The sequence below is a fragment of the Allokutzneria multivorans genome (genome assembly GCF_039537405.1).
In the GTDB taxonomy this organism is placed as follows: Bacteria; Actinomycetota; Actinomycetes; order Mycobacteriales; family Pseudonocardiaceae; genus Allokutzneria; species Allokutzneria multivorans.
In genome coordinates this window covers 55,861-113,531 of sequence record NZ_BAABAL010000027.1, presented here as the reverse complement: position 1 = coordinate 113,531, position 57,671 = coordinate 55,861, and the positions used below count along the sequence as shown (strand labels likewise).

At 69.6% G+C, this 57,671-nt stretch carries 47 protein-coding genes (2 of these 47 only partly in view); 17 read left to right on the top strand and 30 right to left on the bottom strand.

Annotated features, from left to right (window positions below; translation table 11 throughout):
- The 10 genes in view from ABD798_RS36170 to ABD798_RS36125 are tightly spaced (at most 16 nt apart) and all read right to left on the bottom strand, a layout consistent with a single transcriptional unit that may run on beyond the window.
- Positions 1–775: the 5' portion of an HpcH/HpaI aldolase/citrate lyase family protein gene (locus ABD798_RS36170; RefSeq protein ID WP_344885848.1), read on the bottom strand. 32 nt of this gene lie to the left of the window's left edge; only the first 775 of its 807 coding nucleotides appear in the window; it begins with the start codon at positions 773–775; its stop codon lies off the left edge, out of view.
- Positions 772–1,959: a CaiB/BaiF CoA transferase family protein gene (locus tag ABD798_RS36165; protein WP_344885845.1), complete on the bottom strand. Its 1,188-nt coding sequence runs from the start codon at positions 1,957–1,959 to the stop codon at positions 772–774. The genes ABD798_RS36170 and ABD798_RS36165 overlap by 4 nt, the downstream gene beginning before the upstream one ends.
- The gene (rbsK, locus tag ABD798_RS36160) at positions 1,956–2,852 is read right to left on the bottom strand and encodes a ribokinase (RefSeq protein WP_344885842.1); all 897 of its coding nucleotides are present in this window, start codon (positions 2,850–2,852) and stop codon (positions 1,956–1,958) included. Before rbsK ends, ABD798_RS36165 begins: the two co-directional genes overlap by 4 nt.
- Positions 2,849–4,195 (bottom strand): ADP-ribosylglycohydrolase family protein, encoded by a 1,347-nt coding sequence (locus ABD798_RS36155; RefSeq protein WP_344885839.1) that lies wholly within the window; start codon positions 4,193–4,195, stop codon positions 2,849–2,851. The genes rbsK and ABD798_RS36155 overlap by 4 nt, the downstream gene beginning before the upstream one ends.
- Positions 4,195–5,343, bottom strand: coding sequence for an ADP-ribosylglycohydrolase family protein (locus ABD798_RS36150; protein WP_344885836.1), 1,149 nt, complete (start codon positions 5,341–5,343; stop codon positions 4,195–4,197). Before ABD798_RS36150 ends, ABD798_RS36155 begins: the two co-directional genes overlap by 1 nt.
- A gap of 16 nt (positions 5,344–5,359) precedes the next feature.
- Positions 5,360–7,381, bottom strand: a complete 2,022-nt coding sequence (locus tag ABD798_RS36145; RefSeq protein WP_344885833.1) for an ADP-ribosylglycohydrolase family protein — start codon at positions 7,379–7,381, stop codon at positions 5,360–5,362.
- Positions 7,378–8,655 (bottom strand): ABC transporter substrate-binding protein, encoded by a 1,278-nt coding sequence (locus ABD798_RS36140; protein ID WP_344885830.1) that lies wholly within the window; start codon positions 8,653–8,655, stop codon positions 7,378–7,380. Before ABD798_RS36140 ends, ABD798_RS36145 begins: the two co-directional genes overlap by 4 nt.
- Entirely contained in the window at positions 8,652–9,470 is an 819-nt protein-coding gene (locus tag ABD798_RS36135; protein WP_344885827.1) for a carbohydrate ABC transporter permease, read from the bottom strand. Before ABD798_RS36135 ends, ABD798_RS36140 begins: the two co-directional genes overlap by 4 nt.
- Positions 9,467–10,372: a carbohydrate ABC transporter permease gene (locus ABD798_RS36130; protein ID WP_344885824.1), complete on the bottom strand. Its 906-nt coding sequence runs from the start codon at positions 10,370–10,372 to the stop codon at positions 9,467–9,469. The genes ABD798_RS36135 and ABD798_RS36130 overlap by 4 nt, the downstream gene beginning before the upstream one ends.
- Before the next feature lie 16 nt (positions 10,373–10,388).
- Positions 10,389–11,402 carry a LacI family DNA-binding transcriptional regulator gene (locus ABD798_RS36125; protein ID WP_344885821.1) on the bottom strand — a complete coding sequence of 338 codons (1,014 nt, stop codon included), beginning with the start codon at positions 11,400–11,402 and terminating at the stop codon, positions 10,389–10,391.
- A 209-nt stretch (positions 11,403–11,611) separates the two neighbouring features.
- Between ABD798_RS36125 and ABD798_RS36120 the strand changes: the two genes are divergently transcribed.
- From ABD798_RS36120 to ABD798_RS36110, 3 genes are all read left to right on the top strand, one after another.
- A complete protein-coding gene (locus ABD798_RS36120) occupies positions 11,612–11,992 on the top strand; it encodes an effector-associated constant component EACC1 (protein WP_344885818.1) in 381 nt (126 codons plus the stop codon).
- A 325-nt stretch (positions 11,993–12,317) separates the two neighbouring features.
- Positions 12,318–12,461 (top strand): hypothetical protein, encoded by a 144-nt coding sequence (locus tag ABD798_RS36115; protein ID WP_344885815.1) that lies wholly within the window; start codon positions 12,318–12,320, stop codon positions 12,459–12,461.
- Between the two features lie 279 nt (positions 12,462–12,740).
- Positions 12,741–13,505 (top strand): SDR family oxidoreductase, encoded by a 765-nt coding sequence (locus ABD798_RS36110; RefSeq protein ID WP_344885812.1) that lies wholly within the window; start codon positions 12,741–12,743, stop codon positions 13,503–13,505.
- Here the strand turns inward: ABD798_RS36110 and ABD798_RS36105 are convergent.
- The 8 genes from ABD798_RS36105 to ABD798_RS36070 all read right to left on the bottom strand — a co-directional run bounded on the left by ABD798_RS36105 (position 13,487) and on the right by ABD798_RS36070 (position 26,983).
- Entirely contained in the window at positions 13,487–14,275 is a 789-nt protein-coding gene (locus tag ABD798_RS36105) for a hypothetical protein (protein WP_344885809.1), read from the bottom strand. The two genes, ABD798_RS36110 and ABD798_RS36105, sit on opposite strands and share 19 nt — an antisense overlap.
- Positions 14,265–17,030, bottom strand: a complete 2,766-nt coding sequence (locus ABD798_RS36100) for a hypothetical protein (RefSeq protein ID WP_344885806.1) — start codon at positions 17,028–17,030, stop codon at positions 14,265–14,267. Before ABD798_RS36100 ends, ABD798_RS36105 begins: the two co-directional genes overlap by 11 nt.
- Positions 17,027–19,261, bottom strand: a complete 2,235-nt coding sequence (locus tag ABD798_RS36095; RefSeq protein WP_344885803.1) for a hypothetical protein — start codon at positions 19,259–19,261, stop codon at positions 17,027–17,029. Before ABD798_RS36095 ends, ABD798_RS36100 begins: the two co-directional genes overlap by 4 nt.
- A gap of 19 nt (positions 19,262–19,280) precedes the next feature.
- Positions 19,281–21,461, bottom strand: coding sequence for a hypothetical protein (locus ABD798_RS36090; protein ID WP_344885800.1), 2,181 nt, complete (start codon positions 21,459–21,461; stop codon positions 19,281–19,283).
- A gap of 21 nt (positions 21,462–21,482) precedes the next feature.
- Positions 21,483–23,642 carry a hypothetical protein gene (locus tag ABD798_RS36085; RefSeq protein ID WP_344885797.1) on the bottom strand — a complete coding sequence of 720 codons (2,160 nt, stop codon included), beginning with the start codon at positions 23,640–23,642 and terminating at the stop codon, positions 21,483–21,485.
- A gap of 11 nt (positions 23,643–23,653) precedes the next feature.
- Entirely contained in the window at positions 23,654–25,684 is a 2,031-nt protein-coding gene (locus ABD798_RS36080) for a hypothetical protein (RefSeq protein ID WP_344885794.1), read from the bottom strand.
- Between the two features lie 113 nt (positions 25,685–25,797).
- Entirely contained in the window at positions 25,798–26,688 is an 891-nt protein-coding gene (locus ABD798_RS36075; RefSeq protein ID WP_344885791.1) for an oxidoreductase, read from the bottom strand.
- Positions 26,689–26,722: 34 nt separating this feature from the next.
- Complete coding sequence (locus ABD798_RS36070; RefSeq protein WP_344885788.1) at positions 26,723–26,983, bottom strand: DUF4235 domain-containing protein; 261 nt, start codon at positions 26,981–26,983, stop codon at positions 26,723–26,725.
- 125 nt (positions 26,984–27,108) lie between these two features.
- On the opposite strand from ABD798_RS36070, the gene ABD798_RS36065 reads away from it, so the two are divergent.
- Positions 27,109–27,534, top strand: a complete 426-nt coding sequence (locus tag ABD798_RS36065; RefSeq protein ID WP_344885786.1) for a Rieske (2Fe-2S) protein — start codon at positions 27,109–27,111, stop codon at positions 27,532–27,534.
- Positions 27,535–27,836: 302 nt separating this feature from the next.
- Here the strand turns inward: ABD798_RS36065 and secA2 are convergent, their stop codons facing one another.
- A complete protein-coding gene (gene secA2, locus ABD798_RS36060; RefSeq protein WP_344885783.1) occupies positions 27,837–30,152 on the bottom strand; it encodes an accessory Sec system translocase SecA2 in 2,316 nt (771 codons plus the stop codon).
- 56 nt (positions 30,153–30,208) lie between these two features.
- On the opposite strand from secA2, the gene ABD798_RS36055 reads away from it, so the two are divergent.
- From ABD798_RS36055 to ABD798_RS36045, 3 genes are read left to right on the top strand one after another with little or no spacing between them, the layout of a single operon-like run.
- Entirely contained in the window at positions 30,209–30,775 is a 567-nt protein-coding gene (locus ABD798_RS36055; RefSeq protein WP_344885780.1) for an ArsR/SmtB family transcription factor, read from the top strand.
- A 9-nt stretch (positions 30,776–30,784) separates the two neighbouring features.
- Positions 30,785–31,618, top strand: coding sequence for a pentapeptide repeat-containing protein (locus ABD798_RS36050; RefSeq protein ID WP_344885777.1), 834 nt, complete (start codon positions 30,785–30,787; stop codon positions 31,616–31,618).
- Positions 31,619–31,647: 29 nt separating this feature from the next.
- Positions 31,648–33,153 carry a hypothetical protein gene (locus ABD798_RS36045; RefSeq protein ID WP_344885774.1) on the top strand — a complete coding sequence of 502 codons (1,506 nt, stop codon included), beginning with the start codon at positions 31,648–31,650 and terminating at the stop codon, positions 33,151–33,153.
- Here ABD798_RS36045 and ABD798_RS36040 read toward each other — a convergent pair.
- Genes ABD798_RS36040 through ABD798_RS36015 form a run of 6 tightly spaced genes read right to left on the bottom strand, consistent with a single transcriptional unit; the run spans position 33,119 to position 40,016 of the window.
- On the bottom strand, positions 33,119–33,934 hold the full coding sequence (locus tag ABD798_RS36040; RefSeq protein ID WP_344885771.1) for a serine hydrolase: 816 nt from the start codon (positions 33,932–33,934) through the stop codon (positions 33,119–33,121). The genes ABD798_RS36045 and ABD798_RS36040 overlap by 35 nt on opposite strands.
- Complete coding sequence (locus tag ABD798_RS36035) at positions 33,931–35,901, bottom strand: NB-ARC domain-containing protein (protein WP_344885769.1); 1,971 nt, start codon at positions 35,899–35,901, stop codon at positions 33,931–33,933. Before ABD798_RS36035 ends, ABD798_RS36040 begins: the two co-directional genes overlap by 4 nt.
- A gap of 21 nt (positions 35,902–35,922) precedes the next feature.
- Positions 35,923–37,098 (bottom strand): macrolide family glycosyltransferase, encoded by a 1,176-nt coding sequence (locus ABD798_RS36030; protein ID WP_344885766.1) that lies wholly within the window; start codon positions 37,096–37,098, stop codon positions 35,923–35,925.
- 29 nt (positions 37,099–37,127) lie between these two features.
- Positions 37,128–38,687 carry a YibE/F family protein gene (locus tag ABD798_RS36025; protein ID WP_344885762.1) on the bottom strand — a complete coding sequence of 520 codons (1,560 nt, stop codon included), beginning with the start codon at positions 38,685–38,687 and terminating at the stop codon, positions 37,128–37,130.
- Between the two features lie 37 nt (positions 38,688–38,724).
- Complete coding sequence (locus ABD798_RS36020; protein WP_344885760.1) at positions 38,725–39,114, bottom strand: GntR family transcriptional regulator; 390 nt, start codon at positions 39,112–39,114, stop codon at positions 38,725–38,727.
- On the bottom strand, positions 39,111–40,016 hold the full coding sequence (locus ABD798_RS36015) for a hypothetical protein (RefSeq protein ID WP_344885758.1): 906 nt from the start codon (positions 40,014–40,016) through the stop codon (positions 39,111–39,113). The genes ABD798_RS36020 and ABD798_RS36015 overlap by 4 nt, the downstream gene beginning before the upstream one ends.
- A gap of 183 nt (positions 40,017–40,199) precedes the next feature.
- Here ABD798_RS36015 and ABD798_RS36010 point away from each other — a divergent pair, with 183 nt between their 5' ends.
- Positions 40,200–44,441: a GH92 family glycosyl hydrolase gene (locus tag ABD798_RS36010; RefSeq protein ID WP_344885755.1), complete on the top strand. Its 4,242-nt coding sequence runs from the start codon at positions 40,200–40,202 to the stop codon at positions 44,439–44,441.
- Positions 44,442–44,633: 192 nt separating this feature from the next.
- Here the strand turns inward: ABD798_RS36010 and ABD798_RS36005 are convergent, their stop codons facing one another.
- Positions 44,634–45,350, bottom strand: coding sequence for an SDR family NAD(P)-dependent oxidoreductase (locus tag ABD798_RS36005; RefSeq protein WP_344885752.1), 717 nt, complete (start codon positions 45,348–45,350; stop codon positions 44,634–44,636).
- Between the two features lie 99 nt (positions 45,351–45,449).
- Here ABD798_RS36005 and ABD798_RS36000 point away from each other — a divergent pair, with 99 nt between their 5' ends.
- The 5 genes from ABD798_RS36000 (at position 45,450) to ABD798_RS35980 (ending at position 48,961) form a co-directional block, all read left to right on the top strand.
- Entirely contained in the window at positions 45,450–46,082 is a 633-nt protein-coding gene (locus ABD798_RS36000; protein ID WP_344885749.1) for a TetR/AcrR family transcriptional regulator, read from the top strand.
- 52 nt (positions 46,083–46,134) lie between these two features.
- Positions 46,135–46,914, top strand: a complete 780-nt coding sequence (gene pgl / locus ABD798_RS35995; protein ID WP_344885746.1) for a 6-phosphogluconolactonase — start codon at positions 46,135–46,137, stop codon at positions 46,912–46,914.
- A gap of 312 nt (positions 46,915–47,226) precedes the next feature.
- Complete coding sequence (locus tag ABD798_RS35990) at positions 47,227–47,610, top strand: hypothetical protein (RefSeq protein WP_344885743.1); 384 nt, start codon at positions 47,227–47,229, stop codon at positions 47,608–47,610.
- Positions 47,611–47,969: 359 nt separating this feature from the next.
- Entirely contained in the window at positions 47,970–48,104 is a 135-nt protein-coding gene (locus ABD798_RS35985) for a hypothetical protein (RefSeq protein WP_344885740.1), read from the top strand.
- A gap of 59 nt (positions 48,105–48,163) precedes the next feature.
- Positions 48,164–48,961 (top strand): glycerophosphodiester phosphodiesterase, encoded by a 798-nt coding sequence (locus ABD798_RS35980; protein ID WP_344885737.1) that lies wholly within the window; start codon positions 48,164–48,166, stop codon positions 48,959–48,961.
- Between the two features lie 3 nt (positions 48,962–48,964).
- On the opposite strand, the gene ABD798_RS35975 is transcribed toward ABD798_RS35980, so the two are convergent.
- The 4 genes from ABD798_RS35975 to ABD798_RS35960 form a co-directional block, all read right to left on the bottom strand.
- Positions 48,965–50,167 (bottom strand): cytochrome P450, encoded by a 1,203-nt coding sequence (locus tag ABD798_RS35975; protein ID WP_344885734.1) that lies wholly within the window; start codon positions 50,165–50,167, stop codon positions 48,965–48,967.
- 14 nt (positions 50,168–50,181) lie between these two features.
- Positions 50,182–51,084, bottom strand: a complete 903-nt coding sequence (locus ABD798_RS35970; protein ID WP_344885731.1) for a lantibiotic dehydratase C-terminal domain-containing protein — start codon at positions 51,082–51,084, stop codon at positions 50,182–50,184.
- Positions 51,085–51,097: 13 nt separating this feature from the next.
- A complete protein-coding gene (locus ABD798_RS35965; protein ID WP_344885728.1) occupies positions 51,098–53,734 on the bottom strand; it encodes a lantibiotic dehydratase in 2,637 nt (878 codons plus the stop codon).
- 169 nt (positions 53,735–53,903) lie between these two features.
- A complete protein-coding gene (locus tag ABD798_RS35960; protein WP_344885725.1) occupies positions 53,904–54,050 on the bottom strand; it encodes a thiocillin/thiostrepton family thiazolyl peptide in 147 nt (48 codons plus the stop codon).
- A 212-nt stretch (positions 54,051–54,262) separates the two neighbouring features.
- On the opposite strand from ABD798_RS35960, the gene ABD798_RS35955 reads away from it, so the two are divergent.
- The 4 genes in view from ABD798_RS35955 to ABD798_RS35940 are tightly spaced (at most 14 nt apart) and all read left to right on the top strand, a layout consistent with a single transcriptional unit that may run on beyond the window.
- On the top strand, positions 54,263–55,336 hold the full coding sequence (locus ABD798_RS35955) for a hypothetical protein (RefSeq protein ID WP_344885721.1): 1,074 nt from the start codon (positions 54,263–54,265) through the stop codon (positions 55,334–55,336).
- A 10-nt stretch (positions 55,337–55,346) separates the two neighbouring features.
- Positions 55,347–56,693 carry a YcaO-like family protein gene (locus tag ABD798_RS35950; protein WP_344885718.1) on the top strand — a complete coding sequence of 449 codons (1,347 nt, stop codon included), beginning with the start codon at positions 55,347–55,349 and terminating at the stop codon, positions 56,691–56,693.
- A complete protein-coding gene (locus ABD798_RS35945; protein WP_344885715.1) occupies positions 56,690–57,319 on the top strand; it encodes a hypothetical protein in 630 nt (209 codons plus the stop codon). Before ABD798_RS35950 ends, ABD798_RS35945 begins: the two co-directional genes overlap by 4 nt.
- Before the next feature lie 14 nt (positions 57,320–57,333).
- Positions 57,334–57,671, top strand: partial view of a nitroreductase family protein gene (locus ABD798_RS35940; RefSeq protein WP_344885712.1) — the start only. 1,267 nt of this gene lie beyond the right edge of the window; the window shows 338 of its 1,605 coding nt (coding positions 1–338); its start codon is at positions 57,334–57,336; the stop codon falls past the right edge of the window.

Here is a 57,671-nt window from a genome sequence, read left to right as displayed (position 1 = left end):
GGGTGCGGCGGGCGCCTTCGACCAGGGCGGCGTCGACGAAGCGGCCGTCGGGCAGGGCGAGCGCGCCGGCGTCGGTGGCGGCGGCTTCGACGATCTCGCGGGCGCGGGCCAGCTCGGCTTCCGTCGGGCGGTAGGCGTGGGCGATCGTCTCCAGCTGCGCGGGGTGGATCGCGGCGCGGCCGAGGAAGCCCAGTGCGCGGCCGCGTTCGCACGAGCGGCGCAGCCCTTCGAGGTCGCGGACGTTGGGGTAGACCGACTGCGCGGGAGGAGCGAGCCCGGCGGCCCGCGCGGCGAGGACGACGCGGCTCCGCGCCCACGTCAGTCCGTCCTCAGTGGACACTCCGAGGTCGGCGGAGAGGTCGGCCTCCCCCAACGCGATTCCGGCGACACCGGCGGAGGCGATCTCGAAAGCACGCTCCACGCCGAGCGCGGACTCCAGCAACGGCACCAACGCCAAGCCGGGCGCCTGCGCGGAAACCCGTTGCACCACGAGCGGATCAACCACCTTGGGCAACCGCAACCCGTGAACCCCGGGCAATCCGGCGAGCGCGGAAAGGTCAGCAGGGGCGAGCGGGCCGTCCAATGCGTTGATCCGGACGTGAACCGGAACGGGGGTCGGCGAGGACAACAGGTCCTTCGCGGCGTCGCGGGCGTAGGACTTGCGATCCGGAGCGACCGCGTCCTCAAGGTCGACGATCACCACGTCGGCGCCGGACGCGAACGCCTTCACCACGCGCTCCGGGCGGTCGGCGGGGACGTAGAGCCACGTGATCACACGACACCTCGTTCCCGAAGAGAAGCGATCTCCGACGGGGAAAGTCCAAGCCCGCCGAGCACTTCGTCGGTGTCCGCGCCGTGCGGCCGGCCAGCCCAACGGATCTCGCCGGGCGTCTCGGAGAGCCGGAAGAGGACGTTCTGCATGAGCACCGAGCCCAGCTCGGGGTCGGGCACGCGCTGCAACGTGCCGAGCGCCTCGTACTGCGGGTCCTCCAGCACGTCGCGCACGTCGTAGATCGGCGCGACGGCGGCCTCAGCGCGCTCGAACTCCTCCATCACCTCATCGCGCGTGTGCTTGGCGATCCACCCGCCGACGGCTTCGTCGAGGACGTCCGCGTGCGCGGCGCGCTGAACTCCGGAGGCGAACCACGGCTGCTCGATCAGGTCCTCCCGGCCGACGAGCCGCATGACGCGCTCGGCGATGCTCTGCGCGGACGTGGACACAGCGACCCACTTGTCGTCGGAGGTCCGATAAGTGTTGCGGGGCGCGGTGTTCATCGACCGGTTGCCGGTGCGCGGCTGCACGTAGCCGAGCTGGTCGTACCAGATGGGCTGCGGTCCGAGCACGGTCAGGATCGGCTCGATGATCGCGAGGTCGACCACCTGGCCCTTGCCGGTGCTCGCGCGCCCGTTCAGCGCGGCCATCACCGCGTACGCCGTGGTCAACGCGCTGATCGAGTCGGCGAGCCCGAACGGCGGCAGCGTCGGCGGGCCGTCCGGCTCGCCGGTGATCGCGGCGAACCCGCTCATCGCCTCGGCCAGCGTGCCGAATCCGGCGCGGCGCGCGGACGGGCCGAACTGGCCGAAGCCGGTGACACGCGCCAGCACCAGGCCGGGGTTGACCTCGGAAAGCCGGTCGTAGCCGAGGTTCCAGCGCTCCAGCGTACCGGGGCGGAAGTTCTCGATCACCACGTCGCAGGTCTCGACCAGCTTGAGCACCAGCTCCTGACCGTCCGGAGAGGACAGATCGATGGTGGTGGTCTTCTTGTTGCGCCCCAGCAGCTTCCACCACAGGCCGACGCCGTCCTTGGCCGGGCCGTGGCCCCGGGCGGGATCGGGCCTGCGCGGGTGCTCCACCTTGATCACCTCGGCGCCGAAGTCACCGAGCAGGGTCGCCGCGAGCGGCCCCGCGAACAGGGTGGACATGTCCAGGACCCGCAGTCCGTCGAGCGGTCCGCTCATCGCCGTCCTCCCTCCACCAGCGCTTCGATCTCGGCTCGTTCGGGCATCGAGCTGGACGCACCGGGCCGCTGAACCGCTAGGGCAGCCGCCGCGCTGGCCCAGGTCAACGCCTCGACGACCGGCTTCTGCTCGACCAGCGCCACCGCGAGCGCGCCGACGAACGTGTCACCGGCGGCCGTGGTGTCGACGGCGGTCACCGAGAAGGCGGGCACCCGAACCCGTTCTTCGCCGCGCGCCGCGTAGAGGCTGCCCCGCTCGCCGAGAGTCACAACGGCAACGGGAACCCGCTCCAGCAACCACTCGATCGTCTTGTCCAGATCGTCCACTCCGGACAGTGCGCGAGCCTCGTGCTCATTCGGCACGATGATGTCCACATTGGACAGAAGTGCCTCAGGAAGTTCCTGTGCCGGAGCCGGGGTGAGCACGACCGTCGTGCCGTTGGCCCTGGCGACCTCGGCGCCCGCGACAGCGGCGGACAGAGGCGCTTCGAGCTGCAACAGCAGGAAGTCGGCGGCGGCGATCAGCTCTGCGTCGCCGTCCTCGGTGCCGGTGATCGCCGCGTTGGCCGACGGCACCACCACGATGGAGTTGCCGCCGTTGTCGTCAACCACGATGTGCGCGGTACCGGTCGGCCCAGGCACGGTGCGCACTCCGGCGACGTCCACTCCGGACTCCGCGAGCGTTTGCCGCACCGGCTCACCGAACGAATCGTCACCGACCGCGCCGATCATCGCGACGCGACCGCCCGCCCGCGCGGCTGCGATGGCCTGGTTCGCGCCCTTGCCACCGGGAACCGTGCGGAACTCGCGCCCCATCACGGTCTCGCCGAGCGCGGGCGCGACCGCGACGTAGGTCGTCAGATCCATGCTCGCACTGCCAAGAATGACAATCATCGCTTCCCCTTCCCAGCGACAGCGACAGTCCGGGCAGCGAGTTCGTCGAAGGCGATGCCGTCCATCCCGCCGACGCTCGTCGCGAGCCGGTTCTTCAGCGGAGCCGTCCAGCTCTCCGGCAGCGCCGCCGCGCCGAGCCGCACGCCGAGCAGCGAACCGACTGTCGCGCCGTTGGAATCGGTGTCCCAGCCACCGGCGACAACACGGCAGATCGACGCCTCGAAATCACCGCCGCCGTGCACGACCGCCGCCGCCACGAGCGCGGAGTTGTTGACCGCGTGCACCCAGTGCAGGTGCCCGTTGTGGTCGTAGAGTCGGTCGAGAACGCGGCTCCAGTTCGATTCTTCTTGGGCGGCAACGATTGCATGCCGCACCGCGACGGCAAGGCGGGACTGCGGAGGCACCACGGAGAGCCCTGCCTCCAGCCATTCCACGGGCTCCTCCAGCACGGCAGCGGCGGAAACAGCCGCGGCGACGAACATCGCGCCGTACACGCCGTTCGCGGTGTGACTGAGCACCGCGTCGCGCCACGCCATCTCAGCCGCCGCACCCGGCCTGCCGGGGTTGATCCACCCGAACAGATCGGCCCGGATCTGCGCGCCGATCCACTCGCGGAACGGATTGCGGTAGCTCGCCGTCTCCGGAGGCGAGTGGCCGAGCAACAGGTTCCGGTAGGCGATGCGCTCAGCGGTGAACGTCCGCCCGGCGGGGAGCTCGGCGAGCCACAGATCGGCGACGTCCTCGGTGGTGAAGGCGAAACCGCTGCGCTCCACCAGCATCAGCGCGAGCAGCGGGTAGTTGAGGTCGTCGTCCTCGGGCATGCCGTCGATGTTCTCGATGAGGCTCGTCGGCCTGCTGCGGCGGTTCCACGGCCACCGCGCGGCGATCGCCTCGGAGAGCCCGATCTCGGTGAAGTAGCGCTGGATCGGCCAGTTGCCGGTGGCGCGGGCGATCTCCTCGATCCCGATGCGGGGGATCTTCTCCACCGGCTTGCCGAGCAGGCAACCGACCGCACGACCGAGCCAGGCTCCGTGCACCGCGTCCAGCGAAGGAGCGGAAGAGCCGCAGTCGTCCATCCACTGTGGACACTGCGACTTGATCTCGGCGAAACCCGTCGGGTCGGCCACGCCGGGCAGCAGCGCCAGTTCGTCGAGCAGCTCCCCCGCCAACTCCCGGAGCTCGGCGGAAGCACGCTCCGTCGAAGCCCCGGCGAGGGCCGGGCTCAGCTCTCCTCCAGCGGCGAGCCACCGCCGCGCGACGGCCTTCGCGTCGCGGCCGTCCTCCTCGGCCTGCCGCAGCTCGTGACCCACCAGGTCCTCGGGCTGCACCCAGGACAGGCGCATCACGCCCGCCCGGCGAGCAGCACGCGGAAGGCGTCCTCGTGCTCGCGGCGACGGCGCACGTCTCGGTCGAAGATCTCGCGGGCGACCTCCGCCAGCGCGACGGCGGGAGCTTCCAGGTCGAGCTTGCTGGCCTCGGCGACACGCTCGCGCCAGTCAGCGGGCACGTCGTCGATCCCGTTGAGCGCACCGGAGATCGCGCCGCCCATGCTCGCGATCGAGTCGCAGTCTCGGCCGTAGTTGACCCCGCCCAGGATCGTGCCCCGCGTGTCGCCGCGCGCCACCACGAGCATGCCGAGCGCGATGGGCAGCTCTTCGATGGAGTGCAGCCTGCTGGGCCTGCGCGCGCCGAGGCCGGGCTTGCGGTACTCCGGCCCGACCGTGTCGAAGGGCTCGACGGCATCGCGCAGCGCGGGGATCGCGGCTTCCCAGTCGTCGTGCTTGGACGCGACCTCGCACACCGACTCGATGGCAGCGCGCGTGCCGTCCTTGGCCAGTCGCAAGCAATCCGCGACGACGGTGTCCACTGTGGACTGTGGACGGAACGCTGAGGCGACACCGGCGGCGAAGACCGCGGCGGCTTCCCTGCCGTAGCTGGACTGGTGCGGCCCGGCGACCTCGATCGCCTCGGCGTAGGCGGCGTCCGGGTTGCCCGCGTTGACCACGCCCACCGGCGCCATGTACATCGCGGCGCCGCAGTTGACGATGTTGCCCACCCCGGCTTCGCGCGGATCGACGTGCCCGTAGTGCAGACGCGCAACGATCCACTTCTCGGCGAGGAAGATGCGTTGCAGCGGAAGCGCTTCGGCCTCCAGCTCGGGAATCCACACCTTGGTCCCGATCAGCTCGGGCACGAGGTGCTCGGCGATGGAGTACGCGTCGATGTGGTCACGCACCTTGGTGTAGACCCGGACCAGCGCGTGGGTCATCAGGGTGTCGTCGGTGACGTTGCCGTCGCCCTTGTGGTACGGCGCGATCGGCCGCGCGTCGCGCCAGTTCTCGTAGAAGGGCGGCACGATCCCCTGGATGCGACCGCCGTAGCGCTCGACCAGGTCCTCCGGCGTCCAGCCCTCGGCGGGCCCGCCGAGCGCGTCACCGACGGCGGCCCCGACCAGGCAGCCCTTGGCGCGGTCCTCCAGGGGTTTCGACACTGCTCCTTCTCCTCCTTCAGTTGCCGCGGGCGGAGATTCGGCCCGCGAGGTCGATCAGATCCGTTCCGGCCAGCCACGGCAGGCTCGTGCCGCGCAGCTCGCGGCAGCTCGCCCGCCACGTCATCGGCACGTCGCCGGACAGTGATCCGGACAGGGCCCCAGCCAGGGCTCCGGTCAGCGCGGGCGCGGAGTCGGCCAGCCTGGACAGGCACGCGGCGGCCGAGACCGCCTCGCCAAACCGAGCCCCGGACGCCAGCACCAACGCCAGCGCGACCGGCACGGTCTCCGCCGCGGCGGTTCCGTAGCTGTACACGTGGTCGACGACACCGTTCTCCAGCAACGGGATCAGGCTGAACGTGTCGCTGTGCCGTCCATAGTGGACAGCTCGGCGTGCGTTGCGGCCGATCTCCGTCCCGTCCGGGAGCTCAAGCAGCGCCGCGTCCACAGCCTCGGCCGGTGTCGCTCCGCCGAGCGCGGAAGAGATCGCCACAGCCATCGCCCGCGCTCCGAGAACGCCATCGCCGTCCTGCGTGTGCCGCGCGTCGACCTCGGCCAGCTCGGCGGCGGCAGCCGGATCGCCCGGCCACAACGTCGCCAGCCCAACGGCGCGAGCACAGGCCGCGTCGTCGAAGAAGTGCGGGTTGTCGTGGCCGCTCGCGGGCGGACGCAGCCCGGCGGCCAGGTTCGCCAGCCCCGCGCGGACGGAGATCCGCGCCGACAAGGGCCGCTTGAACTCCGCCACCTCGATCCACGCCTCGCGCACTCCGCCGGCTCCGCCCATTCCCGCCAGCGCGGCGAAAACGGCCCACTCGGCGTCGTCGGAGGGGCCGAGCCGGAGCGCGTCGGTCGGCTGGTTCAACGCCATCGGCACAGGCAGGCTGCTCACCCCGTGCTCCTCGGCGAAGGTGTCCAGTTCCCTTGCCAGGCGCCGGGTCCACGCTGGCAGAAGCCCCGCGCGGTGCTTCGCGGCGGGCCAGCCGAGCGCATCGCCGACCGCGAGGCCCATCAGCGCGCCGACCACGCTGCCGCCCTGCGTCCTCCCTCGCGCGTGGCGAACGGGAAGCGACGCCACCTCGCGCACGGGCTGAGCCGGGGCCGCACGACGGCGGGGCGCGGCGTGCAGCTCGGTTGCCACGGTGGCGATGTGGTGCCCGGTGACAGCGCTGATGCAGGCTCCGCGCACCGGACCGATCTGTTCGGACCACTCCCGAGGAACGGCGGCTTCTCCGTTGAGCGCGCCAGCGACAGCACCCGCGATGGCCGCCGTGGTGTCCGCGTCGCGGCCCATGTTCACGGCGGTCAGGATCGAGGCGCGGACATCGCCGTCCGCCAGCACGAGTGCTCCGAAGGCCAGCGCGACGGCCTCAGGAGCGAGGTCCGTCCACGGGTAGTCGCGCACGACGACCGCGTCCAGAATCGCCTCTTCCGTTTGCGCCGCAACGGCTCTGCGGATCGCTCGCGAGGTCCAGGAGTCCTCGGGGATCACCGCGAGGCCAGCGGAGATCGCCTCCTTCAGCGAAGCCCCGCCCATCGCGGCGGCCACTGCACCCGCGACGGCCTGACCGCCCAGAACGCCCTCGCCGTCGTGGCTGATCGAGCCGTCCACCGCGACCAAGCGCGCCGCCTCGCTGGGGTCTCCCGCCGCGAACACTCCGAAAGGCGTTGCGCGCATGGCAAGGCCGTCGCTCCAGCTGTGCCGGTGCTGGGCGCTGAGCGGCGCGGAGAGCCCGTGCTGGAGGTTCTCCACCGTGCCGCGCTCGCTGAACCCCGCACCCTTGAGCGGTTGGTCCACAATGGACTCCCGCCACGCCTTCTCCACGTCCGAAGGCGTCAGCGCGGCGCCGTGCTTGATGAGCAGCAGCGCGGAGAACACCGCGTACTCGGTGTCGTCGGTGCCGACCGGATCGTCGGAGATGAAGCCCTCCACGCGACCCCAGCGCCTGGCGATCTCCGCGCGCGAGAGGTTCTCCGCCGGTGCGCCGAGCGCGTCACCGACAGCGAGCCCAAGCAGCGCGCCCCTCGCCCTCTCTGCCGTCATCGTTGGTACCTGGCCAGCACTCGGTTACCGTCCTCGGTCAGTTTGCGGCTCAGCTCGTCGATGCTGATCTGGTTGCGGAAGTACTGCTGGAAAGCCGGAGTGGCGATCTTGTCCTTCCACTCCGCGTAGCCGCGCACGCGCTGCGACGGCGATGTCCGCAGCGACGCGCCCGCCGCGACGCCGACGTTCCAGCCGAACTGCTCCACGTTCAGCTCCGGTGCGGCCATCGCCTTGGTGCTGGTCGGCAACATCCAGTCGCCCAGCGCAAGCCGCGCGGTGTTGGCCGGGTTGACGAGGTAGTCGATGAACTCCATGGCCTCGCGCTTGTGCGGGCTGTCCTCGGAGATCGACAGCGTCTGCGGGCTGACGCCCTGCTCCGGCCCGGTCCCGCTGAGCGGCGGCAGGGTCACCCAGTCGAAGCCCTTCGGCGCCTGCTGGCGCATCTGCTGCCGGTAGGACAGTCCGAGGAAGACCATCGCGTACTTGCCCGCGAAGAAGCCGGGCAACGAGTCCGATCCGCTCATGCCGAGCGCGCCTGGCGCCGCAGATCCGTCGGTGTGCAGCTGCGCGTGAACCCGTTGCAGCACTTCGCGTTCGGCCGGTCCGACGGTTGCGAGCAGCTTGCCGTCATGCGGGTAGAAGAACTTCCCGTCGAAGTTCAGCGCGAGGTTGAGCATCGTGCTGACGGGCTGCTTCATCGGCCACGCGAAACCGTACTGGTCGGTCTTGCCGTCGCCGCTGGTGTCCTTGGTCAGCTTCTTGGTGATCTCGGCGAACTCGTCCCAGCTCCACGGCTTGTCCGGGGTCGGGACGCGCACGCCCGCCTGGGTGAGCAGCGCGCGGTTGGCCAGGATCACCTTGGGCTCCTGGAGGAACGGCACCCCGTACACGCCCTGCTTGAACCGCGTTGTCTCCCAGGTGGCTTCGGGGATGTCGGCCTTCAACCCGGGCGGCAGCAACGTGGTCAGGTCCGCGAGGTACCCGCCGTGGGCGAACTCGGAGAGGTCGTCTGAGGAGTTGTGGATGACGTCGGCCGCCTCACCACCGGCGAAGGAGGTGAGCAGCTGGTCATGGATGCTGTCCCAGCTGCCCGGGACGTACTCCACCTGGACCTTGGGGTGCGTGCGGTTCCACTCCGCGACGATCTGCTTGTTCACCGCGACGGAGTCCTTCTGCCAGGCCAGGCTGAGGAACCGCAGCTTCACCACGTCGGACTTCGGCGCGGTCGAGCACCCGACGAGCGCGAGCACCAGCAGGAGCACCAGGCGCGTCATCCCTTCACCGCCCCTGTGAGCATGCCGGCGGTCAACCGGCGCTGGATGAACATGAAGAACAGCAGGCTGGGGATCGTGGTCAGCAGCGCTGCGGCGGCGAGCGGCCCGAGGTCGGCGACACCTTCCGCACCCAGGAATCGGGTCAGCAGCACGGGAAGCGTCTGCTTCTCCGGCGTCTTCAGCAGCACGAGCGCGAAGAAGAACTCGTTCCACGCGCTGATGAAGGAGAACATCACCGTCGCGACGAGACCGGGCATGAGCAACGGGAAGACGATGTGCCACAACGCCCTCCCCTTCGAAGCACCGTCGACGGAGGCGGCTTCCTCCAGCTCCGGCGGGATCGCGCGGACGTACCCCTGGAGCATCCAGAGCGTGAAGGGCAGGTTCCACACCACGTAGACCATGATCAGCCCGGCCTGCGAGTCCACCAGGTAGAAGCTCTTGAGCAGCAGGAACAACGGGATGATCACGAGCACGAACGGGAACATCTGGCTGACCAGGATCCAGCCCGTGGTGAGCCTGGTCAGCGTGGAGCGGTAGCGCGCCAGCACGTAGGCGGCGGGCACCGCGAGCACCATCGTGATCAGCGACGAGGACACCGCGACCGTGAGGCTGTTCATCCCGGCCTGCACCAACGGCTGCTCGGTGAACGCCGTGGTGAAGTTCGCCGTTGTGGCCTCGCGGGGAATCCACGTCGGGTCGATCGAAGCGAGCTCGCGCGGCCCCTTGAAGGCCGTGGAAACCAACCACACCAAGGGGAACCCGAGGAAGACGAGATAGCAGATCAGAGCGAGGTACTGGGCCGTCCGCTTCACTGGTCGACCTCCTTGAGCCGCGAGCGCAGGTACACCGCGAGGAAGATCGCGATCACCGCGACCATCACCGAGCCCATCGCGGCGGCGTAGCCGAACTGGCCGTACTTGAAGGCTTCCTCGTAGGCGAAGAGCATCGGCAGCCGCGTCTCGCCGCCGGGGCCGCCCTGCGTCAGCACGTACACCAGGCCGAAGGAGTTGAAGTTCCAGATGAAATTCAGTGCCGTGATCGCCGTGACCACCGGGCGCAGCGACGGCCAGGTCACCACCCAGAACCGGCGCAGCGGCCCGGCTCCGTCGATCGCGGCGGCCTCGTGCAGCGTCTTCGGCACGTTCTGCAGGCCCGCCAACAGGGTCACGGTGGTCTGCGGCATCCCCGCCCACACACCGACCACGATCACCGCGGGCAGCGCCATGCCGAAGGTCGCCAGCCAGTCCACGTTGTCCTCTAGCAGGCCCACGTCGCGCAGCGTGTGGTTCAGCACGCCCGCGTCGGAGTGGTAGACCAGCCGCCACATGATGCCGACGACGACCTCCGGCATCGCCCACGGCACCAGCGCGAGCGTGCGCGCCAACCACCGCAGGCGCAGGTTCTGGTTGAGCAGCAACGCCAGCCCGAGCGACAGCACGAACTGCAACGCCGTCACCACGACCGCCCAGATGAGGCCGATCTTGAAGGAGGCCCAGAACAGCGCATCCCGCGCCAGGTCGGCGTAGTTGTCCACGCCGGTGACCGCGGTGACCGACTCGCGGCCGAAACTCGCGTTGGTGAAACCCAGCAGCAGGCCGTAGACCAACGGGCCGACGCTGAGCAACAGGATCGGGATCAGGACGGGGAGCACCAGGAACCAGGCGTCGCGCTCCAGCCCCAGCGGGCCTTTCTTGCGCACAGCCAGCACGGTCATCTGCGGGGATGCCTTCCTAGGAACGGGTGGACTCTCGCGCGACAAGTTCGGGTGTCACCGACACCCACCTCGGTTCGCGGTCCCGGCCCTCCCCGAGCCGGTCGACGAGCAGCTCTGCCGCGAGCTCCCCGCGCCGCGCCGACCCCAGCCCCACGCTGGTCAGGGTCGGCCAGGTGACGCGTGCCAGTTCGGTGTCGTCCATGCCGACCACCGCCACGTCGTCCGGGACGCGGCGACCCGCCTCCCGCAGTGCCCGCAGCGCCCCGACCGCGATCAGGTCGTTGGCGCAGAACAGGCCGTCCAGGTCAGGAACGCGCGCCAGCAGCCGCTTCGCCGCTTCGGCACCGGAGTCCGTCTGGAACTGCCCGGACTCCACCAGCTCCTCGCCGCCGAGCCCGGCTGTCGCGAGGCCGTCCAGGTAGCCCTTGTACCGCGCCTGGCCCGGCACGGTGTCCAAGGGGCCGTTGAGGAAACCGATCCGCCTGCGCCCGATGCCGACCAGGTGCGCCACCGCCATCGCGGCCCCGACCCGGGAGTCCACGCGCACGTTGTCCAGCCGCACGCCCTCCGGCAGCGATCCGATCACCACCACCGGCGCGACGGCCCGGCTCAGCTCGTCGAGGTGGTCCCGGGTGATCCGGATCGGCGAGATGATCAGGCCCTCGGTGTGCCGGTCGGCCAGGCTGCGCAGCGCGCGCAGCTCCTCCTCGCGGTCGGCTCCGGTGGAGTGCAACAGCAGGCGGTACCCGGCTTCCTTCGCCACCGCCTGGATGCGGCGCACCATCGCCACGTAGACCGGGTTGCCGATGTCCTCCATGGCGAAGGCGATCTGCCCGGAACGGCCCCCGCGCAGCGAGCGCGCCATCGCGTTGGGCACGTACCCGAGCTCGGTGGCGGCGGCCTGGACCTTGCGCACCGTGTCCGGTCGCCCGCCGAGCCCGTTGAGCACCCGGGACACCGAGGCGATGGACACGCCCGCCCGCCGCGCGATCGTCTCGATCGTCGCAGGTCCGCCGTCCGCGCTCGCCACCCTGACTCCGCTCCTGGCCGTTCTGGAAACGTTTACAGCCCGCGCCGCGCCGGTCGACTGGAAACCTTTACAGCGGGGATGGGACGAGAGGATTCCCCACGGCGCGACGCCCGTCAAGCTCAGGCGATCACCCGGGTTCCCCCCTGACGGGCGCCACCGCCGAGGTAGCGTGCCCGGTATCGGCCAACGATCTTGTCGAGGGGTGCCCCGTGAAGCAGGTCCGGATCACCGTCAAGGGCGACGACGCGGCCGCTGAGTTGCGGTCGTTGCTGGCCTGGCTGCTGCGCGAGGACGACCTGGAGACACCGAGGCTCGCCCCCGCGGTCCCGGCCGAGGGCGAGATGGGCGCACTGGCCGACACCATCCTGCTGATGGTGACCTCCAGCGGGACGGCGACGCTCACCATGGCGGTCCGCACCTGGCTGCGGCAGCGCAGGTCCAACGTCGAGGTCACCATCCGCAGCTCCGAGGGCGAGGAGACCACGTTGAAGATCGAGGGCTTGCCCGCGACCGGCGCGGTGTCCTTCGCCCACCGGGTCATCGACCGGACCGAGGGCGGCATCGAGCGGACCGACGGCGCCGCCGAGTAGCGCTCCCGTGCGCCTCCCCGACCGGCCGACGTCCTCGGCCGTGCTGCTCGGCACCGCGAACCACACTGCAATGCGTCATTGACACGCAACACCCCGTCTTCACACCGTTGGCCCACAACCAGCTGGGTTCCACGTTCGACGCGGAAGGCAACACCACCGCGGCCAAGGCCGCGTACAGGCGCGCGATCGACTCCGGCCACCTCGATCACGCGCCGTGGGCCCTGATCCACCTGGCGAGCCTGCTCGACAAGCATCGGGTGATTCAGTTGGCGCTTGGCGACTTTTCCAGCAGGCCATCGACGACGGTCACCCCGAGGTGTCCGCGATGGCGTTGAACAACATGGGGCTCCTGTTCCTCCGCCATCACGATGTGGAAAGCGCTCGCGCCGCGTTCCTCGGCGTTCTGAACTTCGGTGTGCCGGAGCAGAGCAAGGCCGCGCGCGAACGGCTGAGCCTCCTAGAGGACTAGGGCCTGTCCTGCAAGTCATCAGGTTCGCCGGTCTTCAAGACCACCCAACCCCCACTCCAGCCGTCTCCAACGACGACAAACCCCGCAAGACCGCAGGGTTTACGGCGGTTAACGATGATCAACAGCAGGGTTTGCCGGTCTTGAAGACACCCCAACCCCAGCGACACCGTGACCGGGACGCACAGCTCGACCATTTACAGGACACGGCCCAGGTAGGGGACACTCGGCGAGCCGCCTTTCATGCCACAGCAGAGAAGTTGGACCAGAAGGAGCAATCGGATGCAGCTCGACGGGGCCGGGGTGGTCGTCACCGGCGGCGGGAACGGGATCGGTGCGGCGCTGGTGCGGGAGCTGGCGGGGCGCGGGGCCCGAGTCGTGGTGAACGACCTGGACGGGGACGCGGCGCGGCGGGTGGCGGAGGAGGTGGGCGGGACGGCGGTGCCGGGGGACGCGGCCTCGGAGCAGGGTGTGGAGCGGCTCATCGGGCGGGCGCGCGAGGTGCTGGGCGAGATCGACCTGTACTGCGCGAACGCGGGGATCGCGCCGATCGGCGGGGCGGAGGCGTCGGAGGGCGAGTGGGAGCGGGCCTGGCAGGTCAACGTGATGTCGCACGTGCGCGCGGCGCGGCTGCTGGTGGAGCCGTGGTTGGAGCGGGGGCGCGGGCACTTCCTGAGCACGGTGTCGGCGGCGGGGATGCTGATGTCGTTGGGGGCGGCGCCGTACTCGGTGAGCAAGCACGCGGCGTTCAGCTTCGCGGAGTGGTTGTCGGCGACCTACGGGCACCGCGGCGTCACGGTGCAGTGCCTGTGCCCGCAAGGGGTTCGCACGGACATGATCGAGAACACCGGGCGGATGGGCGAACTGCTGCTGAAGCCGAACGCGCTCGAAGCGGAGGAGGTCGCGCGGATCACGGCGGATGCCTTGGTGGACGGCGGTTTCCTGATTCTGCCGCACGGCGATGTCGCCAAGTACTACGCGCACCGCGGCGCGGACACCGACCGCTGGCTGGCGGGGATGCGGGAGCTTCAGAAGAAGCTGGACTGAACGGGTGAGAGGCCGACCACGGCGGCGAGGCCGGCGGGGTTGAGCCTGAACGTCACGAGGCCGAGCCGGTGGGGCGTGGTGACCGTCGCCAGCGCGGGCACGAGCTGGTGCAGCAGCGAAGGGGCTGCCGGGAACAGCGTGCGGGCGCTGGCGAACAGGGCCAGCTCGGGATCGTCGTCGCCGGTCCAGCACGCGCTCAACCCGAGCCGACGCCCGCGCAGCCTGGCCAGCCCGTCGGGCAGCGAAGCCAGGCAGCGCGCGGCGGGGCCGAGGACTCCGCCCAGCTCGGCCGGGTCCACGGGTGGCAGCGCCAGGTACAGCTCGGTGCGACCGCGAACGGGGTCGAGCGCGAGCATGCGCGGCATGGCACCGGGGATCGGCAGCGAGTACGGGGCGGGCGGGGCCGGGCCGGTCAGTTCGGCGTAGACCTTGGGCGACGGGCCGCCGAGCCACGCGCCGAAGCGCAGCGGGACACCGCGCTGCTGGTCGTGCAACCACGCCAGCAGCGCGGTGGACGGCAGCCCCGCCAGCTCGGCGGCCAGCGAGAGCCGTTCCGAGTCGGGGAACTCCGGCCCGGCGACCTCGGTGGTCCACCGGGGCCCGGCACCGGCGACGAGCTCGACCGGGCAGCCGTTGGGGGTGAGCCTGCTCCAGCTCCCCACGACCTCCGGCCAGGCCGTGCCGCCGAGCCGGTCAACGGCCGCGCGCAGCGGTTCCGGGACGGCGGTGCCGGGCCAGAGGTCGTGGAAGAGCCGATCTTCACCGAACACCGATCAGGGTCTCCTCGCCGTCGACCGGGGCCCGCTGCGTCAGGGAGCCGTCGGTGCCGATGATGGTGATGCGGTGCCGGAAGACCCGTCGCGATCCGTCGAGCAGGGCGATGCGCAGCGGCACCGGTTCGACGGCGTCCCCGGCCAGCTCGATCCGCTCGACGCGGCGGTAGGCGTTGCCCGGGTCCTCGTAGGTGACGTCGAGGAACGCCTGTCGCACGGTGCCGGCCGGGAACAGCGGGACGGCCACGATGTCCAGCGAATCGGTGAAGGGGTCGTCCACCGGGAGGTAGGGCGCGGTCCCGGTGATCGGACCGGTCCTGCGGGTGCCACCGTTCTTGAGGTGGTGGGTGAACGAGGCCGACCACGTTCGTTTGTCCGATTTGGACAGTCGGAGCTTCCAGAGCTGCTTCGCCGAGTCGGGGAGAACGCGGAAGGTGTTGGTCTGCCTGAAGTTCGCACCGTCGTCATAGGACAGTTCGACGTCGATCGCGGTGACGATCCCGGCGTCGACGCGGTTCGGGAACACCTCAAGGCGCAGGAAGCCGAGGTCGTCGGCGGGGTCGACCTTCAGCGTGCGGTCGACGCTGCGCCTGGCCGGGACGTCGTAGCTCAGCCGCTCGCCGATCCACCCGGAGTTCGCGTCGAAGTGGTGTTGCACGCCAACGGAGAAGTCCAGGTCGTAGCTCGCGTTGAGGAACGTCTCGAACCGCCTCGGGCCGTGCTCGGCGGCGGTGAGCCGGAACTCCTGGCGCCGGTCGCCGTAGCCGATCGCGACGTCGGTGGAGAACAGCCCGAGATCGGCGAAGTCGGCCGGGGTGGCGATGTCCACCGCCAGCTTCTCGAAGAACGGATCGGCGAGGTCGACGAGCACGAAGTACTTGCCCTTGTCGGGGATCTCGTCGAGCAGCAGCCCGATGAAGCCCTGCGGCGCGTAGCCGCGCTTCACCACCATTCGGCGGTCGTAGACGAACTTCAGCGTCTTGCGCTCCTCCTGCCGGAGGAACTTCAGCTTGAAGGACACCAGCGCGTGCGGCCCCGAGTCGGCGGGCGGCGTGGTGGGCGGAGGATCGGTCGGCGGCGGATCAGTGGGCGGAGGATCAGTGGGCGGCGGATCGGTCTGCGCGGCGGCACGGGCCAGGGTCGCGCGGATCGCGACGGCGGGGTGCTCCCCCGCGACCTTGCCGGTGATCTCCGCGACGCGGTCGTCCTGGTCGCCGTTGCGCCCAGCGGCCTGAGCGCGGCTGAAGCCCAAGCCCTCACCGCTGGTGACAGTCGCCCGGTTGGCGATGATTCCCTTCACCACGGCCAAACGCCGACGGGACAGCTTCAGGTTGAAGTCGGCCTTGGCCGGGCTGGTATCGCCTTCAAAGCTCGCGTGTGCGGTGATCGCGACCTTTTTCGGCTCTGCGAGGCGGTTTTCCAGCCAGTCGCGCAGCGCGTCCGCTCCGGTGGGCGACTCCTTGCCGGGCGCGGTGCTCTGCGAGAACCTCGGGTCGGGCGGCGTGGGGTTGCCGAGCAGGTAGGAGTTGTAGACGGGATTGCCCGGCGTGGGCGAGAAACCCGGCTCCTTCGGCTGGTCGTAGGTGAAGAACAGCTTGAACGTCTCGTCGACCGGAGCGGACGCGGGCCAGTCCACGGTCACCGGATGCGTGCTGCCCGGGGCGACGTCGACCACGACCTTGCCATCACCGTCCACGGTCTGCGGCTTCCCGTCCACCGTGACCACCGCGCCCGGAGGCCCCTTCACCACAAGGGTTTCCTTGTTCCCGTCGGCCGTGCCCAGGCTCAGGCCGTATCCCTCGGGCATCGGGTCCGGCGAGGTGATCACCAGCGTCGCCTTCGGCTGCTCGGCGGCAGCCATCATCGCGGGCGCGGCGGGCTTCTTCAGCTCCTTCAAGCGCTTCAGGATGTCGTCGAGCCCTTCGGGCTGCGCGGGTCCCTTGAGCTGGCCGAGGTCGAGCGACGGCTCGAACCACTGCTTCAGCAACACGTCCTTGAAGAAGTCCAGCGCCCACTTCTCCCGCTCCGCCTGGTTCGTCGCGCCGGTGAAGTCGGTGACCTTGACCGAGATCGCGCCGTCCTGGACGAGCTTCTCGAAGCCCGCCTCGATGCCCGCGCGCACCCAGTACAGCTGCGCCTCGACACCTGCCGAGAAATGTGTGTAGATCCTTTCGAAGTCCGCCGTGATCTCGATGCGCATCTCCGGGGTGAGCGCGCTGTACTCGAAGTCGTAGATCACCCCGATCGGCGTCGCGGCCTTCTCGAACGCCTGTTGCAGGATCGTGGCGCCCTCCTGGTCCAGCGCCAGGGAGAACGCGGCGGTCTGCGCGCCGAGCATGGACGGCTTGGTGGCACCGAGAACCCTGGTCACCGGGGCGAAGGCGCCGGGCGGGGCGGTGGTGCCGCCGCTGCCCTCAAGGTTGAGCGCGAGGCAGCGCACGGAACCGGAGTCCACCTGCGCGGGCGCGAGCTTCGGCGTGCCGGAGGGCACCTTGGCGGCCAGTCGCGCCATGATCCGCGAGCGCGTCGCCGGGGGCAGCACGACCTCGGACTGGAACATGAGGAAGCCACCACCGCGCACTCCGCCCTCGGCGACGGCGGGCCGATACTTGATCATGCTGAACGCCGGGCCGCCGTCGGTACCCCGACCGAGCCGGACCTGCGTCGCGAGGTACCAGAACTGCGCGGGGTCCGCGTGGTCGGCGAAGACCTGCACTCCGTCGACCTCGAACTGCGTGCCGAGCTGCATCATGCCTGTGCTCCGAAAGACTGAGCCCCCACCGTGAGAGCGTCCACGTCGTAGCGCGTCCACTCCTGCTGCGAGGACATGCCGTCGCGGTACATCCGGAAGATCCGCAGCTCGTAGGCGTCCTTCATCGGGTCCACGAAGTCGAACTCGAACACGTGGTTGCCGGTCGGCCCGGTGAACTCGACCTGGTCCTCAAAGGACAGTCCGGCCAGCTCGTCGCGCGCGCGGGCTTCGACGCGAAGGAACTTGAGCCCCTTCGCGTCGAAGTCCGCGGGAGCGCGCAGCACGACGGCACGGTGCCCGCGCAGGTCCTCGCGGACGAAGAGCCGATTGCCCAACGTGGACGACCACGGGCCTTCGAAAAGCGAGGAGTCCTTGCGCAGCACGGTGATCCGGTAGCGCACCTGGCGGAAGGACGGATCGGCACGGTCCACCACGAAGGACTCCGGTGTCTGGCCGGGCAGCACCTCGATCGTCGACTCGACCCGCTGGCCGTGCGCCTGGTCGTCGTAGACGAGGTCGACGAACGCGCGCTCGACCTGGTTGGACAACGCCTGCACCACCTTCACCACGAGCCGGTCCGGGAACGGGTCGGGCACGTCGACCTGCCCGGAGGTGATCTCCACCGGCGAGCCTTGGTGCACCCGCCCGTCCGCGCCGTGGTAGGTGATCGACGCGACGACCGGCCCCGCCGGAGGCCCGACCAGGAAGCGCTTCCACTCCGCGGTGGGCTTGGCCGCGGTCAGCCGCACGGTCTCGTCCTGGCCGATCCTGTTGGCCTGGTCGGCGTAGCGCAGCCGCACGTCGACCCTCGGATAGCGGTCGAACGGGAAGCGCGGCAGCGTGAGCACCGGAACGGCCTCCTCGGCGAACAGCTCGCGCGGCTGGATCTCGTGCTCCTCGCCCAGGATCTCCACCGGCAGCGAGCGCAGTCTCGTCGGCCGCTGTCCCGCCGTCACCGGGGCGAGGTCGACGGAGTACTGCGCCTTCACCGGCCACACCATGGCCTCTCCGTCCAAAGTGGACGGCCACTCGACGGAAGCCTCCGGCCGAGCGGAGTCCAGCAGCAGCGACCTGGTCTGGTTGGCGCCGTAGGTCAGCTCGACCGTCATGGAGCGGACGGGATCGCGGCCGAAGTCCGCGCGCGAGACGAGCTTCACCTTGCGGCGCTTGAAGAAGTCCGAGTCCGCGTCCACCTGGACGATCAGTTTCGCCGGGTCCACGCCCGCGCCGAGCACCCGGAAGAGCCCGGCGAGGTGGCCCTGCGGGTAGATCGTCCGCTTGATCGTGCTCCGCTCGGAGATGGTGACGTCCAGGCGCTTCTTGTCGATGCGCGTGTAGTGCAGCTTCCGGTAGGAGAACACCCCGCCGGGTGTTGCGCGCTGCGGCGAGAACGACTTGATCACCTCGCTGGCGCGGTCCCAGCCGTCCGGGGCCTCGCGCAGCGGGTCGAGCGAGCTGGTGAAGAACGCGTCGGTGATCATGTCGCGGACCCGGGCCACGGCCGCGTCCCTGCGCTCCAGCACGGTGCTCGTGTCGTCCTCGGGCACGAACGTGTCGGTGTCGAAGACGACGGCGCGCCGCTCCTCCAGCTTCTCCACCACGTCCTGGATCTGGAGGCTGGTGAACAGCCCCTCCTGGCCGAAGGTCTCGTCCAGGATGTCCTGCGTGCGGTCCCAGTCGATCTGGAGCTTGACGTGGTAGGCCGGGCGCAGCGCGAGGTAGTCCAGGCTGTAGCCGATGCCGATCAGCGTGCTCTCGCCGAGCATCGCCTTGCGCAGCAACGTGACTCCGCGTTCGTCCAGGGACACCGAGAACGCGGCGCGGTTGTCCCCGTACAGCGCGGGTTTCGCCGAGTGCCGGATCGCGCGGACGAAGCCGCCCGGGTCGGAACTGGTGCGCCCGAACAGGGTCAGCGTGATCGATCCGTCGACGACGGGCACCGGGGACAGCCGGGGCCGCTGGCCGAGGTTGGCCAGCGACATCAGCTTGTTCTCCAAGGAGGTCAGCTTCTCCTGCGACATCCCCAGGTGCACGTCGAAGTCGAGGAACCCGCCGGAGGGCCCGGCAGAGCGGTACTCCAGCAACAGCAGCTGCGGGATCTCCAGCGCCCCCTCGCGCCGCGTGACGAACTGCGGTGCGAGCGGCTGGTAGTAGAACTGGAGCGGATCGGCGTGATCCGGCAGCACGGAGACGCCGTCGATGAAGTAGTACGGCGGTTTCTCGGTCAGCACAGCGGATTCCCCTCGCCCGTCAGGCGTTCGGCAGTTCGAGCACGAGCGCTTCGTCGGCGACCCGGCCCGCGGAGTTCGCGACGCGCTTGGTGCCGTCGGCCATGAAGTAGGTCGCCGTCCACTCGTAGGTGTTGAGCGCGCGGTCGCGGATGGCGAAGGTGACCTTGCCCTCCAGCGCCCCCATGCGGAAGGTCCTGCTCTCCCGCTCGTCGATCTGGTTGGCGGGGTCGGCGTAGTGCAGGTCGACCTTGACGAGCTTGACCTGTTGCCACGGAACGAGATCGGGCATCACGGTGACCTCGATCGCGGCGGAGTCCACGCCGAGCACGAGGGTCTTGCCGGTCAGTTCGACCTCGCCGCTCTCCTCCGTGCGACCGTCCTTGAAGGTGGTCACCGTGCGGTAGGTGATCTTCCCGCCGCGCGGGTCGATCGCCGGGAAGCGCCACTGGTCGAACCGCAGGTTCTTCGACAGCGCGTAGGAGGCGGTCTGCTCGTAGCCGTTGGCGGTGTCGGTGTAGGTGAGGTCGAGGAAGATGGTGTCGATCACCCGGTCGAAGTCGCCCCTGGTGCGCAGCAGCACCTCGCGGGTCACCGAGAACGGGTCGTCCACGTAGAAGCGCTGACCCTTGAGGTCGCTGAGCTGCCGGACGAACTCGCGGCCGTCCTTCATGAAGAACTTGACCGAGCCGCCGTAGGGCTTGGCGGGCTCCATCAGGAGTTCCTTGACCTGCAAGGTGGTCGTCTTGTCGTCGATCTGGAACCGGTGCACCGGCGGGGTTCCCGAGGCCACCGCCGGGTGCTCCAGCGTGAGAACCGCGCGGGAGACCTGCTGCCAGTTCATGTCACCGACCTCGACGTCGACCAACCAGAGACCGAGGTCGTCAATGTCGATCTTGAGATCGTCCCCGTCGTGCTCGCGCCAGCCGGAGTCGAACGTGCGGCTCTCGCCGGTGTAGTGCACCACGTAGCGGTACTTGAACTTGGTGCCGCCGCCGTCCATGAACGAGTCGAACTTGCCGATGTCGTCGGCCTTGCGGAAGGTGAAGGTCTTGATGCCGTGCTTGGCGGTGTGCGGCGGGTAGTCGATGTCGACGTCCACGCTGAAGATCGGCAGCCTGCTGAACTCGGCGTTGACCTGGATGGCCAGGTTGAACTGGCGGAAGAACGGGTCGTCGACGTCGGCGAGGATCGAGTAGTCCTCCCACGTGTAGCCCTGGCCGACCAGCGAGGGCATGTTCGCCTGCGGCCGCACGTCCACCGGCAGCGCCTGCTTGCGGTTGTAGGCGATGCGCACGTCGGAGATCTTGTTCACCGTGACCGAGCGGCGGATGTTCTCGAAGTCCTCGTCGCGGATCTTGGAGAAGTCCCGGTTCTCCGGCGGGATCTGCTCGATCAGGTTGCGCTTGACCGCCTCGTCGAGCTGGTGGGCGACGGAGTTCTCCATCACCTCCAGCATCTTCGCCACCGCCGGGTCGCTCGGCGACAGCTCGCCGGTGTCCACGTTGATCACCCGCGACTCGGAGTTGACGAAGAACTCGCTGACCTTCTCGCTGTAGTCGTCCTCGCTCCAGAAGTTCTCCTCGAAGTCGACCTCCTGGACGAAGCTGTAGAACTTGCTGGCGAACCAGGTGCCCACGACCGAGACCGGGGGCATCCGCGCGTTGAACTGGAACTGGTACTCCACCCGGACGCCGCCCGCGCCCTGGCTCTTCATCGCCGCGGCGAAGATCGGCGCGCCGAACTGGGTCAGCTCGGCCGACAGCGCCACCACGTTGTTGCCGTACATCGACGGCACGCCACCGTGGTTGACCCGCTGCACGAGATCACCGCTCGCGGCGAGGATGTCCACGGTCACCGACGCCTTGGTGACCGGGGGCTTGCCCAGCTTGATGTGCTCCGGCTTGACCTTGTTGGAGGGGCCGCGCCTGGTGTTGACCTGCTCGGCGAGCTGGTTGCGCAGCGCCGCCTCGGCCTCCGGCGGCAACGCCAGCTCCACGTCCATGAACACCAGGGCCGCGCCCTGCTTGCCGCTGGGCAGCGGGCGCAGCGAGCGGTACTGGACGAACTTGAACACCGCCTTGCCCTGGGCGTCGCGGCGCAGCAGCGGCACCTTGGGCAGGGCGTAGAACAGCAGGTCGTCCCGATCATCGGGGTAGACGGTGGCGGCGGGCGTGTCGATCGTGCCCTGGAGCTGCAACATGGTCGTGTCCTTCCGGGTGGTTCAGGCCGAGCCGAGGAGATCGGCGAGGTCGGTGGTGGTGTCGACGACGTGCGCCGAGGGCAACGTGAAACGGGCGTGCAGCCGGGCTTTGCCCCGAGTTCCTTCAACGGCGGCCTTGAGCGCGCTCAACCGGTCGGCGCGCAGCGATGCCGACAGCGCCGAGGTCCACGGCGGCACCCCGGAACCGCGACCGTCGGCGATCGTGGTCCACGCCTCCGCCTCGCGCACTTGGAGACCGATCGCTTGCACCGCAACGGGAACCGCCCGAACCTCGGTCGCGTCCACGTGCCGCCGCAGTTCGCTGAGCAGTCGCGCGCGCGTGCCCTCCGGGAGGTCCAGCCGCGCGGTCAGCTGGAGGAAGCCCATTCCCTCAGCCTCCACAATGGACAGTTGAGGCGAGCCGTCCCGCGCCAGCTCGACCGTGGGCCCCACCGGCTCGTAGGACCACCGGCCGGGCGTGCCCGGGTCGGAGCGCAGCTCAACGCCGTCGACCTCGACCACCACGGGCTCGGGATCGCCGGGAATGGCGATCACCAAGCCGTCCTGGGGCGCGACCGGCTCCGACCAGGGACCGTTCGTGCGCCAGAGGATTCCGGGTTCGAACGGCGAGGTGGCCACCCACCGGATGACCGCCCTGGTCGGCTTCGGTCCCAGAGTCACCTGTCGCGCAACGCTTTCCGGAGTTCCTTCCGCGCGCCAGCGGACGGTGACCGGGGCCGCCGCACCCGCGAAGTCCAGTTTCGCCTGGTGCGCCCCGAATCCGGGCAGCGTCGCGGGATCGAGGTCGACGCGAGCTCGTGGCTCAACGGGAATCTCGATGGGGTGACCCGATCCGCTCGGTCGCACGACGAGCTTCGGCGGTGACGCTGGAACCGCGACGGCAGCCGTCGGAGTGCGCGCGTCCAGCGCCGCCAAGCGCGCTCCCTTCGCTGTGACGACGTCGACGGTCGCCTGCGAGGTCAGCCCGGAGGAGAGCCGGATCACCGTGAGCGGCAACGGAAACGCGTCCGGTCCCAGCAGCACGGTGTCCGAGGTGACCGGACGCCACGGCCCGGTGATCTCCTCCACTCCGTCGCCGATGTCGATCAGCGCGCGCAGCCTGGCCTCGCCGCTGATCGCCTCGCCCGGTGCCAGCGACAGCACGACCGAAGCCGTTCCGTCCGGCCGAGCCAGCTCGGCGCTCACCGAAGCGGGCTGCGGGCGCAGTGGCGGCTTCGGCGGCACGCGGACATCGGCGATCAACGTCACGAGCCCCGGAATCGGGAACACGAGATTCGCCCGCAAGGACAGGGGAATTCGGCCGGTCGGCAGCGTCGGGAGGTCGACCCGCCGCACCAACCGATCCGGCCCTGCGGCGGCGATCGCGGCTTCGGCGGCAACAGTGTCCAGGTCGACCACGACGTCGACGAACACCGCCCCTGGCTCGGCGAGGTCGATCCGTTCCGTCCCGGCAGCCAGCGGGCGAAGCCGGTACAGCGGCTCGACCGTCGGCGCCGGTTCCGCCAAGCGGTCCAGCAAACGCAACGCCAGAGCACGACGGCGCTCGGCCGGATCGGTGGCTTCACGATCACCGGTCACGGTGCTCGCGACCGCTTCCACGATCTCCGCGAGGCGCTCCACCGAGAAGTCCGCGCTGCCGAGGCGTTCCGCGAGCACGCGCGAATCGAACTCGTACGCAACGGGATGGCGCGTCGCGACCGCCCGCACCAGCATGCGCAGCGTGGCCTCGATCGCCGACCGCCCGCCCTCGGTGAGCCGCTTCGCCAGGACAGCGGCGGCCGGGCCGAGCTCGGCGTCCAAGTACGCACGCCCTGCCGTCTCCGGCCCGGCGACCGTGGTGACGGCGAACCCCTCCGGCCCGGTCACGCGAAGCACGGCGTGCTCGACGTGCGGCGCGATCAGCCGAGAATCTCCTGCTACAGCGGCAAAATCGGTGTCCACGGTCAGCCCGACGCTCAGGCGCCCACCGGTCGCGGTCGGCGAACCACTGCCCCGGACCAGTGCCACTTGGAGCATCGGAGCGCCGTCGGGCTGCCGGTCGAGAAGCAGCCGGTGCGGTAGCGCCACCGCTTCCGTCGTGCGCTCGAAGGCGCGGAACACGGTACCGGCGGGGCCGGTCACCACGGGCTCAGCGAGGTCCGGAAACCTTTGCAGAGTCACGAATTCCTCCTTCAAGCCGGATTGGTGCGAACGGGAACGAGGATCGTCGCGTCGGTCTCGCGCCACGGGCTGACGCCGATCCCTCCGGAGCGCCAATGCGTTTCCGTGCGGTAGCGGACCGGTGGCAGCGGAGCGCCGGTGAGCAGCGGCTGCACCGGGACTCGAACGGTCGTCTCGGCGCTGGGCTGCGCCTCGGTCAGGCTCGCGCTGCCGCCGTTCTCGACCGTCAGCACGAACGTGAGCACGCGATCGGTCGGCCGGTCCGCGCTGCCGAACATCTCCGCGACGGCCTGCGCGCGCACCTGCCGCGTGAGCCGCCCTTCGGTCCTGCGGTCGAAGACCAGCGCCCAGATCGCCGCGCGGTCCGGATCCACGGTGAGCCTGCTCTGGTCCAGCGCGACGGACTCGACCTGTTGCTGTGCAGAGAATCCGCTGAGGGTCACATCGCAGCTCTCGCCTGGACCGAGCCGACCGGAGGCGGGGAGTCCCGAGATCGTCAGCGGCACAGTGGGATCCACCGGCCGGACAACCGTGCGCATCGTCGGCTGCGGCGTGGTCACCGCGACCGCGCGCAAGGTGCCGAGCGAGGTCACCGCGCTCTCCGTCGGGTTGCTCAGCCGAGCCGGGATGACGCCCTGGGACACCGGTTGTGGTTGCAGCACAAGCATGTCGCCCGTCGTGCGGTCCAACCGCAGCTCCAACGGCACGTCCTCCGGAGCCGATCCGCCCGCGCCGACGCGGATCTCCCCGCGCAGCAGGCTCAGCGATACCCCGAAGAGCGCGTCGTAGACCAGCCGGAAGTCCTCCAGCAGGAACCGTTCCGCGTGCACGACACCGCGTTCGAGGTCGATGTCCGTGTCCGGCCGATCGGTCAACGTGGACGGTGGCGCTCCGTTGACCGGCAACGCCAGGCGCAGCAACGACTGCGCTTCCTGCAACCGCTCCAGCCGCACCGCGCCCGTGCCACCGCGAGCCTTCGCCTCTTCGGTGAGCGTGGCGAGCGCGGCGGTCAACCGCTGGCTGTCCACCACCGGCTTCGCGGAGAACTCCAGCACTGCGGCCAGATCCGCCTCGCTGCTCGCGTTCGCCGCGCTGATCCGCATCAACGGCGGGCGCGTGGGTTCCGCCGAGCGAGCGAGCAGGAATCGGTCAGGCAGGAACAGGAAGCGGTCGGGCTGCGCGGGATCCTGCCAGTACGCGTGGCTCCGACCTTCGTAGGTGATCCGAATGCGGCGCGCGGGCTCGACCCCGCCACCCCCGCCGCCGAGCCGCACGCGCTGTTGTTCGGGCAGCACCAACGGAGTCGGCGGAACTCTCATGTGGAGGGAGCTGGTGTGCACCACCCACATCACCTCGCCGCTCTCGAAGCGCCAGTCGGTTTCGTGGGCGAGCGTGACTTCTCGGTACACGTCGATGGTGACGCTCGCTTCGAGCGATCCGAACGCCGCCAGCAACTGCTGGCGAAGTCCCGGGGTCGTCAACGGCAGTTCGGCGGTCACGGTGCCCGCCGTCGCGTTGACCCGGCTGGTCGGGAACGCGTGCGTCTGGGTGATCGGGGCTCCGCCGAGTACCGGCATGCGCAGCATCAGCCTCACCAGGACGTTGTGCGCCAGCCGCTGGGTGTTCGGGCCGGTTGCCGGTCCGGGGGTTTCCGCCAGGGTGAGCAGGAGCGTGGCCACCCCGGCCCGGTCCACGATCGTGATGCGCGGCTCGTCCACCGACCCGACCCGGTCGTAGGCGAGCGCGTAGCGCGGCAACGCGTGCGGCCGCCCGCCAGCGGGATCGGTGAACAGGGCCGCGTCGTCGTTGTACTGCGGGTACGGGGGAGCGATCGGAACCCCGACCTCGTCCCGCCTGATCGCGTCGTTCGGCGGCCCCGGGTCGTCGACGGGGACGGGCCGCCGGGGAACCCTGATGATCTCGCCGTCGCCGTCCTCCCGGCCCGGCGGCGGCCACGGGTCCTCGGAGATCGGCGGGCGCGCCGCCAGCTCGATGGGACGCAGCACCAGTGCGGGCTGGAAGGGGTGCCGCAGTTCGCTCATGCGGCGAGCTTCTGCGATCTCCCCGCCGGGAATCCAGTGATCGCGCGCCGGGCGCCTCTAGGGCCGCCTCAACGCGCATCCCGCTTCACCAAAGGGAAATCACCAGGCTTGCATCACATCGGATAGGTCACACCGGTCAGCTCCTCCGAGACCGTCCACAGGCGCGCGGCGGTGTCCGGGTCGGTGGCGGCGTGCACGGGCTGCACGCGCTTCGGGTAGCCCCGCATCTCCCCGAGCCCGTCCGGCCCGAAGAAGTCCCCGCCACGCACGTCCCCGGCCGTGGCCGCGTACAGCTGCGGCAGCGCGCCCTGCTCGGCGCTCTGCGCCACCAGCATGTTCGCGGGCTTCAACAGCAGGTTCAGCACGCCGGTCGGCCCGCTGGACTGCAAGTTCGTCGCCGAGTACCCGGGATGCGCGTAGGTGCTCACCAACGACGAGCCCGCGCGCCGGTGGAGTTCGAGTGCGAAGAGCACGTTCGCGAGCTTGGACTGCGCGTAGGCGTCGACCGGCGAGTAGGCGCGCTCCCTGGTGAGGTCGTCGAACTGGATCACGCCACGCCGGTGCAGGCCCGAGGTCACCGTGACCACGCGCTCGCGGATCTGCCCGAGCAACAGGCCGGTCAGCGCGAAGTGACCGAGGTGGTTGGTGGCGAACTGCGACTCGAAGCCCTGCTTGGTCAGCTTGCGCGGCGGCATCATCACGCCCGCGTTGTTGACCAGCACGTCCACCGGCTCGTCGAAGCCGTCCGCGAACGCGCGCACCGAGTCCAGGTCGGCCAGGTCCAGCGAGGCCAGCTCCAGGTCCGCGCCCGGGTACTCCACCCGGATCTTGGCCAGCGCCGCCCCGCCGCGCTCGGCGTTGCGCGCGGTCAGCACCACGCGGGCGCCCTTCGCGGCGAGGGCGCGGGCGGTCTCGAAGCCGAGGCCGCTGTTCGCGCCCGTCACCACGAAGGTCCTGCCCTCCTGGTCCGGGATCTGCTCAGCGGTCCAGCGCGTCTTCGTCATGCCCCAAGCATGCCGAAGCGCGCGGGTCCCGTGCTCACTTGTCCGGCCACTCGCCGGTCGCGCGGTGGTAGGCGACCGCGCTCCCCCGGTCGATCGCGGCCTTGACCACGGCGAACACCGCTCCTTGCAGGGCGGCGGCCGCGATGACCGTGCCCCAGCCGTGGTCGCGGTCGGTGGCGTCGGGCGCCTCCTTGGTCCCGGAGACCAGCTTCCAGATCTGGCCGGACGCGGCGCTGGCGGCAACGCCACCGAGGATTCCCGCGAGCATCCTGGCCGGGGTGAACAGCAGCTTCATGACCGGTTGCACCACTTTCGCGTGGATCGGGTTCTGGCCCCCCAGTGATAACCCGAACCGGCTCGGCTGAACCAAGCGGCGCGCCCGTCCGTAGTGCAAGGTGACCCGAACCGATGGAGGTACCCGTGCCCACCACGCGCCGCAACGTCCTCGCCGCGACCGGCCTCGCCCTGCCCTGCGTCCTCGCCGCGTGCGGCAGCCAGCCCTCCGCGCCCCAGCCCTCGCCCTCCTCTCCCGCCCAGCCCTCCGCCGCCCCCGCCGGGCCGCTGGCCGCGCTCAGCGACCTGCCCGTCGGCGGCGGCAAACTGGTCGACGCGGGCGGGCGCAAAGTGCTGCTCGTGCGCACCAGCCAGACCGAGGTCAAGGCCTACGACCCCGCCTGCCCGCACCAGGGCACCGTCGTCCAGGCCCCCGTCGGCGGCACGATCAAGTGCCCGTCGCACGGCAGCACCTTCGACGCCGCCAGCGGCGCCCGCACCGGCGGCCCCACCCCGACCGGCCTCAAGACCATCCCCGTCAAGGTCGAGAAGGACCAGGTCGTCCTCGCCTGACCCCAGACACGCTGAAACGTGCTGAATGAGTCATTGAGGACGCTCAAGTACCTCAATGACTCATTCAGCGCGTTGAGGTACCTGAATGAGTCATTGAGGGCTTAACCCCGGTCGACGGTCCCACCCCAGGGGGCGCGAGGCGGCGGTGGGCGGGCGGGCTCCGAACGAGGCGAGCACCGCAGCCAATGGCCCGTTTGGTGCGTTGAACGCGCTGAACGGGTCGTTTGGTGCGCTGAAGGAGCTGAACGGGTCGTTTGGTGCGCTCAACGCACCAAACGACCCGTTCAGGGCTTTACGGCGGCCTAGCGGCGGCGTTTCTTGCCGCGGATCATGGCGACGACGGAGCCCATCGCGCGCTGCGCCTCGGAGCCGAAGGGGTTGTCGTGCACCACGTAGGTCCACGTCGAGCTGGGCTTGCGGACTCCGGCGGCTTCGAGGTCGATGCCCTTGTCGTCGGTGACCTCGGCCTTCTCCAGGGTCTCGGCGGCGCGCTCGCGGACTTCGGAGCGCAGCCGGTTGAACGCGGGGACGGCGGCGCGGTGGAACTCGTCGAGCGGGTTCTGCCGGGCCAGCGCGTGCAGGTGGATGCCCTCGCGCAGATCGGTGAGGAACGCGAGGTGCTCGGCCCACCGCTGGTCGAGGTGGTGCAGCTCGACGCGCCGCGCCACCTGGAGCAGGACCTCGTCGGACACCGTCTCGCGCAGCTCCTTGACGCGGTCGGGCGCGCTCTCCTCCAAGCCCTCCAGGGCGATGTCGGAGGTGAGCACCTTCTCGCGGTACTGCTTGAGCAGCGCGCGCTGGTGCTCGATGAGCTGGTGGTAGCGCCACGTGTTGCGGTGGATCTCCATCACGACGCCCTCGGCGACGCGCTGGGCGTGGTCGACGGCCAACTGCGCGCCCGAGTGCTCGACCGCCTCGGCCGAGTCGTCCACCACGGGGATCTCGTCCTTGCCGTAGTGCTGGACGAGCTCGTCCTGAAGGCTCGTGAAGAACACCGAGCCGCCGGGGTCGCCCTGCCGTCCCGCACGTCCGCGCAGCTGGTCGTCGAGGCGGCTGCTGGGGTAGCGGCCCGAGCCGATCACGTAGAGCCCGCCCAGCTCGGCGACGCGCTCGTGGTCGGCGGCGTCGCGCCCACCGAGGCGGATGTCAGTGCCGCGACCGGCCATCTGCGTGGAGACGGTGACCGCGCCGTAGCTGCCGGCCTCGGCGATGATCGCCGCTTCCTCGGCGTCGTTCTTCGCGTTGAGCACCGCGCACGGCACCTCGGCCGCGAGCAGTCGCTTGGCCAGGCGCTCGGACTCGGACACGTCGAGCGTGCCGACCAGGACCGGGCGGCCCTTGGCGTGCTGCTCGACGATCTCGGCGACGAGCGCGTCCTCCTTGCGCTCCACCGTGCTGTACAGGCGGTCCTTCTCGTCCTCGCGCACGCACTCGACGTTCGGCGGGATCGCGGCGATCTCCAGCTTGTAGAACTCCTGGAGCTGCTCGCCGACGGCCACGGCGGTACCGGTCATGCCCGCGAGCACGGGATAGCGGCGGAGGAAGCCCTGCATGGTGATGCTGTCCAGGATCTCGCCGCTCTCGGTGACCGCGACGGTCTCCTTCGCCTCGACCGCGGCCTGCAAGCCGTCCGGCCAGCGCTGCCGCAGGTGCACGCGCCCGCGCGACTCGCTGATCAGCTGGACCTTGCCGTCCCGGACGATGTAGTCGACGTCCTTGTGCAGCAACGCGTGCGCGTGCAGCGAGATGTTCACGGCGGCGAGCGTGGAGAAGTTGTCGGCGTCGTAGAGGTCGATGCCGAGCGCCTTCTCCACGACCTGGCTGCCCAGCTCGGTGAGGTGGACGTTGCGGTCGTCGGAGTCGGTCTCGTAGTGCAGGTCCTTGCGCAGCGACCCGACAACGCGGACGATCTTCGGGTCTCCGGCGCCCTCGGGAGCGACGGTGCCCGCGAGCACGAGCGGCACGCGCGCCTCGTCGACCATGACCGAGTCGGCCTCGTCGACGATGGCCACCTTGGGCTCCGGCTGAACGCGGTCGTCCTCGGAGTCGCACAGCCCGTCGCGCAGGTAGTCGAACCCGGCCTCGTTGACCGCGATGTAGGTGACGTCGCGGGAATAGGCCTCATGGCGCTGCTCGTGCGTGGAGCTCTGGCTCACCCAGCCGACCGTGACGCCCAGCTGCGTGTAGATCGGCTCCATCCACTCCGCGTCGCGGCGGGCGAGGTAGTCGTTCACGGTCAGCACGTGCACCCGGTTCCCGCGCAGCGCGTAGCCCGCGGCGGCGACGGCGGCGGTCAGCGTCTTGCCCTCACCGGTGGCCATCTGGGCGACCCGCCCGGACAGCAGCGCCTGCACGCCCAGCAGCTGCACGTCGAAGAGCCGCTCGCCGAGCCTGCGGTCGGCGATCTCCCTGCCCAGCGCGCACAGCTCGATGACGTCGGCGCGGTCCAGCTCGCGCCCGTCGTCCCGGCGCAGCTCGGCGGCCGCCGCCGTGAGTTCGGTGTCGTCGAGGTCGCGCACCGCGTCCTCGCGCTCCCCGATCGGCCCGAGCAGCCGTCGGTAGGGCGCGAGGTCCAGGGTTCCCGGTCGCTGGAGGAACCGGCGTATCCATGCCCGCATGCCGCACAGCATATCTACGGTTTGTTGAAAAACACGTACTTGCGTACGTTTGGATCGTGGATGACGACGCGCGCTACCTCGACCTGGAGGCCCGCCTCGCCGAGGTCGAAGCACGTCTTGCCAAGATCGAGGAGTTCCCCCGGCCGAGTGACGAGGCCGACGGGAGCCTGGAGGCCGAGGCGTTCTGGGCCCTGCGTGGCCTGCGGGAACGCCTCGCGGAGCAGCCCGCGATGGCCCCGGCCGGCGGTGTGCTGTTCACCGGCGTGGTGTCGCTGCCGGACGGCGAGTACCACGAGTGGCAGCAGGGCGCGTTCACCCATGTGCTGCTCCGGCACGACTGGGCCGAGTTCAGCAACACCTTCAGCGCGCTGGCCCACCCGGTGCGGCTGCGGCTGCTCCAGGAGGTCATCCGCGGCGAGCGGACCGTGGCGCAGCTCCAGGAGCACGAGGACATGGGCACCTCCGGGCAGATCTACCACCACCTGCGCCAGCTCACCGCCTCCGGCTGGCTCCAGTCCAGCGGTCGCGGCCAGTACTCGGTGCCGGAGGTGCGCGTGGTGCCGCTGATGATCGCGTTGTCCGCGATGACCATGCCGGGTTCGGCGGGCACGATCGAGGAATAGACTCCTCACGTGCGTCCCCTGCCTGCCGAAGACCCGCTTGCGGGGTCGAGCATCGACCTCGTGTCCGACTGCGGCAACTGCTTCGGCCTGTGCTGCGTGGCCCTGGCGTTCTCCGCGTCGTCGGACTTCGCGGTGGACAAGCCCATCGGCGAGCCGTGCGCCAACCTCCAGCAGGACTTCCGCTGCGGCATCCACAACCGCTTGCGCGGCAAGGGGTTCTCCGGCTGCACGGTCTACGACTGCTTCGGGGCGGGCCAGAAGGTCTCGCAGTCCACCTTCGACGGTCAGGACTGGCGCGGCTCCGCTGACACCGCGCGGCGCATGTTCGAGGTCTTCCCGATCATGAAGCAGCTGCACGAGCTGCTCTGGTACCTCACCGAGGCGCTGGCCCTGCCCGCCACCGAGCCCGTGCACGCCGACCTGCGCGCGATGCTCGCCACGACCACCGCGCTCACCGAGGACACCGCCGACGCGATCGCGAAGCTCGACGTGGCCGCGCACCGCGCCGAGGTCAACGTGTTGTTGTTGCGCGCCAGCGAGTTCGTGCGCGCGGGCTTCAAGTCCCGCAACCGCCGTGGCGCGGACCTGATCGGCGCGAAGCTGCGTGGCTCCGACCTTCGAGGAGCGAACCTGCGCGGCGCCTACCTGATCGGCGCCGATCTCCGCGACGCGGACCTGCGGTCGGCCGACGTGATCGGGGCGGACCTGCGCGACGCGAACGTGGCCGGGGCGAAGCTCGCCGAGAGCCTGTTCCTGACGCAGACCCAGGTGAACGCCGCGCGCGGGGACGCGCGCACGACCATTCCGGCCAGCCTCGCCCGCCCGACCCACTGGCGCTCGTGAACTGGGCGACGCTCCAGACTGAACGTTGTGTGCTGGTGGTTCTGCACAACATCACCACGCTGACCAGAATGCGCGATGTCCTGCCGATCTTCGCTTCGGACTTCCGCGTGCAGCTCTTCGCCACGTGGAGCGGATCCGATCCGTTCACCCACGGCCTGCGCGAGGAGCTGGACAAACTCGGCATCATTCTCGTTCCGTGGGAGCAGGCCGTCGCGCAGCGCTTCGACCTGGCCGTCTCCGCCAGCCACCACGGCGGACTGCGCGAACTCACGACCCCCGTGGTGATCCTCTCTCACGGAATCGGGTATACGAAGTACGCGCCGGGTGACAGGGAGGTTTTCGGCCTTTCCGAGGAGTGGGTGCTGCGCGACGGCAAGCCGCTCGCCGAAGCCCTTGTCCTCTCGCACAGCGAACAGCTCGACCGGCTGGCTCCAGCCGCCGTGCCGAGCGCGGTCCTGGCGGGAGACCCGTGTTTCGACCGGATGCGCGCCAGCCTCGGGCTTCGCGAGCACTACCGCCAAGCGCTGAACGCCGGTGATCGCAAGGTCATCGCCGTCTCCTCGACCTGGTCCTCCGCGTCGCTGCTCGGTGCTGGTCCGGACCTGATCAGGCGGTTGTTGGCCGAACTGCCGCTGGACGAGTACCGCGTGGTCGCGATCGTGCACCCCAATGTCTGGCACTGGCACGGGCCCTTCCAGGTCCGCCTGTGGTTCGACGAGTGCCTGCGCGCAGGGCTCACGCTCGTACCGGAAATGGAGGGCTGGCGGGCTTCGCTGATCGCGGCGGACTGCGTGATCGGCGACAACGGCTCGGTGACCGCCTACGGCGCGGCGCTCGGGAAACCCGTGCTGCTCAGCGCTTTCCCCGACGTGCCGCCCGGTTCACCCGTCGACGCTCTTGGCAAGCTCGCTCCCCGGCTCGACAGCGCTCGTCCCCTGCGCGCGCAGATCGACCGCGCGATCACCGAGCACTCCCCCGGTCGCTACCAAGCCGTCACGGACCTCGTCACCGACGCGCCGGACGAGTCCGCTGGGCTACTGCGCGAACTCTGCTACCGACTGCTCGATCTTCCTGTTCCACCAAGCGATGTGGTCCTCGAACCGCTCAGCGCCGACGGGCTCGACAGCGGACGGGTCACCGCGTTCACGGCGAGCTGCGAGGTCGGCGAGGTCACCCGCCTCACCCGCTTCGGCCTTGAATCCACAAAGGACGGTCACATCGTCGCGCACGCGCTGCATGCCGGTCGCGGTGTCAGGCGCAACACCGACATCTTGTTCCGCTACGCCGATGAGGCCTTCGCGCTCGAAGAACGCGAGATCGTCGCCGTGATCGGTGATGACCAAGCGCAGGTCACCAGCCGTGACGGGCGAACGTGGGACGTCAGCGGTGACGGCGATCCCACCGGTTTTCCGTCCATTGTGTACTCGTGGATCGCCGCCGGACTTGACCTGCCGTCCACGATCACCGTGCGGACCGGCGCGATCCACTACGACCTGAGTGTCACGGAAAGAAGCCCTCGAACAGCAACGAGCTGATCTTCGACGTCGTCTCGGCGCCGACCTCGAAACCCTTGTCGATCACCTTGGTGTTGCTCATGATCGCGACCGTGTAGCGCTCGGCCGGACCGGCGAAGCCGACCGAGTTCACCACCCACGAGCCGTCGTCGTTGTCGTCCGACCAGCCGTTCTTGTTGCCGGGCATGGCTTTCGGCCCCGCCGCCCACACGCCCCACTGCTGGTTCGGCGCGACCGTGCGCAGTTCGTTGACGAGGTAGGCCCGGTGCTGCGCGGGCAGCATGTTCAGCACGAACGTCATCACGCGATCCAGGTCGTCCGGCGTGGTCAGAATCCAGCCCCAGTGGTGCGGGTGCTCGGCGGTGAACCGCATGTCCGTCATGCCTCGCGAACGCAGTCCCGGTTCGAACGCCGCCTCGCCCCCGAAGCGGTTCCACAGCGCGTGCGCGGCGTCGTTGTCGCTGGTGTGCAGCGCGTCGTGGATGAACTTGCGGTCTTCGTCGGTCAGCCGTACAGCCCCGGAGTCATTGCGCAGCAACAGGTCCACGGCCATCGCGAGCTTCGGCGTCGAGCACGCCCACGCGTGGGTGGCCGCCGCCTGGTTCCGCCACACCGCCCCCGTCTGCCGGTCTCGCACCACGATCCCGGTCACGCCAGGCCGTGTTTCGGCGTACTTCATCGCGTTCGCGACCCGCTCGGCAAAGTCGACCGGAGGTGTCGTCAGTGTTGCTGGGGCGGACTTGACCGGCACCGCGCACGCGGCGAGCACCACGACGATGACCGCCACGAAGAACCACTTCATCGCAGCACGCGCTCAAGATCGTTGACGAGTCCGAGCCGCCGGTAGATGTCCGCCGCCCGCTCCAGGCTCCGCTCGGCGCTCTCGGGCCGCAGCCGCGCGAGCAGCTCAAGCGCTTGTGCCTGCTGACACGGCATTCCCTCGGCTTCGAAGTCTGCGACCGCCCGCTCAACGCCGTCTGGCTCCGCGATCAGCACCAGGACCCGTGCCGCGTTCCCGCGCTCGCCGTGCGCGACGAAGTAGTCCAGGGACTTCCTCAGCTCCGCAAGATCCGCGTCAGCACCGAGCGTACGGCCGATGTGCATGCGCAGCAAGGCTTCCGCACGCGCACGCAGCTCCTCGGGCACGTCGATGTCCCACGCTTCGCGGAACTTGGCGAGCGCCGCCACGAAATCCTCGGCCTGCGCCAGTACGATACCGGTCCACTCCAGAACGCTCTGCCGATCGATCGACTTGGACACCAGCCTGAACGCGTCTTCAAAGCGTTGCAGGGCAAGGGGAAAGTCCCCCACGGCCTCGGCCGCGATCCCCGCGAGCTTGTACGCGTGCCCTGCCACTCCGGAGTCTCCGAGGGCCTCGGCAGCGGTCGCGGCGCGGTCGTGCGCTTCGGCGCGGTCCTCCAGGAATCCGGATTGGTAGTGCCACTGTGCGAGGGCGTCGGTGAGTTCGCAGACCACCCGATGCTCCTGCAACCGGCTCGCCGTCCGGATAGCCGCCCGGAAGTTGAGGCGTTCCGCAGCGAGTTCGGCCAGTGCGTCCTCACGCGACTCGTGAGCGGGCTCGGTGCTCTCCCACAGCTCCTTCGCGAGCATCGGCCGCTCCGGGTGGATCACCTTGCCCAGGGCCAGCGCGCGGCGCAGGTACCAGGACACTCCTCGTCGCAGCGCGCCAAGACGTTCGGATTCCCTTTCAGCGACAGCGGACGCGTGCTGCTTGATGAGGCCGTGGAAGGAGTACCGGCCGTCGGCAACGCCGAGCAGGTTGCTCTTGCCAAGCGCACTCAGCGCTCTGCGAGTGTCCACATCGGACAGTTCGAGCACGGCACGGGCGAGCGGCAGCGTGAAGTCCGACCCGAAATGCCCGCCCAGCAAGCGGTACGCCCGCGCGGGCTGAGGCGCGAGTTCCCGATAGGACACCTCGAAAACGGCTTCGACAAGGCGGTCTTCCTCGATCGACAGCTCCTTGAAGAGCTGCCTGCTGTCGCTGAGCACCGACACGTACTCCGCGACCGAGGCGTAGTCGCCCGTCGAGAGCCGGACCGCCGCGACGTGCAGCGCCAGCGGCAGGCCGTCGCACAGCCGGGTCAGCGCGCGCAGGTGCTCGGGCTCGTCCGCCAGGTCCTCCGCGACCAGCGAGACGAACTCGCGCGCGACCTCGTCGGAGAAGCGCTCGACGACGAGTGGGCTGAAGCCCCGCAACTTGAGTCCGTCGAGTCGGTTGCGGCTCGTGACCACGACGGCGCTGTTGTCCGAGCCGGGCATCAGGTTCTTCACCTGCTGGGCGCTCACCGCGTCGTCGAGCACGATGAGCAGCTTCAACTCGGCGGTGACGGAGCGGAACAGTGCGGCGCGCTCGTCCTCGGTGTCGGGGATGTTCTCCACGTCGAACTGCCGGAGGAAGAAGAGAAGCACGTCGGCGGGCGCGGCCGGACCGCTGTCGCCGGAGCCGTTGAGGCGGTAGAACAGCTGGCCGTCGGGGAACTGCTCCTTGATCAGGTGCCCCCAGTGGACGGCGAGCGTCGTCTTGCCGATCCCGGGCGCGCCGGTCACCGCCACCCGGATCGGACCTTGGCGTTTGCCAAGCACCTCCAGCTCGGCGAAGCGGTTGAGGAAGGACGCCACGTCGCCGGGCAGCATGCGGGGCACGCGGACCTCCACCGGCTTTCCGCCCAGGTAGATGGCGTTGACGTCGCGAGCCTGCACCGCGGCGCCGAGGACGTCACCGGTCAGCTCATTGCGCGTTTCGCCCATGGCGCTCGACCCTACCGACGATCACCTCGGAGCGTGATCAAAGCGACACGATGCGTCGGCTGCCTCGCGCAGTGCCCCGGCCGCGACGACGGGCCCGTTCTGGGCGGTGACGCGCGCCCGCAACGCGTCGACGGACGCGCGCACGGCGGGATCGGTGGTGAGCTTGTGCGCTATGAGCCGCAGCAGTTCGGGCTGGAGCTGTTTGGCGTCCACACGGATACCGGCCCCGAGCTCGGCGACGCGGCGGGCGTTGACCTGCTGGTCGAGGATCCGCGGCACGAGGATCATCGGCACTCCGGCGGCGAGGGCTTCCATGGTGGAGTTCATCCCGGCGTGCGTGAGAAAGACGTCGGCGTGCTCCAACAACGCGGTCTGCGGAATGCTGCGGCGCGCGATCACGTTGGGCGGCAACGGTCCTAGGGCTTGCGGAGCCGTCGGGCCGGTCGCGATCACGACGAGCTGGTCAGCGTCGGCGAACGCCTCGACGATCGTGCGGAAGAACGCCGGCCCCCTGGTGAACACGGTGCCCGGGGACACCAGCAGCACGCGGCGGCGCTCGATCTCCGACCACGGGAGATCGCCGCGCTCAGCACGCGCGGTGGTGAGCGGGCCGACGAAACGGAAGCGCGGCCCGAAGCTGTGCGCGGCGGGCTGGAGCTCGGGCAGCGTATTGATCAACACGAGGCGGTGGTCCCGCGCCGTCTCGACCGCCCACGGGTGCAGGCGCCGCGCCCACGGCTTGCGGAGCAGGTCACCGACGGCGGCGCCGAGGTGCCGTTGGACGGTCGAAGCGATGACGTGCTCGTTCTGCGCGTAGGTGGTGCTGAACAGCACCGTCGGCACACCGCGCGCGCTGGCCATCTGGAAGACCTTCGGGACCATCGGGTCGTAGACCACCAGATCGGGCGACCCCGCACGCAGCTCCACGCGCAGCAGCTCGTAGATCGCCTTGCGGTCGGCGAAGGTCTTGGTCAGCCGCCGCACCTCGTCGACCGGGTCGAACCGCTCCGGGACGATCACGTGGGAGCTGGTCGGCAGCCGGAGCACGTGCGCACCGGTCGCCGCCACGGCGTCGGCGAAGTTCGGCGCGACGACAACGCTCGCCCGGTCCCCGGACGTGGTCAGTTCGCGCAGCACCGGCAGCAGCGGGTTGATGTGCCCGTGCGAGGAGTACGGCACGAAGAGGAAGTCGGCCACGCCCCGACCTTAATGATGTTCGTGGGGCCTCAGGTCTGGTCGGGGACGCGGTGGCGGGCGGAGTTCAGCCGTTCGTGGCGCGAGCGCACCGGTGGCTCGACGAGCGGGATGCCGATCGGTGTCGTGACCTCGTTCGCGTTCTCCGGCGGGGCTTTGCGCGCGGGGCGGCGCGGCAGCGGCTCCGGCGGTTCCTCGGCGATCGGCTCGGGATCGGGTTCCGGCTCGACGACGACAGCGGCCGGGGCAGCGTCGGGCTCCTTCTCCGGCACGGGTTCGCGGACGGCGACCAAGGCGGCGAGCAAGGTGGTCACCGGGACGGCCGCGACCAGGCCGATGCTGCCGACCAGCGTGCGGACGACCTCCTGCGCGACCGCCTGCGCCGTGACCAGGTCGCCGAAGCTCCGCCCGGACAGCGAGTAGGCGAGCATCATCGGCAGCGCCGCCCCGGCGTACGCCATGAACAGCGTGTTCACCGCCGAGCCCACGTGGTCCCGGCCGATGCGCAGACCGGCCGCGTAGAGCTTGCGCCAGCCGAGCGCGGGGTTGGCCAGGCGCAGCTCCCACACCGCGCTGGCCTGCGTCACGGTCACGTCGTCCAGCACGCCGAGCGCGCCGATCACGATCCCGGCCATCAGCAGGCCCCGCGCGTCGATCTCGTGCCCGAGGATGCCGATGAGGTTCGCGGTGTCCTCGTCGAGGCCGGTGAGCTTGGACATCGCGCTGAACAACCACCCGAGCAGGCCGATCAGGCCGAGGCTGCCCAGGATGCCGAGCACCGCGACGGACGTGCGCGCGGTGATGCCGTGCGTCAGGTACATCGCGACGAACATGATCAGCCCGCCGGTGACCACAGCGACCGTCAGCGGGTCCTCGCCGGCCAGCATCGACGGCAGCGCGAAGAACACCAGCAGCAGGAAGCTCAGTGCGAGCGCCCCCAGCGCGGCGAGCCCACGCCAGCGCGCCAGCACGAGCACGGCGAGCGCGAACAGCACCGCGAGCACCGTCAAGGGCAGCCCGCGTTGGAAGTCCACCACCTGGTAGGAGGCACCGGAGAACGGGTCGGAGCCCTTGCCCGCGTAGGCCAGCACGACCTCGTCGCCGACCGCGAAGCGCGGGGTGCTCGGCTCGATCGGCGTGCCGGGGATGGTGATCGTGCGCTCGGAGGCGGGACCGTCCATGAGCTTCACCGACAGCGACAGGCACTGCCCGGCCCCGCACTCCCCCGCTTTGGCCGCGGTGATCACGCCCTGCACCGGCACCTGGTTGAGGCCGACGCGCGTGCCCGTGGCCTGCTCGCGGCCGAACGGGTAGAGCACCAGCGCGCCGATCAGCGTGGCCAGCGCGCACGGGATGAGCAGCACGGCGAGCAGGATGCGCACCTTGCGCGAGGCCGGGGCGACCGGCCCGTGACCGTGGCCGTGCCCGTGTCCGTGGCCCGGGCCGTGGCCGACTTCCGACTCTGCCTTCCGCCTGCGCTTGGGCGCGGTCTTGGCACGGGCCTTGGGCTTGGCCTGCGCGTCGGGGTCGGCCTTGCCAGCGGCGTGCCGACTGGCCGCGCGCCTGCGGCGTGGCGGTTCGCTCGCTTGCACGGCCCAATAGTGCCTTCAGACCAACGCGATCCCCAACTCAGCCGGGTCCGGCGACCCCGCGCAGCACGCGCACCGCCTCCTCCGCGCCGATGCCGAGGTTGCGCGCCGCGGCGAGGTACGCGGCGGCGGCGACCTCCAACTGGGTCTCGGTGTCCGCTCGCACCCGCTCGGTGTCGACCGCGAGGGACTCCGCGACGAACGTGCCGTGCTTGCCCCGGCTGACGATCAGTCCCGAGTGCTCGAGCTCGCGGTAGGCCCTGGCGATCGTGCCGCTGGCCACACCGAGGTCCTTCGCGAGCTGCCTGATGCTGGGCAGGCGCGCGCCGGGGACGAGCGCCCCGGAGGCGAGCATCCGCAGAACCTGCGCCCGGATCTGTTCGTACGGAGCGACGCTGCTGCGCGCGTCGATCGTCAGGTACAGGTTCATCCGACGTCCGCCCGGTTCTCCACCGGCGCGGTCCACTTGATCACGGGCACGACCGCCATGATCAGCCATACCAGCACGCCCGCGAAGGCCAAGGCGCTCGCGACGATCCAGAGACCGCCGTCGCTCTGCGGCAGCGTCGTCCGGTCGCAGCTCATCGCAACCGACCCCAGAGCCTGGGGCACGAGAACGGCCAGCAGGACCAGGTGGACGCCGTTGCCCACGCCGAGCACCCGGCGCGCGGACAGCCGACGCAGGGCGAGGTCCAGCCGCGGAGAATCGATGAGGTCGTCAACGACCGGACGGTGCACGGCGCGGTACAGCCCGGCCACGGTCAGCACGCCTGCCAGTCCGGACAGCAGCAGGACCTGGGTGGCCAGGGCGTCGGACAACACGTCGTAGCCCTTCGCCCAGGGGAAGACGCCAGGCCGCTGAACGCACTGCCCGGTGTCGATCATCAGTCCGTATCGCCAGATCAGGGCGGCCGATCCGGCCAGCGTCACCGCGCCCAGCCCCGCGGCCACCGCGATCTCCTTGGCGGAGAGCACGTCCCGCCAGGACCTCGACGTCAACGAGACCCTTCGGGAGATCGGCGTCCACGTGCGCGCGAGATCGGCGAGCAGGCAGGAGCCGAACGTCGCCAGCAGCGGGGTCAGCAACTGCACGAACTCCTGGTGGCCCCCTGTGAACATCATGATCGCGACGGACACGACCAGTGCGGCGGCGAGCCCGAGCCAGGTACCGCGCGCGCTCCGCAGGAACACCTGCTCCACGACGCGGTCACCGGTCTCGGCGCGCCGGGCCCGGTGGCCGAGCACCAGCACCAGCAGTCCCACCACCAGCAGCACCAGCAGCACGGTCCCGACAGAGCTGTTGATCGCGGACTGGATCTCCAGATCCTCCACGAGGTCACCCCTTCGTCCATGTATCAATGAGTTGACACATTGATACACCGTGCGGCCCGTGGCGCGCACGCCGAGCGCGGACATGTTTCCGGACAAGGCGGGACGAACTTCTTGACAACGATGTCACGCGTCGTTGTGCTGACCCCGGCAGACGGGACACCTCAACGCGGAGGCTTTGGCTCGATGACGCACAGGTGGGCGAGACGATCACGGAGAGCCCTGGCGGGCGCGCTGACCACGGCGCTCGCGCTGTCGGTGGTCGGCACTGGGCAGGCCGCACCCGCGGCCGCCGCGGACTTCCAGTCCTCCTTCGAGGCGGGTGAGCCGCAGCCGAGCTGGACCGACACGGTCGAGACCGACGCGGCGGGCAAGCCGAAGTCGGGCGGGGTCAACGGCAACGACGGGATCAGCATCCCCGGCAACGTGACCGACAAGGTCACCGACGTGCGCGCCAGCGCGGAGAACACGGGCGGCGGTGAGCTCAAGGAGAACCTCATCGACGGCAACACCAGCTCCAAGTGGCTGGCCTTCGCCAACACCGGCTGGCTGGAGTTCACCCTCTCCGAGCCGATCGCGATCACCAGCTACGCCGTCTCCTCGGCCAACGACGCACCGGAGCGCGACCCGAAGAACTGGAAGCTGCAAGGGTCGCAGGACGGCAAGGCTTGGTCCGATGTGGACGTCCGAAGTGGACAGAGCTTCGCCAAGCGCTTCGAGACCAAGAAGTTCGAGCTGACCAACACCGTCGCGCACAAGCACCTGCGCTTCGAGATCACCGCCAACAACGGCGGCGCGGCAACGCAGTTCTCCGAGATCCAGTTCGCGGTGAAGGCCAGCTCCGAGCCCGCGCCGAACATGCGCAGCCGCGTCGGCAAGGGCCCCAACGGCGGCTACGCGGCGAAGTCCAACGCGGGCTACACCGGCACGAAGGCGTTGCAGTTCCTCGGTGAGCACGTCGCGAAGGACCGCGGCTACTCCTACAACAAGGTCTTCGACGTCGATGTCGCGGTGAAGCCGGACACCGAGCTGTCCTACCTGGTGTTCCCGCAGTTCATCCCGGACGACCTCAAGTACCCGAGCACGCACGCCTCGGTGGACCTGGCGTTCTCCGACGGCAGCTACCTGAGCGAGCTGGGCGCGAAGGACCAGTACGGCTTCGAGCTCTCGCCGAAGGGCCAGGGCGCGTCGAAGTCCTTGTACACCAACCAGTGGAACAAGCTGCGCTCGAAGATCGGCACCGTCGCGGCGGGCAAGACGATCAAGCGCGTGCTCGTCGCCTACGACAACCCGTCGGGCCCGGGGAACTTCGCGGGCTGGTTCGACGACTTCCGCATCGGGGCCGAGGTGAAGAAGGCCTACGCCACGCCCGCCGACTACGCGCTCACCACGCGGGGCACCCAGTCCACCGGTGGTTTCTCACGTGGCAACAACTTCCCCGCGACCGCGGTCCCGCACGGCTTCAACTTCTGGACGCCGATGACCAACGCGGGCTCGATCAGCTGGCTCTACGACTACCACAAGGCCAACAACGCTCAGAACCTGCCGACCTTGCAGGCGTTCACCACCAGCCACGAGCCGAGCCCGTGGATGGGTGACCGGCAGACGTTCCAGGTCTTCCCGCAGTCCGGCGCGCCGAACATCGACCGCGTCGCCCGCGCGCTGCCGTTCAAGCACGAGAACGAGATCGCCAAGCCGCACTACTACGGCGTGACGTTCGAGAACGGCATGCGCACAGAGATCGCGCCGACCGACCACGCGGCGCTGTTCCGCTTCACTTTCACCGGCAACGACTCGAACCTGTTGTTCGACAACGCCAACAACAACGGCGGGCTCACGCTGGACATCGCCAAGGGCGTGGTGAGCGGCTACTCCGACGTGAAGAGCGGCCTGTCCACCGGTGCCACGCGGCTGTTCGTCTACGCCACCTTCGACCGCCCCGTCTCCGGCGGCGGCAAGCTCACCGGCGCTGGACGCGACAACGTCACCGGCTACCTGAAGTTCGACACCAGCTCGGCGAAGACCGTCACGATGCGCATCGCCACCTCGCTGATCGGTGTGGAGCAGGCCAAGAAGAACCTGGAGCTGGAGGCCACCGGTTCCTTCGAGTCGGTCCGCGACCGCGCGCAGCAGGCGTGGAACGAGAAGCTGAAGGTGATCGAGGTCGAGGGCGCGAGCGAGGACCAGCTCGTCACCCTGTACTCCAACCTCTACCGCCTGTTCCTGTACCCGAACTCCGGGCACGAGAACGTCGGCACCGCAACGGCTCCGGTGTACAAGCACGCCAGCCCCGTCGCCCCCGCTGCTGGTCAAGACACCGCGACGCAGACCGGCGCGAAGATCGTCGACGGCAAGGTCTACGTCAACAACGGGTTCTGGGACACCTACCGAACCACGTGGCCCGCGTACACGCTGCTGACGCCGGAGAAGGCCGGTGAGATGGTCGAAGGCTTCGTGCAGCAGTACAAGGAGGGCGGCTGGGTGTCGCGCTGGTCCTCCCCCGGCTACGCGAACCTGATGACCGGGACCAGCTCCGACGTGTCCTTCTCCGACGCGTTCCTCAAGGGCGTCACCAACTTCGACGTCCAGGCCGCCTACGACGCCGCCGTGAAGAACGCCACCGTGACCCCGCCCAACGCCAACGTCGGGCGCAAGGGCCTCGACAAGTCGATCTTCCTCGGCTACACCCCGACCACCACCGGCGAGGGCATGTCGTGGGCGATCGAGGGCTACGTCAACGACTTCGGCATCGCCACGATGGCCAAGGCGCTGCACGACAAGGCCGCCCCGAACGACCCGCGCCGCAAGGAGTACGCGGAGAACCACGAGTACTTCCTCAACCGCGCGCAGAACTACGTGAACATGTTCGACAAGTCCGTCGGCTTCTTCCAGGGCCGCACCGAGGACGGCAAGTGGCGCGTCACCCCTGACAAGTACGAGCCGCGCGAGTGGGGCCACGACTACACCGAGACCAACGCGTGGAACATGGCGTTCACCGTGCCGCACGACGGGCAGGGCCTGGCCAACCTCTACGGCGGGCGCGCCGGGCTCGGCAAGAAGCTCGACCAGTTCTTCAGCACTCCGGAGACCGCCGGTTTCCCCGGTTCCTACGGCGGCGTGATCCACGAGATGCTGGAGGCCCGCGACGTCCGCATGGGCCAGTACGGGCACAGCAACCAGCCCTCGCACCACATCCCGTACATGTACAACTACGCGGGTCAGCCGTCGAAGACGCAGGAGAAGGTGCGCGAGATCCTGTCGCGGCTCTACGTCGGCAGCGAGATCGGCCAGGGCTACGCGGGCGATGAGGACAACGGCGAGCTGTCCGCTTGGTACATCTTCAGCGCGCTCGGCTTCTACCCGTTGCAGATGGGCAAGCCCGACTACGCCGTCGGTTCACCGCTGTTCACCAAGGCGACCGTGAACCTCGGCGGCGGCAAGAAGCTCGTCGTGTCCGCGCCGAAGAACAGCGCGAAGAACATCTACGTCCAGGGCCTCAAGGTGAACGGCCAGAAGTGGGACAAGACGTTCCTGCCGCACGACGTGCTCGCGCGCGGCGGCACGCTGGAGTTCGACATGGGCGCCACCCCGTCGGCTTGGGGCACCGGGGAGAACTCCGTCCCCGAGTCCATCACCAAGGGCTCTGAGGTGCCGCGTCCACTGCGCGACACCCCCGGAACCGCGAGCTCCGCTCCGCTGGCCGACAACACCTCGCAGACCCAGGCCGTTGTCGACTCCGTGCAGTTGCAGGCGTCGACCGCCGAGCGCGTGGAGTTCTACACGTTGACCTCCGGCAAGGACGGCGCCGACCCGAAGAGCTGGAAGGTCAAGGGTTCCTACGACGGCAAGACGTGGACCACCGTGGACGAGCGGGACGGCCAGAGCTTCTCCTCGCGCCAGCAGACCAAGGCCTTCAAGCTCGCCAAGCCCGGCCACTACACGTGGTACCGCGTCGAGTTCGGCGGCAAGGTCACGCTGTCCGAGGTCGAGTTCCTCAGCAAGCCGCGCGCCGAGTGCACCACCACCATCACCGGTGAGCGCTCCGGCCCGCAGACGCTGAGCGGCGTGGTGTGCCTCAAGGACGCCACCATCACCGGTCCGGTGACCATCGCCGCGGGCGCGTCCGTGCACGCCTCCGGCGGTCGGATCATCGGCCCCGTCCGTGCGACCGGAGCCGTCGACGTGGTCCTTCTGGGCACCCACGTCACCGGCCCGGTGGACATCTCCGGCAGCACCGGCGTCGTCGGCGTGGAAACCGCTCGCGTCACCGGCCCGCTGTCCCTGGTGAACAACACCGGCTCGGCCGCCGTCGCCGCGAGCACCGTCGTCGGCCCGGTCACCTGTTCCGGCAACACGACCGCTCCGTCGAACAACGGTCTCCCCGTTGGCGGCACCGGTCCCCGCTCCGGCCAGTGCACGGGTTTGTGACCGCGCCCTGACCACGCACTGACCGCGCTCTGATCACGCGAGGCCCCTCGATCCGTCGAGGGGCCTCGTTTCGTCTCCGGGTTTGAGGCGGTCAACGATGATCAACAGCGGGGTTTGCTGGTCTTGAAGACACCCCACCCCCCGGTGGCACACGATGAGCCCGCGGCGGTGTGGTTTGGCGGTCGGCCACCCTCACTTGCCGAAGCTGCCCACGAGCACCTCGGCGCGGTCGCGCGTGGCGTAGAGGTCCCAGAAGTGCTCGGCGAAGACCTCGGGGCTGATGACCTCGGGCTCGAAGTCCAGCGGTGTCGCGGTGAGCGCGCGGTGCGGGACGCTGCCCTCGATGAGCGCGCCGACGTTGACGGCTCCGACGTACACGCCCTTCTCCGCGAGCGCGCCGTTGAGGTTGTGGAAGTAGTTGCGCAGCGCCGCCTGGGCCATGCCCGCGTTGCCGAGGAACGGCGTCGGGTGGACGCCGGACTGCCCTGCGGTGAACAGGATCGCGCCGTCACCGCGCGCCTCCATCGCGGGCAGCACGGCTCGCACGAGCGCGACACCGGAGAGCAGGAAGCGGTCGAGGATCAGCTGGAGGTTCTCCGGCGTGACGTCGAGCGCGGGCGCGATGCCCTCGCCCATGGAGCCGCCGCCGGGGTTGAAGGCCACCACGTCGAGCTGCCCGAACTGCTCGGTGATCGCCGCGACGGCGGAGGCGATCTGCGCGCGGTCGTAGACGTCGGCGGTGAACCCGGCCGCCTCGATGCCCTCCTCGGCCAGTTCGGCGACGAGGCCGTCGAGCGTCCGCGCGGTCCTGGCGACGAGCGCGACGCGGAAGCCCTCGCGGCCGAAGCGGCGGGCCGTGGCCATGCCGAGCACGGGTCCGGCGCCGAAGATCGCGAGCGTCCTGGTCATGGGGTGTCCCTTCGGTCGAAATAAGTTGAGGAATCCCTCAACTACGGCCGAAGGTACACGCAAGTTGAGGACACCTTCAACTTCGTTAGGATGGACGGCGTGACCACGCCGAGGCCGCTGCGCAAGGACGCCCAGCGCAACCGCGAGCAGCTCGTCCGCGCCGCGCGGGAGCTCTTCGCCCAGCACGGGATCGACGTGGCGCTGGAGGAGATCGCGCGCGCGGCCGGGGTGAGCATCGGGACGCTCTACAACCGCTTCCCCGCTCGCCAGGACCTGGTGGACGCGGTGTTCGAGGACCGGGCGGAGACGGTGTCACGGCTCGCGGAGCACGCGCTGTCGCTCGATGACCCGTGGGCGGGGCTCGTGCACTTCCTGGAGCGCGTGTGCGAACTCCAGGCGGCCGATCGCGGCTACAACGACCTGGTGTCGCGGCGCGTCCCGCAGGCTTCGCCCAGCGAGGGCTACCAGCGCGGGTACGAGCTGATGTCGCGGATCGTCGCGCGCGCCAGGGAGAGCGGCCAGCTCCGAGCCGACTTCACCTTGGAGGACATGGCTTTCGTGACCTGGGGAACCACCAGGACCGTGGAGGCCGTCGGCGCTGTGCGGCCCGAGATGTGGCGGCGGCACCTCGCACTGCTGCTCGACGGGATGCGCGCCGACGCGGCGCACCCGCTGCCCGAGCCGCCGTTGCGCCCGGAGGAGCTGGCGCGGGCGATGGGTCAGGGCTGCTGAGCGCCACGCCTAGGATTGGGCCGACCAGGTGATGAGCACGAGAGGACCAAGAGTGACCCGACCGCAGGTAGTGGTGCACAGCTCCCCCGATCTGCTCGCGGCGGCCGCCGCGGCGCGGCTGGTGACCAGGCTCGTCGACGCGCAGACCGCGCGGGGCTCGGCCTCGGTGGTGCTGACCGGCGGCGGTACCGGGATCGCCGTGCTCGAACAGCTGCGCGAGCTGCCCGCGCGGGACGCCGTGGACTGGTCGCGGGTCGACATGTACTGGGGCGACGAGCGATTCCTGCCCGCCGGTGACCCCGAGCGCAACGAGACGCAGGCCCGCGCCGCGCTGCTCGACCACCTCCCGGTCGACCCGGCGCGCGTGCACGTGATGGAGCCCAGCGACGGGCGCTTCGGCAACGACCCCGAAGCCGCTGCGGCGGACTACGCGGAGGTGCTCGCGCGCGCGGCGCGGCCGGAGGACCACGGGCCGGTGCCGACCTTCGACGTGTGCATGCTCGGCATGGGCGGCGAAGGCCATGTGGCGTCGGTGTTCCCGTCCTCGCCCGCCGTCTACGAGACCGAGCGGACCGTTGTCGCGGTGCGCAACTGCCCCAAGCCCCCGCCCACGCGGATTTCCCTGACGCTGCCCGCGATCCGGCACGCCACCGAGGTCTGGCTGCTCACCACCGGCGAGGCCAAGGCCGCCGCGGTGTCCATGGCGCTCGGCGAGACCGGTGAGGTCCAGCTGCCCGCAGCCGGAGCGCGCGGCCAGCTCCGCACGCTGTGGATGCTCGACCGCTCCGCCGCCGCCAAGGTGCCCGGCGTTTTCCTGCCGCGCCTGGTCTGAGGTTGTCGAGAAAGCCCCGGTCCGCTTCCGAGCGAGCCGGGGCTTTGTTTTGCGTTCTGGGCCTCAAGGTGCACATCGAGGTGATCAAGGGGAAGCGGAAATCAGATTCACGCTTCGACGCGTGCGAGGCGGAAGACGGATGCTCCCCGAGGATGCACCTGGACCAAGCGGGCGGCGAGCGTCCGTTTGTCGCAGCCGTGAGCACCCGATCACCTCGCGTCTTGCGCACAGGGTGAAACCGCTGGACCGGCGAGTGATGGCTTCCTAGCTTCACGCGGGCACCATCAACTTCTTCGATCATGAAAGGCCATCATGCGCAGCACACGAGGCAAGGTCGGCACCGTCGCACTCCTCACCCTGTCCACGATGTTCTTGAGCGCGCTCCCGGCGATGGCCTCCTCCGTAACAGAAACGGTGGCTGACGGCTTGGACCGTGCGTACGCCAGCAATCTCTACTCTCCGCAGAACGGTTACGAAGCGGTCATCAAGCTGTGCGACGAGGAACCGGACGGGGATACCGTTTACGGAGAGTTCCGCACGCACAACGGCACGCTCTACACCCTCACCGACGTCGCTTGGGGTGATTGCGCGTGGGGCTACCCCAAGGGGGAAGGAAACCAGATTTACGCTTTCCGGATCCGTGAGGACGGCGACCCGTGGTCCGCGTGGAAATCCATCTCCAAAGCGCCCCGCTGAGCAACACGAGCTGTGCGTTCCGGTCGGGGTGTCGCTGTGGGTCGGGGTGTCTTCAAGACCGCCGAACCCTCCCGTTGATCATCGCTAACCGCCTCTAACCCCTGTGACGACCGGCGATCTGCAGCAGTACCGCAGCGTGGCTGGGTCCCGGCGCGGAGGTCGTGCTCGTCACCGACGCGAGCTGCCTCGACGCCGGACCCGGCTACGCGGACGTGGTGCGTTCGAGCACTGAACGGGCAACCCGCTCGGCGACCACGAGTCACTCCAGGGCGGGGTGCCGCACCCGAAGTTCTTCGGCACCAGGGCTCCGCATCACGACTACTTCCCTCTGGACTACTGGCACACGCTGCTCCACGTGCGTGCAGCCCTGGCGCCACGCCGAGCTGATGTCGCGCGCCAACACCACCTTCTTCACCGAGCTGTGCGTTCGGTGGCACCGGACGCACACCGCGCCCCCGCCGCCGTTTGCCGACGTCGCGGAAACGCCGCGCTGACGAAGTCGGTCTCACCGGGAATCATCGCCGGGTCGTTCCCGCTACCGACTGGAGAACCCATGCTCCGCCGAACCGTCCTCGTCGCGGTGGTCGCCGCGCTGCTCGGCGCGCCCGTTGTCGCCGAGGCCGCCCCGAAGACCACGAACATCGCGCACCGGGGCGCCTCCCACGACGCACCGGAGAACACCCTCGCGGCGATGCGCCTCGGCGTGCGGATGGGGGCCGACCTGGTGGAGACCGACGTGCAGCGCACCAAGGACGGCCACCTGGTGCTGATGCACGACACCACCCTCGCGCGCACCACCGACGTCGAGCAGGTGTTCCCGGCGCGGGCGCCGTGGAAGATCGCGGACTTCACCCTCGCGGAGATCAAGCGGCTCGACGCGGGCTCCTGGAAGAACCCGAAGTTCGCGGGCGAGCGCGTGCCCACGCTGCCGGAGCTCCTGCGCGTGCTGGCCCCGTCCAAGGCCGGCCTGCTCCTGGAGGCGAAGGCGCCCGAGCTCTACCCCGGCATCGAGCGCGAGATCACCAGGCAGCTCGGGGCGTGGCCGGTCCACGCGCAGGTGCAGAGCTTCAACTGGCCGTGGATCAAGGCCTACCGGGCGCTCTCACCCAAGGCGGTGCTCGGCGTGCTCGGCACCCCGAAGGTCGAGGAGCTGGCCGAGATCGCCCGCTACTCCGACCAGGTCAACCCGCCGCACGCCTCCGCCACCGCCGACTACGTGGCCGCCGTGCACAAGCACCGGATGAAGGTCAACGTGTGGACCGTCGACACCGCCGACCTCATGCGCGCCCTCATCGCCCGCAAGGCCGACGGCATCATCACCAACCGCCCCGACGTGCTCAACGCCCTCTGACCCTCACCAAGTCACCGGGAGCGCGTGCAACCCGTAGACGCCCGCGTTGTCCTTGAACGGCAACTCCGCGACGGGAGCGGCCAGCCGGAGCCCGGGAATCCTGGAGAACAGCTCGGTGAACACGATCTCCAGCTCGATCCTGGCCAGGTTCTGCCCGATGCACTGGTGGATGCCGTAGCCGAAGGCCAGGTGCTGGCGACCGCCCCGGCTGATGTCGAGTTCACCGGGGTCGGTGAAGACCGCCTCGTCGTGGTTGCCGGAGGCGCTGAGCCCGATGACGCCCTCGCCCGCGCGGATCAGCACCCCGCCGATCTCCATGTCCGCGAGCACGACCCGCGAGGTCACCTGGTCGCCGATGCTGAAGTGGCGCAACAGTTCCTCGACGGCGGAGGGGACCAGATCGGGGTTCGCGCGGAGCTTGCCGAGCTGGTCGGGGTTCTCCAGCAGTCCCACCACGCCGAGGGCGATCATGTTCGCCGTGGTCTCGTGCCCGCCGACGAGCAGCACGGTGGCCATGCGGACCAGGCCCTCGTCGTCGAGCACCTCGGCGTCGCGGTTCTTCTCCACCAGCCTGCTGAGCAGGTCGTCACCGGGCTCGGCGGTCTTGGCCGCGATCAGCTCGGTGAAGTACTGGTGCAGTTGCTGGTGCGTGCGACCAAGCTCCTCGTAGCCGGTGGAGACCGACAGCAGCTTCGCGGTGCACTCGCCGAAGAACTCGCGATCGGCGTAGGGCACCCCGAGCAGCTCGCAGATCACCATCGACGGCACGGGAAGCGCGAGCGTCGTCATCAGGTCGACGGGCCCGCCGGCGGCGAGCATCGCGGAGAGGTGCTCGTCCACGATCTCCTGGACGCGCGGGCGCAGCTGGAGCATCCGCCGCGCGGTGAACTCGGAGATCACCAGCTTGCGCTGGGCGGTGTGGTCGGGCGGGTCCATCGCGAGCATCACCGGCCGCTGCTGCTCCATCACCTCCTGCGGCACGTCGAAGGACAGCGGGTAGCCGGGGTGGGCCATGTTCGAGCTGACGTCGGGGCTGGCCAGCAGCTGCCGGATGTGCTCGTGCCGGGTGAGCAGCCACGCCTGCCGCCCGGAGCCCAGCGTCACCCTGCTGATCGGCTGCTCGGCGCGCAGGGTGGCGTAGGCCTCCGGCGGGCTGAGCGGGCACGTCCTCGGGTACGGGAAGGAGCCCGTCTGCTGGTCGGTCATCGTCTGTTCCGCCTTCACTGACCGATCGCCTCTTCGAGCCCCCTGCGCACGATGTACGCCACGAGGCCCTCGCTGGCCGGGACCAGTCCGAGACGGTTGTTCGTGGTGTGAATGTAGTTCGAGAGGCAGCTCAGGTACGGCGTGCCGTCGAGGCTGAGCTGCCGCACGTCGGCGTCGGGCGCGGCACCGCACAGCGACCGGGCGCGCGCGGCGGCTCCCGCGCTGATGTCGTGGAAGACGTCCGCAGTCGCGCCCCTCAGCCAGACCGAGGCGCACAGCTGGGTGAGCTGCGCCGAGACCCCCTGGTACAGCTTCGGCCACGCGCGCCGCATCTCCTCGGGCGCCCACTTGCTCCAGTAGTCCTCGTACTGCTGGAGGAACACCTTCGCGGCTTCGGGGTCGAGCCCTGCCCCGTGCAGGAACATCGCCATGATCCTGGCGGCTTCGCCGATGGGCGCGCGCCTGGTGCCGACCGGCGTGTTCTGCGCGACCAGCAAGTCCAGGACAGCGGCGGAGGTCTCCCGGAACAGGATCTCGGCGCTCGCCACTCCGTCCACGCCGCCGTATTTGCCGTACTCCGGCTCGTAGGCGGCCGGATCGAGGGTGCCGACCGCCCGCGCGTCCCCGGTGACCTCGCCTTCCAGGCGCGCGAGTTCCGCCTGGTGCGCCAGCCCCAGCTCGTACTCCTCGCGAGCCTGCTCCGCGAACTCCGGCATTGCCTCGGCCAGTCCCGCGAGGACGCGATCGACGGCCGGGGCGGCGTCGGGGCCGGTGCGCATCCGGAGCCGGATGTGCGGCCCGCCCTGCCAGTAGCGCAGGAAGAAGAAGTGCTCGTACAGCCCCTCGGCGCGCAGCAGCGGAGCGACGACGGCGCGCAGGAAGTGGTCGTGCAGCGAGGGCGACAGGTGCAGGTGCACCGGCCGCCACCGGCTATTTGTCAGTGTGTAGCTCAACGAAGAACTCCTCTGCTGCGGTCCAGCCGGTGTCGGACCCGTAGTCCTCCACCGAGGGCAGGCACTCGCGGACCGACACGAGCACGTCCTCGCGTGAGAGCGCGGACTTCGCGAAACTCCGCACCAGGTAAGGGTTTCGGAAGTCGACGTACATCGGCTTGTGCACACTGGCGCGGCGAAGGTGACCGAAGTCGGCCCACTTGCGCGTCACCTTCCTGCTGCGCCCGGCCATGATGTCGCGCTCCTCGGCCGTCTGGCACAGCACGAAGGCGTGCCGGGGAAGGCCCTGCGAACGACGCCACGCGTCGAAGGCCGTCAGCGCCTCGAACGAGTCGCGGCTGAGGTCCTGGAGCATGGGGATGTCAGCGGCGGCCACGGTCCAGGTCCTGCGGTCGGCGACGACGTCACCGACGACGAGCCTCGGCGCGGTCGCGGTCGGCTCGCCCTGGTCCAGGATGTCCTCCAACGGCTTCCACAGGACGCGGTTGGACGGCGACAGCGCTTCGAGCAGGCGGTAGAGCAGCGGTACGCCGATGGGGGTCAGGAAGTTCATCGGGACCAGGTCGAGCGCCTCATTCGCCTCCGGGTCCCACAGCCGCAACGCGTTCGTGCCGGGTTCCACGCAGACCTCGAGCCGGTCCAGCCGGTAGCGCGTGCGGTCCTCCCCGAGCGATACCCCGCCGGGGTAGTCCACCACCCGCTTCGTCACCGCCGGGTGCAGGTTGAAGTTGAACCCCAGCACGGAGTTGAGGTCGACCTGACCGGGGAACCGGCTGTCCAGGTGCTCCCGCTGCGCGGACTCCAGCGACCAGCTGTCGGTGCCTTTGATGAACGAGCCGAACCGCGAGTAGTAGACGCCGTACCCGGTGAGCAGGCCGTTCACCACAAGCGTGCGGTCGTGGCCGGGCAGCGCGCCCCTGGCGAACTGGGCGCGGAAGGTCACGGACTCGGTGTCGACGAGGTCTTCCACCCCGTCGCAGGCCCGCTGGATGTCGGAGGGGTCCAGGTGCACGACCCCGTCACCGGGCACGAGACGTTCGCGGATGATGCGCAGGGCTTCGGCGCGCTGGGCGCGGAACTTGTCGGCCGCGTCCAGGCCGCGCCCCATCAGCACGTCGACCTGGTCCTGATCGCTCAACGACGAGAACGCGCCGAAGAACTCCAGAAACGGCATGGAGCGTCGCTCGCCGAGCACCCCGGCCGCGAACGCGTGCAGGCCGAGCCGCCGCACCTGGTTGTTGTCCATCAGCGACGCGAGTCGCCACAGCGCGCTCAGCGCGGGACGGCTGCGCTCGACGGTCTCCACGTCCCAGGTCTGCGGCGCGGAGCTGGTGGGGGTGTCCTCGAAGACCGGGGACTTGAGGACCTCCTCCGGCGGCGGTGAGCCCTTGACCAGCTCGGCGATGGCGGTGATCGACCGGTACGCGGAGTCCAGCAGCGCCTGGCGCTCGGCGGCCGGGGCGGCGGCGAAGTCCGTCTCCAGCTTCGCCAGCTCGGCGAAGTGGCCGCGCACGGCCTCGGTTTCCGCCGTGCCGCCCTCGGCGAGCATCTCGGCGACGCGGCTCAGGTAGTCGGGGTCGTGGTCGTCGGCGAGCGGGCGGAAGAACAGCACGCCCGCGCGGCTCAGTCCGTGCACCACGTTGCGGCTCACCGACTCGTCACCGGTGACGGCGGTGAGTGCGGCCAGCACCTCGGTCGCCGGAGCACGACGCTCCGGCATCGCGGTGAGCAGCGCGTCGAAGATCTTCTCGCGGCGCATCTTGAGCACCGCCTCGCGCGGGATGTCGCCGTTGCCCTGCGATCCCGGTGCCACTCCGACGAACTCCACCACCTCGGAGTCGTGGCGCAGCGTGGAGTTCAGCAGCAGCCACCCGGTCTCCAACCCGCCAGGAAGGCGCGGCACCACCGCGAGCACCCAGTTGACCAGCAAGCGGTTCAGCTTCGTGACGGACTCGTCCGGCTCCCGCGCGGCAGCGGGGACGGCGGCGCCAGGGTCGTGCGGCGGGAAGGCGCCGAGCTCGGTGAAACGGCCGAACGGCGAGGGCTTCATGCTCGCCCGGTAGGCGAAGTTGACCAGGGAGGACTCCAGCACCCGCGCCTTGCTCGGCTTGGGCGGCTTGCCGGAGCCGGAGACGAAGTCGCGCAGCGCGCGGTGCAACTGCTCTCCGGAGAGCTGAAGGCTCCTGCCCATCGCGTCGTGCTCGAAGAGCGCGCGGAACCCCTTGGTGGCGGCGGCTTTCTCGTCCTCCAGAGCCCGTTCGGCCGCGTGCTCGCAGCCGTCGGCGCGCTCGCCGAGCCCGGTCCAGCGCTCGATCTCGGCGAGCAGTTCTGTGTCCAGGTGCGCGCGCAACGGCTCCACCCGGGTGCCGACGTGGTCGTGCCTCAGGTTGTGCACGTCGCGCCGGAGCTTGATCAGATCGGCCCGCGCGCCGTCGTCGACGACGGGCACGAGCGCGCCGAGGCGGTCGGACAGGCTCGCGGCGACCGCGGCGATCTCCTGGCGCAGCTCGCCCAGCTCATCGACGCGCGCCCAGGTGGCGCTGAAGGCCATCCCGGCGAGCTCGCTCAGCGGGAGGCGCCCCCGCCGGTAGACGACGTACGGACTGACGCTCACGTTCATCGGAGGTTCCCCAGCTTGCTCGCACGGGCCCGGTACCTAGAAATAATCAAGCCCCTCGGTGTTCTCCACAAAAATGCGCAGCTCTCCACAAAAATGCGCACAAAAAAGCCACCGCCGAGGTGCACCTCGACGGTGGCTTCAGCATGTTCCCCAGATCCTGTTATCAGGAAGAGGACGACGAAGACGTCGAAACGCTGGTGGTGGTGCAGGACGAAGCCATCACCTGCGACAGCGCGTCGTCACCCTCGCTGATGCCGGCCATCAGGTCGGAGATCTCGAGGACGTTGAGGTCCAGTTCCTGCTTGTTCATTTGCTCTCCTTTAATCGGGTGAATCGCTATCGACGCTAATCAGCAAACCGCGCACCGCGCAACGAGGATGCGAGTGACGAGGATCACAATGCATAAAGATGTTTTGACGTTGACGCAGAGGCGATAGCGACGAGATAAGGTCGATACATACGCTGGGGCGGGAACGCTCATGCGAAGGAACACTTACGCGGTCGATCTGAGGGAGCTCAGCCATGCACTTGTTCGCAGTCGTGCCATGGGAAGCTTCTTCACGTCTCAATGAAACCGCTGCTCTGATCGGCACAATTTTCTCGCCGGAGCGGACAGAAAGGCACGGCGCGTACTACTTCGTGCGCACGCGCGACCACCGCACGGGCGCCGAGGCGCTGCAGATCAGCGTCTCGGAGGTCACTGACCCCTCCGACCTGCGAAATCTCCTGCTCAGCGCCGCTCGCGAGCACGGACGCGAGGCCACGGTGGAGGAGGTTCCGCTCCACTCGCTGCCCTCGCCGCTGTGGAACTCCGGCTTCGACGGACCAGGCTTCCCCGAGCTGTCACAACGGCTCTATCAGCGTGCGTCCCCCATTCTTGCCACCTTTCTGAACCGAGTCGAACAGGCGAAAAGCCCTCTTCAGTCGGCACTCGACGCCATCAAGCTGATGGTGGCGCACACCAGGGCGACGCTGCTCGACTCACCCCAGCGGAGCCTCGCGGGCTACGAGTTCCGGGACTTGCTGTCGCTGCGCCTGCTCAGCTACAGGTCCCATTTCGAGGCGATCTACCCCCGCACGAAGGACCCGGCAGCACTCGAGGCGGCCTGTGCGCGTTTTTATGGACAGGTCGGGCCCGATGTGCACAAATTTGTCACCGATTGCGGGGACCCCGATACCGGCCCGACGGAAGATCCGCTGATCCGGCAATGGACAGAATTTGTTATGTCCATTTCAGGACAACTGGCCGAAGAGTTCCGGGACAAAACGGTCATCGACGCCGGGCGGACGCTGGAGGACCTCGTCCGCGAACGGGGTGGCCCCGTGGAACCCACCCGTTTCCACACGCCGCGGATACCAGAGCTGGAACACCTGCTCCACCGCGATTTCGATTTCTTGTCATTCCGGCTGCTGACAAGTCTTCTCTACAGCTGCCTCTACACGCTGGGCTTCAGCCTTCCGGAGCGGTACGTGTACTGCTACGTCGCGGCGCGCGCCAACGAAGAGGTCGCGGGCGGATCGATGCAGACGCTCTCGGCGGACCTCGACGAGTTGGCCAGGCGCGTCGCGGCGGTCTCCGCGACCGGTGCGGAGTAAGGAGACCACCTTGTACCTGGGCACCCATCAGGAGCACGTCTCGGACGAGCTGCGCGCACTCGAGCACCTCGTCTCGCCGTACGGGCTCATCTCGCACACGGCCTCGCTGCCGGTGCGCGAGGGCGAGCCGTCCTTCGCGGTCCACCTCGCCCACATCGGCGACCCCTCGCAGGCCCTCGGCAACCTCGACGGCTGGGCGCACGGTGAGGACATGGGCAACGTCGACGGCGCGGGCTCCGCGCTCACCAGCGAGCGCGCCCGGCTGGTCTCCATCGCCGAGGGGCTCGAGCGGTACTCCACGTGCGCGTGGAGCGAGGACGAGCTGGTCACCGCGGCGGAGAACGACCTCGAAGAGGAGTTCGTCTCGCCCTCCCGCTGGCCGCGCTGCTCCCCCGCCGAGCTGGCGCGCGAGGACTGCAACATGGCCGAGTACGACCCGTCGGTGCCGATCCGCTGGGCGCGCGCGTGGTCGCTCACCAGGCGGGTCCCGGTGCTCGTGCCCGCGATCGCGGCCTACCTGCACATGCCGTACCAGTCGAGGTCCGAGCGCTTCCTGCGCGGGATCACCACGGGCGCGGCCGTGCACTCCGACGTGCGGGCGGCAGTGCTCAACGGCGTGCTGGAGGTCGTCGAGCGCGACGCCATCGCCCTGGTCTGGTTGCAGCGCCTGCGCCTGCCCGAGATCGCCGTGGACCCGGAACGGCTGGACCCCGGCGTCCGCGAGTTCTACCGCGCAGGCACCTCGACGGGCCTGCGGGTGCGCCTCTACGACGCGACAACGGACTTCGGCATCCCGGTGATCTACGCGGTGCAGCTCGCCGACGCTGACGGCACGCTCGCCCAGATCGTTGCCGCCACCTGCGACATCAGCGCGGAGCGGGCGCTCGGCAAGATCTACCGCGAGCTGTCCTCGCTGCGGGTGGCGCTGCGCGGGCACGTGGCCTCCTTCGAGACGCGCGAGCCCGACCGCGACAAGGTCAGTGTGACCGGGGGTGCGGTCTACAACGCCGCGCCCGAGCGGCGGCACATCTTCGACTTCCTGCTGGAGGGCGACCGCCCGACGCGGCGGATCGACGAGATGCCCGCCGTGCCCGAGGGCGCGGACGCACTGGACACGATGGTCTCGCGGCTCGCCGAGCGCGACGCCGAAGTGCTCGTCGTCGACATCACCACCGACGAGGCGCGCCAGGTCGGCATGCGCGCGACGAAGGTGCTGATCCCCGAAGCGATGCCGGTGTCCTTCGTGCACTCCGAGCGCTTCCTCGGCACTCCGCGCCTCTACGACGCGCCGCGTGCGATGGGGCACCCGAGCCACAGCGAGGACGACATCAACCCCGAGCACCAGCCGTTCGCGTGAGCAAGGAGCTGAGCAGCATGTCGCACGACTCGCGTCCACGGTGCCTGTACATCGTTCGCGACGAATTCGGCCGGAAGCTCGCGGACTACCGCGAAGTCCTCCCGGCACAGCAGGTGTCCATTGAGGACTTCCGTGATGACCCCGCGCTCGTCGCGGACGTCGTGGTCCCGGTGCACGCTGGCAGCGACGCGGACCTTCGCGAGGAAGTCGACCGGATCTGCGCTGAGCGCGGCATCGCCTCCGTTGGCGTGCAGTTGCTGCCGACCAGGATCGTCTGCGGCCCCGCAGTGGTCCCCGGCGACACCGCGTGCCACTCGTGCTACCGCAAGCGCACCGCGCAGCACGCGGCCAAGGCGCGCGAGTTCGACGTGGACGCCAGCGTGTCCGGTCTTCCGCTGGGTTTCGGCGCGCAGCACCTGGCCGTGGCCTCCGGGCTGCTGGAGCTGGCACTGACCGAGATCGCCGAGGGCGTCACCGGGATCGGTGGCACCGTGCGCGCCTTCAACCTCATCTCGGGCGGTGTGACCGCGTCCGTGACGGTGGCGGTCGACCGGTGCCCGAGGTGCGGCGGGCGGTTCGCGGCGGCGCGCGCGACCGGCGCGAGCCCGGTACCGGAACTGCTGTGAAGGGGGATTGAGCGATGGGTGCCGAGATGAAGGCCGAGATGATCGGCCAGGCCGCGCGCACGGACATGCAGTTGACGGTTCCGCTCCTGCCCGTGCTGCGCCGAGGCGTGCGGCTGCGGCCGGTCGGGAACGGGGTGCTGCTCGACGGCGCGGACCGGATGCAATCGTTCTCCGGCGCGTTCGCCCGCGAAGGACTGGTGCCGCTCGCCGAGGCGTGCGACGGGACCCGCGACCACGCCGCGCTCGCTGAGCACCTCGGGCTCGACGAAACCGCCGTGTACAAGTGCCTCGCGCTGCTCTGGACGGCGGGCGCGGTCGAAGAAGCCGCATTCGGTGACGAGCCGCAGGTGAC

Coding starts and splice junctions, on each gene's coding strand:
- ABD798_RS36165 (WP_344885845.1), bottom strand. CDS start 1,959: ATGAGCGGACCGCTCGACGGACTGCGGGTCCTGGACATGTCCACCCTG.
- rbsK (WP_344885842.1), bottom strand. CDS start 2,852: ATGATTGTCATTCTTGGCAGTGCGAGCATGGATCTGACGACCTACGTC.
- ABD798_RS36155 (WP_344885839.1), bottom strand. CDS start 4,195: ATGCGCCTGTCCTGGGTGCAGCCCGAGGACCTGGTGGGTCACGAGCTG.
- ABD798_RS36145 (WP_344885833.1), bottom strand. CDS start 7,381: ATGACGGCAGAGAGGGCGAGGGGCGCGCTGCTTGGGCTCGCTGTCGGT.
- ABD798_RS36140 (WP_344885830.1), bottom strand. CDS start 8,655: ATGACGCGCCTGGTGCTCCTGCTGGTGCTCGCGCTCGTCGGGTGCTCG.
- ABD798_RS36130 (WP_344885824.1), bottom strand. CDS start 10,372: ATGACCGTGCTGGCTGTGCGCAAGAAAGGCCCGCTGGGGCTGGAGCGC.
- ABD798_RS36115 (WP_344885815.1), top strand. CDS start 12,318: ATGGCGTTGAACAACATGGGGCTCCTGTTCCTCCGCCATCACGATGTG.
- ABD798_RS36110 (WP_344885812.1), top strand. CDS start 12,741: ATGCAGCTCGACGGGGCCGGGGTGGTCGTCACCGGCGGCGGGAACGGG.
- ABD798_RS36100 (WP_344885806.1), bottom strand. CDS start 17,030: ATGATGCAGCTCGGCACGCAGTTCGAGGTCGACGGAGTGCAGGTCTTC.
- ABD798_RS36090 (WP_344885800.1), bottom strand. CDS start 21,461: ATGTTGCAGCTCCAGGGCACGATCGACACGCCCGCCGCCACCGTCTAC.
- ABD798_RS36080 (WP_344885794.1), bottom strand. CDS start 25,684: ATGAGCGAACTGCGGCACCCCTTCCAGCCCGCACTGGTGCTGCGTCCC.
- ABD798_RS36075 (WP_344885791.1), bottom strand. CDS start 26,688: ATGACGAAGACGCGCTGGACCGCTGAGCAGATCCCGGACCAGGAGGGC.
- ABD798_RS36070 (WP_344885788.1), bottom strand. CDS start 26,983: ATGAAGCTGCTGTTCACCCCGGCCAGGATGCTCGCGGGAATCCTCGGT.
- secA2 (WP_344885783.1), bottom strand. CDS start 30,152: ATGCGGGCATGGATACGCCGGTTCCTCCAGCGACCGGGAACCCTGGAC.
- ABD798_RS36040 (WP_344885771.1), bottom strand. CDS start 33,934: ATGAAGTGGTTCTTCGTGGCGGTCATCGTCGTGGTGCTCGCCGCGTGC.
- ABD798_RS36035 (WP_344885769.1), bottom strand. CDS start 35,901: ATGGGCGAAACGCGCAATGAGCTGACCGGTGACGTCCTCGGCGCCGCG.
- ABD798_RS36020 (WP_344885760.1), bottom strand. CDS start 39,114: ATGAACCTGTACCTGACGATCGACGCGCGCAGCAGCGTCGCTCCGTAC.
- ABD798_RS36010 (WP_344885755.1), top strand. CDS start 40,200: ATGACGCACAGGTGGGCGAGACGATCACGGAGAGCCCTGGCGGGCGCG.
- ABD798_RS36005 (WP_344885752.1), bottom strand. CDS start 45,350: ATGACCAGGACGCTCGCGATCTTCGGCGCCGGACCCGTGCTCGGCATG.
- ABD798_RS35990 (WP_344885743.1), top strand. CDS start 47,227: ATGCGCAGCACACGAGGCAAGGTCGGCACCGTCGCACTCCTCACCCTG.
- ABD798_RS35980 (WP_344885737.1), top strand. CDS start 48,164: ATGCTCCGCCGAACCGTCCTCGTCGCGGTGGTCGCCGCGCTGCTCGGC.
- ABD798_RS35975 (WP_344885734.1), bottom strand. CDS start 50,167: ATGACCGACCAGCAGACGGGCTCCTTCCCGTACCCGAGGACGTGCCCG.
- ABD798_RS35960 (WP_344885725.1), bottom strand. CDS start 54,050: ATGAACAAGCAGGAACTGGACCTCAACGTCCTCGAGATCTCCGACCTG.
- ABD798_RS35955 (WP_344885721.1), top strand. CDS start 54,263: ATGCACTTGTTCGCAGTCGTGCCATGGGAAGCTTCTTCACGTCTCAAT.